At 68.4% G+C, this 57671-nt stretch carries 50 protein-coding genes, 2 tRNA genes and 1 other RNA gene (2 of these 53 cut by a window edge); 37 read left to right on the forward strand and 16 right to left on the reverse strand.

What is annotated here, in order from left to right; all coding sequences use genetic code 11:
- A protein-coding gene (locus tag ACQ4LY_RS10320; protein WP_431071172.1) for a hypothetical protein crosses the window boundary here: on the forward strand, nucleotides 1-34 show its final stretch. The gene continues 623 nt to the left of window position 1, outside the view; the window shows 34 of its 657 coding nt (coding positions 624-657); its start codon lies beyond the left edge, outside the window; the stop codon is at nucleotides 32-34.
- Complete coding sequence (locus ACQ4LY_RS10325) at nucleotides 31-573, forward strand: hypothetical protein (RefSeq protein WP_431071174.1); 543 nt, start codon at nucleotides 31-33, stop codon at nucleotides 571-573. Before ACQ4LY_RS10320 ends, ACQ4LY_RS10325 begins: the two co-directional genes overlap by 4 nt.
- Nucleotides 574-607: 34 nt before the next feature.
- Here the strand turns inward: ACQ4LY_RS10325 and ACQ4LY_RS10330 are convergent, their stop codons facing one another.
- Entirely contained in the window at nucleotides 608-1300 is a 693-nt protein-coding gene (locus ACQ4LY_RS10330) for a YqaJ viral recombinase family protein (protein ID WP_431071176.1), read from the reverse strand.
- 91 nt (nucleotides 1301-1391) lie between these two features.
- A complete protein-coding gene (locus tag ACQ4LY_RS10335; protein ID WP_431071178.1) occupies nucleotides 1392-2756 on the reverse strand; it encodes a glucose-6-phosphate dehydrogenase in 1365 nt (454 codons plus the stop codon).
- Nucleotides 2757-2807: 51 nt separating this feature from the next.
- On the opposite strand from ACQ4LY_RS10335, the gene ACQ4LY_RS10340 reads away from it, so the two are divergent.
- The 3 genes from ACQ4LY_RS10340 to rplL all read left to right on the forward strand — a co-directional run bounded on the left by ACQ4LY_RS10340 (nucleotide 2808) and on the right by rplL (nucleotide 5758).
- Complete coding sequence (locus tag ACQ4LY_RS10340) at nucleotides 2808-4601, forward strand: glycoside hydrolase family 15 protein (RefSeq protein WP_431071180.1); 1794 nt, start codon at nucleotides 2808-2810, stop codon at nucleotides 4599-4601.
- Between the two features lie 234 nt (nucleotides 4602-4835).
- On the forward strand, nucleotides 4836-5324 hold the full coding sequence (gene rplJ / locus ACQ4LY_RS10345; protein WP_045255761.1) for a 50S ribosomal protein L10: 489 nt from the start codon (nucleotides 4836-4838) through the stop codon (nucleotides 5322-5324).
- A 50-nt stretch (nucleotides 5325-5374) separates the two neighbouring features.
- Nucleotides 5375-5758 carry a 50S ribosomal protein L7/L12 gene (gene rplL, locus ACQ4LY_RS10350; protein WP_056514013.1) on the forward strand — a complete coding sequence of 128 codons (384 nt, stop codon included), beginning with the start codon at nucleotides 5375-5377 and terminating at the stop codon, nucleotides 5756-5758.
- 115 nt (nucleotides 5759-5873) lie between these two features.
- On the opposite strand, the gene ACQ4LY_RS10355 is transcribed toward rplL, so the two are convergent.
- Entirely contained in the window at nucleotides 5874-6878 is a 1005-nt protein-coding gene (locus ACQ4LY_RS10355) for a LacI family DNA-binding transcriptional regulator (RefSeq protein ID WP_431071183.1), read from the reverse strand.
- 277 nt (nucleotides 6879-7155) lie between these two features.
- On the opposite strand from ACQ4LY_RS10355, the gene ACQ4LY_RS10360 reads away from it, so the two are divergent.
- From ACQ4LY_RS10360 to ACQ4LY_RS10395, 8 genes are all read left to right on the forward strand, one after another.
- Entirely contained in the window at nucleotides 7156-8475 is a 1320-nt protein-coding gene (locus ACQ4LY_RS10360) for an ABC transporter substrate-binding protein (RefSeq protein ID WP_431071185.1), read from the forward strand.
- Nucleotides 8476-8585: 110 nt separating this feature from the next.
- Nucleotides 8586-9725 (forward strand): carbohydrate ABC transporter permease, encoded by a 1140-nt coding sequence (locus tag ACQ4LY_RS10365; RefSeq protein ID WP_431071187.1) that lies wholly within the window; start codon nucleotides 8586-8588, stop codon nucleotides 9723-9725.
- Nucleotides 9722-10681 (forward strand): carbohydrate ABC transporter permease, encoded by a 960-nt coding sequence (locus tag ACQ4LY_RS10370; protein WP_431071189.1) that lies wholly within the window; start codon nucleotides 9722-9724, stop codon nucleotides 10679-10681. Before ACQ4LY_RS10365 ends, ACQ4LY_RS10370 begins: the two co-directional genes overlap by 4 nt.
- 89 nt (nucleotides 10682-10770) lie before the next feature.
- On the forward strand, nucleotides 10771-12147 hold the full coding sequence (locus ACQ4LY_RS10375) for a cystathionine beta-synthase (RefSeq protein WP_431071191.1): 1377 nt from the start codon (nucleotides 10771-10773) through the stop codon (nucleotides 12145-12147).
- Between the two features lie 67 nt (nucleotides 12148-12214).
- The gene (locus ACQ4LY_RS10380) at nucleotides 12215-13366 is read left to right on the forward strand and encodes a cystathionine gamma-synthase (RefSeq protein WP_431071193.1); all 1152 of its coding nucleotides are present in this window, start codon (nucleotides 12215-12217) and stop codon (nucleotides 13364-13366) included.
- A gap of 149 nt (nucleotides 13367-13515) precedes the next feature.
- Nucleotides 13516-14880, forward strand: coding sequence for a multidrug effflux MFS transporter (locus ACQ4LY_RS10385; RefSeq protein ID WP_431071195.1), 1365 nt, complete (start codon nucleotides 13516-13518; stop codon nucleotides 14878-14880).
- Between the two features lie 30 nt (nucleotides 14881-14910).
- On the forward strand, nucleotides 14911-15546 hold the full coding sequence (locus tag ACQ4LY_RS10390) for a phosphatase PAP2 family protein (protein WP_431071197.1): 636 nt from the start codon (nucleotides 14911-14913) through the stop codon (nucleotides 15544-15546).
- A gap of 30 nt (nucleotides 15547-15576) precedes the next feature.
- Nucleotides 15577-16176 (forward strand): GNAT family N-acetyltransferase, encoded by a 600-nt coding sequence (locus ACQ4LY_RS10395; RefSeq protein WP_431071199.1) that lies wholly within the window; start codon nucleotides 15577-15579, stop codon nucleotides 16174-16176.
- A gap of 18 nt (nucleotides 16177-16194) precedes the next feature.
- Here ACQ4LY_RS10395 and ACQ4LY_RS10400 read toward each other — a convergent pair whose 3' ends face one another.
- Both ACQ4LY_RS10400 and ACQ4LY_RS10405 read right to left on the reverse strand, forming a co-directional pair.
- Complete coding sequence (locus tag ACQ4LY_RS10400) at nucleotides 16195-16377, reverse strand: hypothetical protein (RefSeq protein ID WP_431071201.1); 183 nt, start codon at nucleotides 16375-16377, stop codon at nucleotides 16195-16197.
- A gap of 123 nt (nucleotides 16378-16500) precedes the next feature.
- Nucleotides 16501-16588, reverse strand: a tRNA-Ser gene (locus ACQ4LY_RS10405).
- A gap of 248 nt (nucleotides 16589-16836) precedes the next feature.
- On the opposite strand from ACQ4LY_RS10405, the gene ACQ4LY_RS10410 reads away from it, so the two are divergent.
- Together ACQ4LY_RS10410 and ACQ4LY_RS10415 are read left to right on the forward strand one after the other, a co-directional pair.
- Nucleotides 16837-17715: a hypothetical protein gene (locus ACQ4LY_RS10410; protein WP_431071203.1), complete on the forward strand. Its 879-nt coding sequence runs from the start codon at nucleotides 16837-16839 to the stop codon at nucleotides 17713-17715.
- A gap of 9 nt (nucleotides 17716-17724) precedes the next feature.
- Entirely contained in the window at nucleotides 17725-18615 is an 891-nt protein-coding gene (locus ACQ4LY_RS10415) for a rhodanese-related sulfurtransferase (protein ID WP_431071205.1), read from the forward strand.
- Between the two features lie 21 nt (nucleotides 18616-18636).
- On the opposite strand, the gene ACQ4LY_RS10420 is transcribed toward ACQ4LY_RS10415, so the two are convergent.
- From ACQ4LY_RS10420 to ACQ4LY_RS10435, 4 genes are all read right to left on the reverse strand, one after another.
- Entirely contained in the window at nucleotides 18637-20892 is a 2256-nt protein-coding gene (locus ACQ4LY_RS10420) for a transglutaminaseTgpA domain-containing protein (RefSeq protein ID WP_431071207.1), read from the reverse strand.
- Nucleotides 20879-22093: a DUF58 domain-containing protein gene (locus ACQ4LY_RS10425; protein WP_431071209.1), complete on the reverse strand. Its 1215-nt coding sequence runs from the start codon at nucleotides 22091-22093 to the stop codon at nucleotides 20879-20881. The genes ACQ4LY_RS10420 and ACQ4LY_RS10425 overlap by 14 nt, the downstream gene beginning before the upstream one ends.
- Before the next feature lie 16 nt (nucleotides 22094-22109).
- The gene (locus tag ACQ4LY_RS10430) at nucleotides 22110-23099 is read right to left on the reverse strand and encodes an AAA family ATPase (RefSeq protein WP_431071211.1); all 990 of its coding nucleotides are present in this window, start codon (nucleotides 23097-23099) and stop codon (nucleotides 22110-22112) included.
- A gap of 114 nt (nucleotides 23100-23213) precedes the next feature.
- Nucleotides 23214-26135: a DEAD/DEAH box helicase family protein gene (locus ACQ4LY_RS10435; protein ID WP_431071213.1), complete on the reverse strand. Its 2922-nt coding sequence runs from the start codon at nucleotides 26133-26135 to the stop codon at nucleotides 23214-23216.
- A gap of 50 nt (nucleotides 26136-26185) precedes the next feature.
- On the opposite strand from ACQ4LY_RS10435, the gene ffs reads away from it, so the two are divergent.
- The 18 genes from ffs to ACQ4LY_RS10525 all read left to right on the forward strand — a co-directional run bounded on the left by ffs (nucleotide 26186) and on the right by ACQ4LY_RS10525 (nucleotide 47323).
- An RNA gene (gene ffs, locus ACQ4LY_RS10440) (signal recognition particle sRNA small type) lies at nucleotides 26186-26282 on the forward strand.
- A 43-nt stretch (nucleotides 26283-26325) separates the two neighbouring features.
- Nucleotides 26326-26937: a rhomboid family intramembrane serine protease gene (locus tag ACQ4LY_RS10445; RefSeq protein ID WP_431071215.1), complete on the forward strand. Its 612-nt coding sequence runs from the start codon at nucleotides 26326-26328 to the stop codon at nucleotides 26935-26937.
- The gene (locus ACQ4LY_RS10450; RefSeq protein WP_431071217.1) at nucleotides 26934-27623 is read left to right on the forward strand and encodes a hypothetical protein; all 690 of its coding nucleotides are present in this window, start codon (nucleotides 26934-26936) and stop codon (nucleotides 27621-27623) included. Before ACQ4LY_RS10445 ends, ACQ4LY_RS10450 begins: the two co-directional genes overlap by 4 nt.
- A gap of 61 nt (nucleotides 27624-27684) precedes the next feature.
- On the forward strand, nucleotides 27685-29799 hold the full coding sequence (pta, locus tag ACQ4LY_RS10455; RefSeq protein WP_431071219.1) for a phosphate acetyltransferase: 2115 nt from the start codon (nucleotides 27685-27687) through the stop codon (nucleotides 29797-29799).
- A gap of 24 nt (nucleotides 29800-29823) precedes the next feature.
- Nucleotides 29824-30537, forward strand: a complete 714-nt coding sequence (locus ACQ4LY_RS10460) for a hypothetical protein (protein WP_431071221.1) — start codon at nucleotides 29824-29826, stop codon at nucleotides 30535-30537.
- A gap of 9 nt (nucleotides 30538-30546) precedes the next feature.
- On the forward strand, nucleotides 30547-31767 hold the full coding sequence (locus ACQ4LY_RS10465) for an acetate/propionate family kinase (RefSeq protein WP_431071223.1): 1221 nt from the start codon (nucleotides 30547-30549) through the stop codon (nucleotides 31765-31767).
- 102 nt (nucleotides 31768-31869) lie between these two features.
- Nucleotides 31870-32655 carry an HAD family hydrolase gene (locus ACQ4LY_RS10470; protein ID WP_431071225.1) on the forward strand — a complete coding sequence of 262 codons (786 nt, stop codon included), beginning with the start codon at nucleotides 31870-31872 and terminating at the stop codon, nucleotides 32653-32655.
- Nucleotides 32652-35156 (forward strand): glycoside hydrolase family 65 protein, encoded by a 2505-nt coding sequence (locus ACQ4LY_RS10475; RefSeq protein WP_431071227.1) that lies wholly within the window; start codon nucleotides 32652-32654, stop codon nucleotides 35154-35156. Before ACQ4LY_RS10470 ends, ACQ4LY_RS10475 begins: the two co-directional genes overlap by 4 nt.
- A 2-nt stretch (nucleotides 35157-35158) precedes the next feature.
- Nucleotides 35159-36238 carry a DUF2207 family protein gene (locus tag ACQ4LY_RS10480; protein WP_431071229.1) on the forward strand — a complete coding sequence of 360 codons (1080 nt, stop codon included), beginning with the start codon at nucleotides 35159-35161 and terminating at the stop codon, nucleotides 36236-36238.
- A 103-nt stretch (nucleotides 36239-36341) separates the two neighbouring features.
- Entirely contained in the window at nucleotides 36342-38720 is a 2379-nt protein-coding gene (locus tag ACQ4LY_RS10485) for a DNA polymerase III subunit gamma and tau (RefSeq protein ID WP_431071231.1), read from the forward strand.
- A complete protein-coding gene (gene recR, locus ACQ4LY_RS10490; RefSeq protein ID WP_056312693.1) occupies nucleotides 38720-39313 on the forward strand; it encodes a recombination mediator RecR in 594 nt (197 codons plus the stop codon). Before ACQ4LY_RS10485 ends, recR begins: the two co-directional genes overlap by 1 nt.
- Before the next feature lie 16 nt (nucleotides 39314-39329).
- Nucleotides 39330-40268: a DMT family transporter gene (locus ACQ4LY_RS10495; RefSeq protein ID WP_431071234.1), complete on the forward strand. Its 939-nt coding sequence runs from the start codon at nucleotides 39330-39332 to the stop codon at nucleotides 40266-40268.
- Between the two features lie 94 nt (nucleotides 40269-40362).
- Nucleotides 40363-41646 (forward strand): aspartate kinase, encoded by a 1284-nt coding sequence (locus ACQ4LY_RS10500; protein ID WP_056313625.1) that lies wholly within the window; start codon nucleotides 40363-40365, stop codon nucleotides 41644-41646.
- 258 nt (nucleotides 41647-41904) lie between these two features.
- A complete protein-coding gene (locus tag ACQ4LY_RS10505; protein WP_431071236.1) occupies nucleotides 41905-42975 on the forward strand; it encodes an aspartate-semialdehyde dehydrogenase in 1071 nt (356 codons plus the stop codon).
- A gap of 125 nt (nucleotides 42976-43100) precedes the next feature.
- Complete coding sequence (gene mqo, locus ACQ4LY_RS10510; RefSeq protein WP_431075668.1) at nucleotides 43101-44531, forward strand: malate dehydrogenase (quinone); 1431 nt, start codon at nucleotides 43101-43103, stop codon at nucleotides 44529-44531.
- A gap of 7 nt (nucleotides 44532-44538) precedes the next feature.
- On the forward strand, nucleotides 44539-45192 hold the full coding sequence (locus ACQ4LY_RS10515) for a thymidine kinase (protein ID WP_431071238.1): 654 nt from the start codon (nucleotides 44539-44541) through the stop codon (nucleotides 45190-45192).
- A gap of 137 nt (nucleotides 45193-45329) precedes the next feature.
- Complete coding sequence (locus tag ACQ4LY_RS10520) at nucleotides 45330-46052, forward strand: FadR/GntR family transcriptional regulator (RefSeq protein ID WP_431071240.1); 723 nt, start codon at nucleotides 45330-45332, stop codon at nucleotides 46050-46052.
- 11 nt (nucleotides 46053-46063) lie between these two features.
- A complete protein-coding gene (locus ACQ4LY_RS10525) occupies nucleotides 46064-47323 on the forward strand; it encodes an alpha-hydroxy acid oxidase (RefSeq protein ID WP_431071242.1) in 1260 nt (419 codons plus the stop codon).
- Between the two features lie 12 nt (nucleotides 47324-47335).
- On the opposite strand, the gene ACQ4LY_RS10530 is transcribed toward ACQ4LY_RS10525, so the two are convergent.
- The 6 genes from ACQ4LY_RS10530 to ACQ4LY_RS10555 form a co-directional block, all read right to left on the reverse strand.
- Complete coding sequence (locus ACQ4LY_RS10530) at nucleotides 47336-48181, reverse strand: DUF1295 domain-containing protein (RefSeq protein WP_431071244.1); 846 nt, start codon at nucleotides 48179-48181, stop codon at nucleotides 47336-47338.
- Nucleotides 48182-48233: 52 nt separating this feature from the next.
- On the reverse strand, nucleotides 48234-48989 hold the full coding sequence (locus ACQ4LY_RS10535) for an HAD-IIB family hydrolase (RefSeq protein ID WP_431071246.1): 756 nt from the start codon (nucleotides 48987-48989) through the stop codon (nucleotides 48234-48236).
- Nucleotides 48986-49462 carry a VanZ family protein gene (locus ACQ4LY_RS10540; RefSeq protein ID WP_431071248.1) on the reverse strand — a complete coding sequence of 159 codons (477 nt, stop codon included), beginning with the start codon at nucleotides 49460-49462 and terminating at the stop codon, nucleotides 48986-48988. The genes ACQ4LY_RS10535 and ACQ4LY_RS10540 overlap by 4 nt, the downstream gene beginning before the upstream one ends.
- A gap of 66 nt (nucleotides 49463-49528) precedes the next feature.
- Nucleotides 49529-49605: transfer RNA gene (locus ACQ4LY_RS10545), tRNA-Pro, on the reverse strand.
- 53 nt (nucleotides 49606-49658) lie between these two features.
- Nucleotides 49659-50594: a metallophosphoesterase gene (locus tag ACQ4LY_RS10550; RefSeq protein WP_431071250.1), complete on the reverse strand. Its 936-nt coding sequence runs from the start codon at nucleotides 50592-50594 to the stop codon at nucleotides 49659-49661.
- The gene (locus ACQ4LY_RS10555; protein WP_431071252.1) at nucleotides 50591-53149 is read right to left on the reverse strand and encodes a transglycosylase domain-containing protein; all 2559 of its coding nucleotides are present in this window, start codon (nucleotides 53147-53149) and stop codon (nucleotides 50591-50593) included. Before ACQ4LY_RS10555 ends, ACQ4LY_RS10550 begins: the two co-directional genes overlap by 4 nt.
- A 78-nt stretch (nucleotides 53150-53227) precedes the next feature.
- Between ACQ4LY_RS10555 and ACQ4LY_RS10560 the strand changes: the two genes are divergently transcribed.
- Both ACQ4LY_RS10560 and ACQ4LY_RS10565 read left to right on the forward strand, forming a co-directional pair.
- Complete coding sequence (locus ACQ4LY_RS10560; protein WP_431071254.1) at nucleotides 53228-53452, forward strand: hypothetical protein; 225 nt, start codon at nucleotides 53228-53230, stop codon at nucleotides 53450-53452.
- Entirely contained in the window at nucleotides 53449-53907 is a 459-nt protein-coding gene (locus tag ACQ4LY_RS10565) for a RidA family protein (RefSeq protein ID WP_431071256.1), read from the forward strand. The genes ACQ4LY_RS10560 and ACQ4LY_RS10565 overlap by 4 nt, the downstream gene beginning before the upstream one ends.
- 62 nt (nucleotides 53908-53969) lie before the next feature.
- Here ACQ4LY_RS10565 and acs read toward each other — a convergent pair whose 3' ends face one another.
- Entirely contained in the window at nucleotides 53970-55937 is a 1968-nt protein-coding gene (gene acs, locus ACQ4LY_RS10570; protein ID WP_431071258.1) for an acetate--CoA ligase, read from the reverse strand.
- Between the two features lie 413 nt (nucleotides 55938-56350).
- Here acs and ACQ4LY_RS10575 point away from each other — a divergent pair, with 413 nt between their 5' ends.
- Both ACQ4LY_RS10575 and ACQ4LY_RS10580 read left to right on the forward strand, forming a co-directional pair.
- Entirely contained in the window at nucleotides 56351-57364 is a 1014-nt protein-coding gene (locus ACQ4LY_RS10575) for a TadA family conjugal transfer-associated ATPase (RefSeq protein WP_431071260.1), read from the forward strand.
- Nucleotides 57358-57671 carry the beginning of a type II secretion system F family protein gene (locus ACQ4LY_RS10580; RefSeq protein ID WP_431071262.1) on the forward strand. The gene runs 583 nt beyond the window's last position, so 314 of the gene's 897 nt are visible here — the first part of the coding sequence; the start codon lies at nucleotides 57358-57360; its stop codon lies beyond the right edge, outside the window. The genes ACQ4LY_RS10575 and ACQ4LY_RS10580 overlap by 7 nt, the downstream gene beginning before the upstream one ends.

Genomic DNA, 57671 nt, shown 5'->3' on the forward strand with positions numbered 1-57671 from the left:
TCGCGCGGGCCTCGTTCACGAGGGCGGATCATGACTTTTCGGCGGCGGCATCGCGTCCTCGCCGGCGTCGCCGGCGTGGCGCTGCTCGTGGGAATCGGGATCGCCCCGACAGCTCAGGTGACGGATGCCGCGTTCACCGACCCTGAATCCGGCCGGGCCACGATCACCGCGTTCGACGTCCCCGAACCGGTGAGTTCGCAGACGCCGGGGTGCGTGGCGAGCAGCGGCCTGCTCGGGGCGAACCCGATCGTCACGATCTATTGGCGAGTGCCGGTCGGCGTCACCGGGTATTCACTGACCACTACCGAGTTCGGTCTCGCGAACAACCAGGGCCTGCTCGAACCGGTCCTCAGCAACCTGTTGCAGAACGTGAGCACGACGGGAACCACGACTGCGTATGTCACGGTGATCAATGGAGCGTTGCTCGCGAACATCCTCGGTGGTTCGAAGACGCTCGGCATCCGCTTCACTGGGCCCGGCGGGTGGGAATCTGACTGGCTCGTCGCGTCGGCGTCGTTCGGCCTGCTGGGCGCGAACCCTCAGTGCGTGATGAGCACGGCGCCCAGTCCGTGAGTCGATGGGGGCCCTCGGACGCGGTGCGGTCGGTTCAGTCGGCCAGGGCGAGCGCCCGGAAGGCGTCGCGCTCTCGGAGCTTCTCGCGACGGCTGGCGGCGGCAGCCGCCGTGGCATCCGCTATGCGTGTCGGCACCTGCATACCGGTCGTGCGCCGGTACAGCTCGTCGATCAGATCGGTGGCGAGGCCGATGAGCTTCGCGATCTCGCGGTCGTCGCGATCGATCCACACGCAGCGGGGCTCGTCGTGGATGGGGGAGAAGTCGACATGCTCCTCCCACACGAACAGCGTGCGCTCGGCGCCGAGCACGTGCTGCTGCCACCAGATCTGGCGGAGGTAGGTGCGCGGGATGCCTCGGAAGGCCTTGTTCGTCGTCTTGATCTCGGCGAGCTTGACGCGTCCGTCGGCGTCGACGGCGATGCCGTCGGGGGTCGCGAGGTGGCGGTGCTCGACCTCAGCGCGGAAGAGGGCGGATGACGGAAGGATGCCGTGCGTCGCGGCCACCCACGCGGCGATCTCCGGCTCGCGGCGTCGTCCGTGATCGGTGTACGCGTTGCCGCCGAAGCGGGGGCCGCCGCCGAGCTTCGAGTCGGCTGCGCGGATGATCGACTTCTCGCTGGTGAGCCCTGCCACATCTGTCGCGGTGATCCCGCGCGAGCGGGCCCGCATCCAGGCCACGCGGTCGCGGGAGTCAGCCACGATGCGAGCTTGGAGTTCCGGGGTCACCTATCGAGCGTAACCCCGGTCGCGGACTCTCACTCCCGCACACGCCGCCTGCGGCACCCCTCGGGCAGCCGGCCCCTGGCCGGCGCGCGGGTCAGCCGAGCGCCGGCCAGTCTTCTGGGCCGGACGACCCGGCGACGTAGTCGTCGAGAGGCACATCACCCCGCCGCCACGCCTCGAGGATGGGGGCCACGATCCGCCAGGACTGCTCGGCGGCGTCTCCTCGCACGGCCAGCATCGGATCGCCGTCGAGAACGCCGGAGAGGACCTCGGCATAGGCTTTGAGTGCTCCTTCGCCGAGTTCCGCCGACAGGATCGCGCGCTCCAGCTCGAACGGGTCTTCCGACGCGTTGAGGTTCAGCTCGAGCGACATCCGGTCGGGGCCCAGGGAGAATCGGAGCACCGCGCCGTCGGACGTGCCGGTGAGCCCGCGCGGCAGGTGGCGGACAGGTCGGAATCGCACGACGATCTCCCGCGCAGGAGTTCCGAGCGCCTTGCCGGAGCGCAGCCGGAACGGGATACCCGCCCAGCGGGCGTTGCGCACCTCGAACGTCGCCTCGGCGAGTGTCTCGGTCTCCCGGCTCGGGTCCACGCCCGGTTCGTCGACGTACGACGGCTTCGGCGTGCCGTCGATGTCTCCGGCCGTGTACCTCGCCCGATGCGACGAGGCCGCCGGATCATCGCCCCACACCGTCGTCGCACGCAGCACCGCACCGGTCGCCGCGCGGAAGTCGACTTCGTCGAGCGTGGCCGGCTCCTCCATCGCCAGCACGGCGAGCACCTGCAGCAGGTGGCTCTGGATCATGTCGACCAGGGCGCCGGCTGAGTCGTAGTAACCGGCGCGTCCCTCCAATGCGAGCGACTCGTCGTAGACGATGTCGACCGACTCGATGCTCTCCGCCGACCACAGCGGCTCCAGGATGCGGTTCGCGAAACGTGCGCCGAGCAGATTGAGCGTGGTCGACCTGCCGAGGAAGTGGTCGACCCGGAACACCTGGGTCTCCGGCACGAGCGCGGTGAGGACGCGATTCAGGTCGCGGGCGCTCGCCTCGTCGGTTCCGAACGGCTTCTCCATGACGAGCATCGCGCCCTCGGGCAGCATGTCGGGAGTGAGAGCCGAGATGCACGCCGCGGCGACGGCCGGCGGCACCGCGAAGTAGATGGCGACCCGACCGGTGAGCCCGCTCATCAGCGCACGCAGATCCTCGGCGCGGGTGATGTCGGTTCGCATGTACGTGACATCGACACGGGCTGCCGCGTCGTCGGCGTCCATCGATGCGAAGGCCGTCGCGACGACGGTCTGCAGCTCGGCATCCGTCCATTCCTCGCGGTCGGCGCCGACGATCCTCACGGAGCGCGTGGGCTCCCTCGTCAGCAGCTGGCCCAGAGCGGGCAGGAGGAGCCGAGAGGTGAGGTCCCCACCGGCTCCGAGGATCACCAGCGTCGTCGCGTCGATCATGTTCTCACCGTAATCGCTCCGACCCTCGGGTGAACATGCCAGACTCGGTCGATGCCCGCTCCCATCGAGGACTACGCCCTGCTCAGCGACTGCCGCACCGGTGCGCTCATCTCGAAGGAGGGGAGCATCGACTGGCTCTGCCTCCCGCGCTTCGATGCGCCGTCGCTGTTCGGAGCGCTGCTCGGAGAGGCGAGCAACGGATGCTGGAGCCTGCGCCCGCTCGATGCCGCCGCGACCTCGCGTCGCCACTACGTGTCTGACACGTTCATCCTCGTCACCCGATGGGAGACCGCCGACGGCGTCGCCGAGGTGCACGACTTCATGCCGCTGCAGCCCTCGCGCAGCGATGTCGTGCGCCGGATCGTCGGAATCTCGGGTCACGTCGAATTCGGCACCGAGCTGCGACTGCACTTCGACTACTCGCGCAGGCTCCCCTGGGTGCGGCAGGTGGGCACGAGCGAAGAACCGGTTCTGCGCGCGACGGCCGGAGCGGAGGCGGTGATCGTGCGGGGTGTGCGGCTCGTCGCCGAGGACCACCGGCACAGGGCGGAGTTCACCGTCGCCGCCGACGAGGTCCGTGATCTGACCCTGAGCTGGTTCCCGTCGCACGAGCACGCCCCGAAACCGCTCGACGTCGACGACGCGATCGCCGCCACGAGATCGTGGTGGCAGGGCTGGGCGAGCGGCATCGTGCACGGCGGCGCGTACCGTGGCGAGGTCGTGCGGTCGCTGCTCGTGCTGAGGGCCCTCACGAACAAGGACACAGGCGGAATCGTGGCCGCCGCCACGACGTCGCTCCCCGAGGAGTTCGGCGGTTCGCGCAACTGGGACTATCGCTTCGTCTGGCTGCGGGATGCAGCTTTGACCCTCGAAGCATTGATCGCGCACGGCTTCCTCAGCGAGGCGCACCACTGGCGGCGGTGGCTGCTCCGCGCCGTGGCCGGTGAGCCGAGAGAGGTGCAGATCATGTACGGGATCGCGGGGGAGCGCGATCTCCTCGAGCGCGAGCTCACGAGCCTTCCCGGCTACGGAGGCGCTGCACCGGTGCGGATAGGCAACGGCGCGGTCGACCAGTACCAGGGCGACGTGATCGGCGAGGTACTGGTCGCTCTGGAAGCAGCTCGGATCGCCGGCCTCGAGGAGGGCGACTTCTCGTGGCCGCTGCAGCGGGCGCTCATCGAGCAGGTGATCGCCTCGATCGACCGGCCGGACAACGGCATCTGGGAGATCCGGGGCGAACCGCAGTGGTTCACTCACTCCCGCGTCATGATGTGGGCTGCGCTCGACCGCGGCGTGCGCGCTGTGCAGGAGCATGGGCTCCCGGGCGACGCCGACCGGTGGTCGGCGGTCCGCGACGGGCTGCGCATCGAGATCGACGAGCGAGGGGTGGATGCCGGCCAGGGGTACTTCGTGCAGCACTACGGCTCGACGGAGGTCGACGCCTCGCTGCTCGTACTGCCGCAGGTGGGGTACTGCGCCCCCGACGACCCGCGGATGCTGCGGACGGTGGAGCAGATCGAGCGCACCCTGCTCACCGGTGGCTTCCTGCGGCGTTACCGCACGGAGTCGGGCGTCGACGGGCTCGACGGGGGAGAGCATCCCTTCATCGCCTGCAGCTTCTGGCTGGTCGAGCAGTACGCCGCCAGCGGCCGTGTCGACGAGGCCCGTGACCTGATGGCGCGGCTGATCGAGATGACGAACGACCTCGGCCTGCTGTCGGAGGAGTACGACGTCGCGAACACACGGCAGGCGGGCAACACTCCGCAGGCCCTCTCGCACCTGAGCCTCATACGAGCGGCCGATGCACTTGGGGGCCATGGGGGTCGCGCGGCGCATCGACGCTGATCCCGCTTGATTTGGGGAGAGCGGATGCGGTGAGGTACAGTGGGATCAACCGAAGACCGCTGGTCATCGTCATGCGCGCAAGCGCAGGAGGATTGAAGCTCTGCTCAGCAGGGGCCCGCGCAGGACACGAACTTTCCAAAGCTCCGTGCGCTTGCGCCGGAGCTTTTCTGTTGCCAGGGGTCGGAACCGGTGCCTCACCGCCGTGAGGCACCTCGTACACACCAAGGAGTGACCATGGCGCAGAAGGATGCATCGGTCGCCGAGCTCACGAAGTCATTCGAGAACTCGTCCGCCGTTCTGCTGACCGAGTACCGCGGTCTGACGGTTGCCCAGCTCAAGGAGCTGCGCAACAGCATCCGTCAGGACGCTGAGTACGCCGTGGTGAAGAACACGCTGACCAAGATCGCCGCCAACAAGGCTGGCATCACCGCGCTGGACGACGACCTCAAGGGTCCGTCGGCCGTCGCGTTCGTGCACGGTGACTTCGTCGCCACTGCCAAGGCTCTTCGTGACTTCGCCAAGGCCAACCCGCTTCTCGTGATCAAGTCGGGCATCTTCGAGGGCAACGCCCTCTCCGCCGACGAGGTCAACAAGTACGCCGCGCTCGAGAGCCGTGAGGTTCTGCTGGCGAAGGCTGCGGGCATGATGAAGGCCACGATGGGCAAGGCTGCCGCCACCATCGATGCTCTTCGCGAAAAGCTGGAGACCGCCGAGGCCGCGTAAGCGACCCGACGTTCTCGTTCAACAAACCCCATCTATCTAGGAGATACATCATGGCTAAGCTCACCACTGAGGAGCTGCTCGAGCAGTTCGCAGGCCTGACCCTCATCGAGCTCAACGACTTCGTCAAGGCGTTCGAGGAGAAGTTCGAGGTCACCGCTGCTGCCCCCGTCGCCGTCGCAGGTGCCGCTGGTGCTGGCGCAGGCGCCGAGGCTGAGGAAGAGAAGGACTCCTTCGACGTCATCCTCGAGGCTGCTGGCGACAAGAAGATCCAGGTCATCAAGACCGTCCGCGAGCTCACCTCGCTGGGTCTCGGCGAGGCCAAGGCTGTCGTCGACGGTGCTCCCAAGGCCGTGCTCGAGGGCGCGAACAAGGAAGCAGCCGAGAAGGCCAAGGCTGCCCTCGAAGAGGCAGGCGCCACGGTTACCCTCAAGTAATCCGTTCCAGGTCGCGGCCCAGCGCCTCGCCCTGGATGCGTCTGAACGCTTCACGAAAGCCCCGGGTTCGCCCGGGGCTTTCGTGCGTCCTGGGCCCGACGGAATGCGACGACGCTCAGCGTCGACCGGCGGTCGAACTGCGCACGACCAGAGCGGATGTCGTGACGGTGCGCTCCCTCGGGGAGTCCGGATGGTCGATCTGCTGTTGCAACAGCCGCACCGCCTCGTGACCCTGTTCGCGCGGGGACTGCTTGATGGTGGTGAGAGCGAACATCTCGGCGTGCTGGTGGTCGTCGACGCCGACGATGCTCAGCTCGGTGGGCACCGCGATGCCCAGCCGCCGCGCGGCGATCATCGCCCCGATCGCGGCCTCGTCGCACACGCCGATGATCGCGGTCGGGCGGCCCCGACGGTCGCCGAGCAGCTCGACAGCGGCGGCATAGCCACCGGGCATGGTCGGGGGAGAGTCGGCGATCCGCGCGACCGCCTCGAGTCCCGCCGCGGCCAGAGCCTCGAGATACCCCTCGACGCGCTGGGCGTCGCCGAAGCTGAGGTCGTCGGGGTCGGCGGACCCGCCGACGAAGGCGATGTCGGTGTGCCCCAGTTCGATCAGGTGCTCGGTGGCGATGCGCGCGGCGGCGACGTCGTCGATCGAGACCGCACTCGATCCTTCGCTGTAGGGGCCGACGCTGACGAGCGGTCGCTCCGAGCGGTGCAGACGCTCGAGCTCCTGCGCGCTCGGCTGGATGCCGACCGCGATGATCCCGTCGAAGCGGCGGCCGGGAAGCACGGCATCGAACAGGCGCTCACGCGTCTCGGTCCCCTCGCGGATGCCGTACAGGGCGAGTTCGTAGTCGAGCGCGAACAGAGACTCCTGGATGCCGGCGAGCAGTTCCGAGAAGAACCAGCGGTCGACGGGGGGCATGATCACGCCGACGGTCTGGGTGCGGCCGGTCGCGAGGCTCGTGGCGGAGGAGTGCGCGACGTAGGCGAGCTCGTCCGCCGCATCCGACACCCTCTTGCGGGTGCCCTCCGAGACGTATCCGCGACCGCTCAGCGCCCGACTCGCAGTCGCTTTCGACACGCCCGCACGCGCCGCGACATCCGCGATCGTGCTCATCGGTCCTCCTCGACCATGCGTTCGGCGCTCAGCCCCTCCCGCGCGCCGATGTCAGCGTAGCCGGTGTCCGCGCCGAAAGGAACCGGTTCCATACGAATGTTGAGGGAGCGCTCCCATTCGACCTGTGCGAACCGCGGGAAAGGTTGCCGTGTTGTGATCCTGGCTTATTGTGCCGCGGCGTCGCACCCCGGTAGGTTGTCCTGGAATCGGTTCCCGATTCTGCGCCAGGGGCGGCGTGGATCGAGGGGGACCGCACAACTCGAAGAGGAGAATTCACATGGGTCTGTCACAGCGTTCCCGGCGTTACGCGCCAATCGCTCTGCTGGGAGTCGCGGGTATCGCGCTCGCCGGCTGTGGTGCTCCCGGCGGCACGGACGGCGGAAGCGAAGGCGGAGGCGGAGGCGACAACACCGTCACCATCTACGGCACGATCGTCGAGGGCGAGGCCGAGCTCCTCGCGCAGTCCTGGGCGGACTTCGAAGAAGAGAACGACATCGAGATCAAGTACGAGGGCAGCCAGGACTTCGAGACGCAGCTCGGCACGCGCGCGCAGGGCGGCAACCCGCCTGACATCGCGATCTTCCCGCAGCCGGGTCTGTTCGCGGACTACGCGTCTCGCGACCTGCTGAAGCCGGCGCCCGAGGCGGTCAAGGCGAACGCAGAGGAGTACTGGACCGAGGGGTGGGTCGAGTTCGGCACCTACGACGGCACCTTCTACGGCGCGCCGCTGATGGCCAGCGTCAAGGGCTGGATCTGGTACTCGCCGACGAAGTTCGCCGAATGGGGCGTCGAGGAACCGACGACCTGGGACGAGCTTCTGGCCCTCACCGAGACGATCAAGACCGCGAGCGGCAAGGCTCCGTGGTGCGCCGGCTTCGAATCGGGCGTCGCGACCGGTTGGCCCGGCACCGACTGGATCGAGGACCTCGTGCTCCGCAATGCGGGCCCCGACGTGTACGACCAGTGGGTCAAGAACGAGATCCCGTTCACCGACCCGCAGATCAAGGAGGCCTTCGACGCGACCGGTGAGATCCTGCTGAACCCCGAGTACGTCAACGCCGGCTTCGGCGACGTGCGCTCGATCAACTCGACCGCATTCGGCGATGTCGCGGCGCAGGTCGCCAGCGGCGAGTGCGCGCTGACCCACCAGGCCTCGTTCCTCTCGGGCTTCTACCCCGAGGGCACGAACTTCGCCGAAGACGGAGACGTCTGGGCGTTCCTGACGCCGAGCCAGAACGCAGACGAGACGCTCATCACCGGCGGTGGCGAGATCGTCGGTGCGTTCAGCGACGACGAGGCGACGCAGAAGGTGCTCGAGTACCTGTCGAGCCCCGAGTGGGCGGACAGCCGCCTCGCTCTTGGCGGAGTGACTTCGGCCAACAAGGGCGTGAACCTCGACGTGGTCGAGGATCCCATCCTGCAGGAGTCGATCAAGCTGCTCCAGGACGACTCGATCACGTTCCGCTTCGACGGTTCCGACCAGATGCCCGGTGCCGTCGGCTCGGGAACATTCTGGAAGGGAATCGTCGCATGGGTGAACGGCACCTCGACCGACGAGGTGCTGACCCAGATCGAGACAGGCTGGCCGTCCAGCTGATCGGATGAGGTGGGCCGCCCCGATTGGCGGCCCACCTTCTCATCTCTCCCATTCGGTCCGCGCATCGTCGCGCGGACCGCTGATCAGCTCCGTCTCATGAAGGGGAATCCATGAACGCGACTGTGTTCTTCCAATGGATCGGGTCATTGCCCCCGATCGCCCAGGCTCTCGCCGTCGTCATCGCCTTCGCGGTGGTCGTCGTCGTCATCCTGCTTCTCGTCGACATCGCGCCTCGCAAGGGCGCCCTCTACACCGGCATCCGCCTCGCGATGTGCCTCCTCATCCCGTTCGCGGTGATGTGGTTCTTCAACTCCTATTACTGGGCCATGGGAGTCGCGGTCGCCGTAGGTGCCCTGTTCTTCTTCCTGGACTATCGATCTCGTGACGGCGTGGGGTACCTGATCCAGCTGGTCGCCTTCATGGCCCCGGCGATCCTCCTGCTTCTGGCAGGTCTGATCCTTCCGTCCATCCAGACCGTTTACGCATCGTTCTGGAACTCGACCGGCAGCGACTTCGTCGGCTTCTCCAACTATCTGTGGATCTTCACGCAGTCCGACGGCGTCACCTCGGTCGTGAACACGATCGTCTGGGTGCTGCTCGTGCCGACCCTCTCGACGATCGTCGGTCTCGCCTACGCGGTGTTCATCGACAAGACCCGAGGCGAGAAGATCTACAAGCTCCTGGTGTTCATGCCGATGGCGATCTCGTTCGTCGGCGCGAGCATCATCTGGCGCTTCGTCTACGCATACCGGGGTCCCGAGTTCGAGCAGATCGGTCTGCTCAACCAGATCCTCGTGTGGTTCGGGGGAGAACCGCAGCAGTTCCTGCTGAACGGGCCGTGGAACAACCTCGCGCTCATCGTCGTGCTGATCTGGGTGCAGACCGGCTTCGCGATGGTCGTGCTGTCGGCATCCATCAAGGGCGTCCCGACCGAGCTCCTCGAAGCTGCAGAACTCGACGGTGCGAACGCCTGGGAGCGTTTCCGCTCGGTGACGATCCCCTCGATCAGGCCGGCGCTCATCGTCGTGCTCACCACGATCTCGATCGCCTCGCTGAAGGTCTTCGACATCGTGCGCACGATGACCGGTGGAAACTACGGCACGTCGGTTCTGGCGAACGAGATGTACACCCAGTTCTCCAAGTTCGAGGCGGGACGCAGTGCTGCGCTCTCCGTCATCCTGTTCATCCTGGTGCTGCCGATCGTGATCTACAACGCGCGCCAGATCAAGAAGCAGCGGGAGATCCGATGACCGACACCGTGAATTCAGACACCGGCCAGAGCACGAGGGCGATCACCACCGCCGGACGCTTCGAAGCATCGGCAGGCCGCGCACGCAAGCGGCTCAGCCGTCCGTGGGCGACCGTCGCCTCGATCGTCATCGCCGTGGTGTGGACGATCCCGACGCTGGGACTGTTCATCTCGTCGTTCCGTGAGAGGGACGCGATCGAGACCACCGGTTGGTGGACGTTCTTCACCAACCCTCAGTTCACGTTCGACAACTACGCGGCCGTGCTGCAGTCGGGCACCACGCAGCTGACCATCCTCGAGTCGTTCTTCAACTCGATCGTGATCACGATCCCGGCCACGATCATCCCGCTGATGATCGCGGCGATGGCGGCATACGCGTTCTCCTGGATCGACTTCAAGGGGCGCAACGCGCTGTTCATCTTCGTGTTCGCGCTGCAGATCGTGCCGATCCAGATGGCGCTCGTTCCGCTGCTGTCATCGTTCTCGCGGGGCATCAATTTGTTCGGCGTGCAGGTCACGCAGGGACTCGATGTGGCGGGCGGCTACGCGCAGGTGTGGATCGCCCACACCATGTTCGCGCTGCCGCTGGCGATCTACCTGCTGCACAACTTCATGTCGGAGATCCCCGGGGAGATCATCGAAGCCGCGCGCGTCGACGGTGCATCCCGCGGCCAGATCTTCTTCCGCATCGTTCTGCCGCTCACCATGCCGGCGATCGCCTCGGTGGCGATCTTCCAGTTCCTGTGGGTCTGGAACGATCTGCTCGTCGCTCTGGTGTTCGCCGACGGTGCGGCCTCTCCGATCACGAAGGTGCTCGCCGAGATCACCGGACGCGGTGAGGGCTGGTACCTGCTCACAGCCGGAGCGTTCGTCTCGATCATCGTGCCCCTGATCGTGTTCTTCTCGCTCCAGCGCTACTTCGTGCGAGGACTGCTGGCGGGTTCGACGAAGGGCTGATCGGTTCTCACAGAGCTGCGGAACACACGATGCCGCGACCGGGTGCAACACGACCCCGGTCGCGGCATCGTCGCACGTACGCTGTGAACATGAAGTACGCAGACTCCATCGTCGACCTCGTCGGCGACACGCCCCTCGTGAAGCTCCAGCACGTCACCGAGGGCGTGGAGTGCACCGTGCTCGTGAAGCTCGAATACCTCAACCCCGGCGGATCCGCGAAGGACCGCATCGCCTCGCGCATCATCGACGCAGCCGAAGCATCGGGCGAGCTGCGGCCGGGGGGAACGATCGTCGAGCCGACGAGCGGCAACACCGGTGTGGGCCTGGCCCTCGTCGCCCAGCAGCGCGGGTACAAGTGCGTCTTCGTGCTGCCGGACAAGGTCGGTGAGGACAAGATCGACGTCCTTCGGGCCTACGGTGCCGAGGTCGTGGTCACGCCGACCTCGGTCGCGGCAGACAGCCCCGAGTCGTACTACAGCGTGAGCGACCGGCTCGCCCGCGAGATCCCAGGCGCCTTCAAGCCGAACCAGTACGAGAACCCGAACGGCCCGCGCAGCCACTACGAGACCACGGGTCCAGAGATCTGGCGCGACACCGACGGCACGATCACCCACTTCGTCGCGGGTGTCGGCACCGGAGGCACGATCACGGGCACAGGACGGTACCTGCGCGAGATCTCGGACGACCGAGTGCGCATCGTCGGGATCGACCCCGAGGGCAGCGTCTACAGCGGCGGCACCGGGCGGCCGTACCTGGTCGAGGGGGTCGGCGAGGACATCTGGCCCGGCGCCTACGACCCCAAGGTGCCGCACGAGATCGTCGCGGTCGGCGACGCCGAGTCGTTCGCGATGACCCGCCGCCTCGCGCGGGAAGAAGGCATTCTCGTCGGCGGATCGAGCGGCATGGCCGTGGTCGGCGCCCTGCGCGTCGCCCGGGAACTGCCTGCGGATGCCGTCATGGTGGTGCTCCTCCCCGACGGCGGGCGCGGCTACCTGGGCAAGATCTTCAACGACGGATGGATGCGGTCCTACGGCTTCAGCGAGGTGGAGGAGGGGGAGACGGTCGCCGACGTGCTGGCCGCACGCTCGTCCCGCCTCGGCGAGGGCATCCCTGACCTCGTGCATGCGCACCCGACCGACACCGTGCTCGAGGCCATCGGCATGATGACCGAATACGACGTGTCGCAGCTCGTGGTCCTCAGCGCCGAGCCCCCGGTGATGATGGGCGAGGTCGTCGGCACGGTCGATGAGAAGGGCCTGCTCGATCTGCTGTTCCGGGGCGACGCGAAACCGGCGGATGCCGTGGGCGATCACGTGGGGGAGCGGCTGCCGCTCATCGGCATCCATGCTCCTCTCGCGCAGGCGAGGGCAGCGCTCGCCGACGTCGACGCTCTGCTCGTGACCTTCGACGGCAAGCCGCACACCGTGCTCACCCGACAGGACCTGCTCTCATACATCTCGCGCTGACGTCGCACCTGACGCCGGGCGTAACAGGGCCGGATGCCGGTGTCGGGGGCGACGTAGGCTGAGAGACATGTCCGAGCATGCTTTCGCCACCCGAGCCATCCACGCAGGTCAGGCGCCTGACCCGACCACGGGGTCGATCATCCCGCCGATCTATCAGGCGTCCACGCATGTGCAGGACGGCATCGGCGGATTCCGTGACGGGTACGAGTACAACCGTGCGGGCAACCCGACGCGCTCGTCGCTCGAGACGCAGCTCGCCGCTCTCGAGGGTGGCGTGAACGCTCTGTCCTTCGCCTCTGGACTCGCCGCGGAAGACGCGCTGCTGCGCGGCATCCTGAAGCCGGGCGACCACATCGTGCTCGGCAACGACGTCTACGGCGGCACCTACCGTCTGCTCACCAAGGTACTCGCGCCCTGGGGCATCGAGACCACGACGGTCGAGCTGTCGGATGTCGACGCCCTGCGTGCGGCGATCCGCCCCGAGACGAAGATCATCTGGGTCGAGACGCCCAGCAATCCGCTGCTGAAGATCGTCGACATCGCGCTCATCGCCGAGATCGCGCACGCCGCCGGAGCCATCGCGGTCGTCGACAACACCTTCGCGTCTCCCGCGCTGCAGCAGCCGCTCTCGCTCGGCGCCGACCTCGTCGTGCACTCCACCACGAAGTACCTCGGCGGGCACTCGGATGTGCTCGGCGGCGCTGTGGTCTTCGGCGACGACCGCTTCTACGAGCAGATCAAGTTCCAGCAGTTCGCTGTCGGTGCGGTGTCGGCTCCGCTCGATGCATGGCTCACGACGCGTGGCATCAAGACGCTCGCCGTGCGGGTGCGTCAGCACTCCGAGAACGCGCAGGCGATCGCCGAATGGGCGGCCGCCCGCCCCGAGTTCGCGACCGTCTACTACCCGGGTCTCGCCTCGCACCCTGGCCACGACATCGCTGCTCGCCAGATGAGCGGATTCGGCGGGATGCTCTCGCTCGGTCTCTCCGCGGGCGCGAGCGCGGCGAAGGCCTTCGCCGAGTCGACCGAGTTGTTCCAGCTCGCCGAGTCGCTCGGCGGGGTCGAGTCGCTCATCGGATATCCGCCGGACATGACCCATGCGTCGGTGCGCGGCACTGCGCTCGCCGTGCCCGAGAACGTCGTGCGCCTGTCGGTGGGCATCGAGGGCGTCGACGACCTGATCGCCGATCTCGAGCAGGGGCTCGCGCGGCTCAGCTGACTCTGCGGGCCGGTGGGCCCGGGCTGCGTCGGTGGTCCGGTGCGCTGTAGCATGGAGACTTCGCCCGGATCGAATCGTTTCGAGACTCATCGACGATTCGACCGCTCTCGCGACTCGACCTCATCCCCTCGAATTCCGGAAGGACCGTCGTGCCCGACGCTCCACGCACTGACTCCATCCCGACGACCGCCGCCACCGAGCGGACGGCCACCGGCAGCATCCGCATCCCGTCGTCCACGGGTGCGATCCGCACCCTCGGATCTAACCCGGCCACGGCGCCGATCATGCTGCACCCCGGCGACTCGATCTCGAACGGCCGCCGCGCGCTGTACATCGTGCTGCTCGGTGCGCTCACCGCACTCGGACCGTTCACGATCGACCTCTACCTGCCCGCGTTCCCCGTGCTCGAGCAGGACTTCGAGACCACGGCCGCGGCGATCCAGCTCACCCTGACCGGCACGATGATCGGCTTCGCGCTCGGGCAGCTCGTGGTGGGGCCGCTCAGCGACAAGGTCGGACGCCGCATCCCCCTGATCGCCGTGACAGCGCTGCACGTGCTGGCCAGTGCCGCGGCCGCCTATGCTCCGACGCTGCCGCTGCTCAGCGGTGCTCGCGTGCTCATGGGCGTCGGCGCCGCCGCCGGTGGCGTCGTCGCGATGGCGATCGTGCGCGACCTGTTCGGCGGACGCCGCCTGGTCGTGATGCTGTCGCGCCTCGCCCTCGTGTCGGGCGTGGCGCCGGTCATCGCGCCGCTGATCGGCTCGTGGCTGCTCACGCTGATGCCCTGGCGCGGGATCTTCGTGGTGCTCGCGCTCTACGGCGTGGTGATGCTCGTGTCGGCCATCGTCTTCATCCCCGAGACGCTCCCCATCGCCCGCCGACAGGAGAGGGGCGGCGCGACCGTCCTGCAGCGCTACCGCTCGGTGTTCTCCGACCGGGTCTTCATCGGCGTGCTGATCATCGGCGGCATGACGTTCTCGGGTCTGTTCTCCTATCTCTCCGCGTCGCCGTTCCTGTTCCAGCAGACGCACGGACTCGATGCGCAGCAGTACGGCCTCCTGTTCGCCGTGAACTCGCTGGGCGTCGTCGCGGGCGTGCAGACGGCGTCGCGCCTCGCGGCGCGCTTCGGTCCTCAGTGGGTCATGGCCTACTCGACCGCAGTGCTGCTGCTCGCAGGGGCGGCGATCATCGTCACCGACCAGCTGGGTCTCGGTCTCTGGGGCACGGTGATCCCGCTGTTCGTCTTCATGACGGCGTGCGGTTTCACGTTCCCGAACGTGCAGGTGCTCGCACTCGACAGGCACGGCAAGGCGGCAGGCACTGCGGCGTCCGTGATCGGAGCCACGAACTTCGGCGTCGCGGGACTGATCTCGCCGGTCGTCGGCTGGGTGTCCCAGGGCGCCGGAATCACCGCGACGACCATGGCGTCGGTGATGGTCGGATGCGCGGCGATCGGCGTCCTGTCGCTGTGGTTGATCGTGCGCCCCCGGACTGTCGGCATGCTCGCTCCCTGATATTCAGCATCCGACCGGCAGAATGGTTCGATGAGACGACGAACGCTGCTGTGGTGGGGAATAGGGATGCTCGTCGCGGCGACGCTCCTCGGGGCGGCGATCGTGTTCGGTTACACCGAGCCTCCGGGGTTCGACACCTGGTGGAACGAGACGATCAGCACGCACCGCGCCGACTGGATGCTGTCGTTCGCGCTGATCCTCAACGACATCGGCGGCGGGTGGGTCGCCATCCTCGTCGTGCCGCTGCTCCTGATCATCGCTCTGCTGATCGCTCGGCGATGGCGGGCCGCCGTGTTCGCCGCCGCCGCATTCCTCGCCAGCGCCGGAGCGGTGCAGCTGCTCAAGCAGCTCTTCGGGCGTGCGCGACCGGAGGACATGATCGTCGTGAGCGACTACGGGTCCTTCCCCTCGGGGCACACGGCCAATGCGGCGACCATCGCGGTCGTACTGTGGCTCGTCTTTCCGCGGGTGTGGACCGCGATCCTCGGAATCCTGTGGGTGGTCGCGATGGCTCTCTCGCGCACGCTGCTCTCTGTGCACTGGGCCACCGACACCCTGGGTGGTGCTCTCGTCGGAGCCGGCGTGGTGCTGGTGCTGGGCTCCGTGATGCTGCCATGGGTGCAATCGGCCTCGCGCCGGGCTGCGGTGCCCGCGCCGATAGGCTGACGGGACACCCCATCTCACCGAGGAGCCGTCGTGTCCCGCATCCGTCCGTATCGTCCGTCCGACCGCGCAGCTCTGTACGAGGTGTGTACGAGGACGGCGGATGCCGGCGCTGACGCGACCGGCGTCTTCTCGGACGATTCCCTCTGGGGCGACCTCTTCGCGGTGCCCTACGCCGAACGGCATCCGGATCTCGCGTGGGTGGTCGAGACCGACGACGAGCGCGTGATCGGCTACCTCGTCGCGACCGACGATACCGATGCCTTCGCCACCTGGTTCCGTGACGAGTGGTGGCCGACGCTGCAGGAGCGGTATCCGCGGGTGGCCGAGCCCACGACCCGTGAAGAGCGGATGATCGAGCACGGGTACAGCCAGGCGCCGGGGCGGAACGCCAATGCCGCGGAGTATCCAGCGCACCTGCACATCGATCTGCTGCCCGAGACGCAGGGGCAGGGACTCGGACGCGCGCTCATCGAGACGCTGTTCGCCGAGCTCAGCCGCCGCGGAGTGCGCGGACTGCACCTGGGCATGGATCCGAAGAACACGGGAGCGGCCGCCTTCTACGAGCGCCTCGGCATGACGCCGTTGCCGGCTGAGCCGGGCGGGCAGAGCTACGGAGTGCGGTTCGCCTGATCGGCGCGAGTCGGTGCCTCAGCTGTCGATCGCGCGATCCTCGGCGTGTGCGCCGTAGTGGTCGGACTGCTGCCGCATGAGATCTCTCATCGACGTCTCCGGTCCGACGCCGTAGACCGTGCCCACGAAGTCGAGATCCCGCTGGATCGCCCAGATCTCCTCATGCCGTTCGGGTGGCAGGATCGCTGCCGGCGTGCCCACCGCGACCCACCCGAGGTGACGGCGGGACTCCAGTGCTCGCTTCGCTCGCTCCTCCCCGAATCCCCAGGCGCTCGACAAAAAAGCTAGAGGGCCCCCGCTGGCGCGGAGACCCTCTAGCTTTTTTGGCGGTGACGGCGGGATTCGAACCCGCGGTTGCTTGCACAACACACGCTTTCCAAGCGTGCTCCTTCGGCCGCTCGGACACGTCACCAAGGAACAACCTGAACAGTCTATCCGATCGCGCGGACCGCCCACGACCAGCCCGAGGCGCCGTCGCCGCCAGGGGGATACCGTCGCACCGGAATGCGATCCGTTGCGGCCTTGTGTGGTCGACGCGCGCTATCTAACCTCGAATGAAGACAGTACGAAGTCATGCGAAACGGGCGACGCACTGTTCTAACCATGCCCTGTGAAATCGACCGTCGGTCGGTCGATGCACATCGTCGCGAAAGGACCTCCATGACGTCAGCCGACACTGCAGCATCGACCACCACCGCAGTGCGCACCGCACTGCGATTGGCATACTCGCGAGCGCTCGCAGATCTCGGACTCGACGCGATAGGGCGGGCGCGCTTCGGATGGCGCGATAGATCGATCGGCTCGATGGTCGAGCGCGCCGGTACAAGGCAGTGGCTGCGGGTGGTGTGGTCTCGCAGACAGTGGGCGCGCAACGACTGGTGGACGGGCAATCAGGATGCGGCGATGATCACCGGTGTCGAGAAGCCCCGGCTGCTCGACGTGCGCGCGTGGGAAGAGGGGCCGCTGGTGTATCGGGCCGAGCTCATGAGCCTGCTGCCGGGCCGTGCGTGCGCCCCGACCTCCGTCCTCGCGCGGACTCCGGGGCTGGATGAGTCCTGGTGGGTCGACCTCGAGCGCAACTTCGATGCGCTGGCGGCGGTATCGACGGATCGCACCATGCTCGACCCCGAGATCGTCCGTCGCCGGATCACCGTGTTCTTCGGCATCGACCTCCCCGTCGATCAGGACGACTGGGTGCCGAGCCACGGCGACCTGCACTGGAACAATCTGCACCGAGAGCCCTTCGGTATCGCTGACTGGGAGTCCTGGGGTCTTGCGCCGCAGGGGTATGACGCGGCCTTCCTGCTGGGGCACTCGCTGGCCGTGCCGCATGTGGCCGATCAGATCGCGCGGCGCTTCCGGCGCGACCTCGAGACCGAGGGCGGCATCGTCTCGCAGCTGTACGTCATGACGAAGCTGCTGACGAGAGCTGACGCGGGGGAGCACGTCGGGCTCGTGCCTGCCGTGCATCGCCAGGTCGGTCGACTTCTCGGCACGAGGATGCCTCTCCGGCGGAGGAGTCCCGTCAGGTCGACGTAAAATCTCCAGGTGGCAACCCCCAAGATCGTTCTGTTCTATGTGTTCACCCCGCTCGCCGACCCTGAGGCGATCCGGGTGTGGCAGCGTGACCTCGGCGAGGCCCTCGGACTCCGGGGTCGGCTTCTGATCTCGAAGGACGGAGTCAACGGCACACTCGGCGGTGACCTTCTCGCCCTCAAGAAGTGGGCACGATCCTTCCGGTCGTACGCGCCGTTCAAGAACGCCGACATCAAGTGGAGCGAGGGCAGCGGGGTCGACGTCGACGGTCGCAGCATCGACTTCCCGAAGCTGAGCGTCAAGGTGCGCGACGAGATCGTCTCGTTCGGGGCGCCGGGCGAGCTGCGCGTCGACGAGCAGGGCGTCATCGGCGGAGGCACGCGACTCACACCCGAGCAGCTGCACGAGCTCATGGGCGAGCGTGGTGACGACGTCGTGTTCTTCGACGGACGCAATGCGCTCGAGGCGCAGATCGGTCGCTTCCGCGGGGCCGTCGTGCCAGACACCGAGACCACGCGAGACTTCGTCCAGCTGCTCGACTCCGGCGAATACGACGATCTCAAGGGCAAGCCCGTGGTGACGTATTGCACCGGCGGCATCCGCTGCGAGGTCCTCTCGAGTCTGATGACGTCGCGCGGGTTCGGTGAGGTCTATCAGCTAGAGGGAGGCATCGTGCGCTACGGCGAGCAGTACGGCGACGACGGCCTCTGGGAGGGATCGCTCTACGTGTTCGACAAGCGCGGATCCGTCGACTTCTCCGATCACGCCGCCGTGATCGGCGAGTGCGTCGGATGCGGCACCGCGACCAAGCGCACGGCGAACTGCCCCGACCCCTCCTGCCGCACGCAGTTCGTGGTGTGCGAGTCCTGCGACGCCGTGCGCTGCGAACAGCACGCGGCCTGACCGATCACACGGCCTGCCGGCTCAGGCGAGCAGTGCCACGTCGACTCTGCGACTCGTGAAAAGCGACCGCGGCAGCAGGAACGCCAGCACGCGAGTCCGACGGTCGACGCTTTGCCGCAGCCGGACGATCACCTCGCCCAGCGCCACATCGAGATCGCCGGATCGCTCAGCCGACGGTCGCGCGTAGCTCGATAGCTCGACGGCGTCGACGAGGGCGCGCATCGCGTCGGCATCCACGCCGTTGTCCCGGACGAGATCGACGCCGCGCATGCGCGGCGTCTCCGCATCCGAGAGGGGGAGACGCAGATCCTGCATGGTCGCCCGCAGCTCGATCCAGGCCGATGCCGCGTCACCGCTCTTGGCCCGACCACGCCGCGCGACGCGGACCGCCAGGCGAATCAGCGCGGGGAGCAGCAGCGCCGCCAGCACGCCGAGCGTCGTGAGCATGACGGGCGTCGGGTCGAGACGCCGCAGCTCGCCGTTCGCGCCCGCGTTGTCGCCCGCGTCCTCCCGCTCGATGACCGGCCCAGAGCTCTGCTCCGCACTGGGGGCGGCGGAGGGAGCCGTCGGCGTCGAACCGCCGGATCCGCCACCAGTGGTCGACCCGGCGGTGAACGCGGTCGGCACGCCGAGAGAGGCGGTCGGCTCGAACGGCACCCAGCCGACCCCGGGGAAGAGCACCTCAGGCCACGAGTGCAGCTGATCGCTCGAGACGGAGTACACGGCCTCATCGCCACGGGTGTTGTCGGTGCGCACGCCGGGCAGGTAGCCGACGACGATGCGCACCTCCATGTCGAGGCTCTCGGCCATGAGCGCGAACGCGCCCGCGAAGTGGATGCAGTATCCCGAGCGCACCTCGAGGAACTGCGCCACCGCATCGACTCCGGTGCCGTCGAAGCCCTCGTCGACCGGGGTGTCGAGCGAGTACGCGAACTGACTGCGGAACCACGACTGCAGGTCGATCAGCCGGTCGTAGTCGTTGGTCGCATCCGCGGTGACCTCCGCGGCCGTCTCAGCGATCACCGCGGGCAGCTCCACGGGCTCCGCCTCGGGATCGACGATCGGCTCGGCGGCCGGGATCGCACGGATCTGCTCGAGTGTGGGCTGCACCTCGATCGAGCGGACGGTGTAATCGTTGCCGACGGCATCCGCGGTCCGAGAGGTGATGGTGCGGTTGTCCGTGCTCACGCGCCAGCCCGCTGTGATGCCCTGCACGCTGGTCGCGGGGTAGGGCACCGGCAGCCAGGAGCTCGACATCCGGATCACGCGGATCGAGGTGTTCTGGTCAGTCGTCTCGATGTCTTCGCCCCACTCGTCCGGGCCGAAGCCGTCGCTCAGGGACTGCAGGTCGCCGCGATCCGGTTCCCACACGCGGCCGTCGAACTCCGACAGGGTCGTGAGCCGAAGGTACGGCGCCGTGTCGGCGGTCGTCGCCATCGTGAGGACCTCGACGGGGTTCGGCTGGCGAAGGTCGTCGCCGAGCCGCAGTGATGCATCGACCGTGACGCCCACGCCAGTGCCGGCGAGACTGGCCGACACCGGCAGGACGGGCGCGACGATGACGGTGACCGCGAGAGCGGCGACACCGACTCCCGCCGCGACCGCTGTGGACGTGCGCCGAGGCGATTCCGGGTTCTGGGCCGCGGTGTACCTCAGCAGGACGATGATCAGGATGCCGAGCATGACGAACCACACGACGTTCACATCGCCGAGCGTGACGATCATCGGCACCGACCCCACGACGGCGGTCAGCAGGCTCGCGAGGATCGCGCCGCGCTGAGCGACGAGCTGGTCGAGCAGGATCGCCACCACCGCGAATCCGATGCCCATCATCGCCTCGAGGCCCGGCGACGCGGCGATCGGCGCGGACCCGAACATGACCTCCTCCCAGGCGGAGGCCGCCAGAGCCTGGAAGGTGAAGATGGTCGCATCGGTGGGGATCACCCCGAAGACGGCGGTGTCTCCCGCCACCAGCAGCACCACGGTGCCGATCGCGACGAGGATCTGCACGCCGATGGTGGCGAGGTCCCGAGCCAAGGCCGCGCGACGGCGCATCGCCGTGCGCATCGTCATGCCGGTGAGCGCGGTGACCACGATCACGATCAGCACCGCGAACGACCACGTGCCCGGTTCGATGACCGAGGCGTAGGGCCACATCGCGACGAGCCCTGCGCCTGCGGCCAGCACCGACGGCAGGACGGTGCCGGCGGGCAGCTCGTGCTCGCGATGCCAGGAGAGCCGCGACGCCCGCTGGGCCTGACGGTCAGCCCGCGACATCGGCTGCTCCGCGGCGCTCGGCGGGCCCGAGCCCGATGCGGTCGGGAAGGACATCCTCCCAGGACTCGGTCACGTCCTCCCCGAGGGTCGCGACGCGCCAGCCGTGCTGCTCCGCCGCCTGCATCGCCCCGGGGTGCGGCGCGGTCGCGAACAGCATCGGCGCGGCCGCGCCGGAGGGACGAAGCAGCGCGGCATCCTCTTCATCGATCTCACCGGTGATGTAGATGAGCGGGCCGGGGGGAGCGCCGCCGACCAGAGCGGCGACGTCGCGGGCCTCGCCACGAGGGGCGACGAGGGCGAGTGCGACGAGCAGACCGTCGCGGTCGTCTTCGTGGCCGCGGAGTGTGCCCAGAAGCGTCCCCGCGCTGTCGATCACGTCGACGCCATACCCCTCCTGCACGAGATGCACCGCGACGGAGGCGCACATCGACACGGCCCGCTCGAACGCGGGATCCGACTCGTCGCCTGGGCGGGCCCAGCGCGCGGAGCTCCGGTCGAAGACGACGAGGGCGTCCGGACTCGACTCCTCCTCTTCCTGGCGCACCATCAGCTGCCCCCGGTGCGCGGTCGCCCGCCAGTGGATGCGGCGCATGGAGTCGCCCGAGATGTAGCGGCGCGGTGAGAGGTTGTCGCTGCCCTGGCCCAGACGGCTCGACGACGTGTGCGCCGTGCCTCCGGCCGCCCCCACCTTCACCGTGAGCGGCGCGAGCGTGAACACCTCGGGCACGACCGTCACGGTGCGGGTCTCGCCGAACTCCTGTTCGCGCTGCGCGAGACCGAACGGATCGACGGTGCGGAGCACCAGCGGCCCGATCGGCCAGACGCCCCGCCGCACCCCCGTGATCAGATAGGTGAGCTGGCCGGTCTCGGACGGGTACTCGCCCGCCGAGTCACCGGCCACCGCGTCGGGGAGCACGTCACGCCAGAGGCCACGAGGAACGCGCAGGGCCCGCACCGTGAAGCGCAGGGTGACACGAGACGTCTCTGAGACCGTCAGCAGATCGGTCGAGACCTGCCGTGCGACCGAGCCCGAGCGCCTCGGCAGCCGCACCGCGAGCACCGACAGCGCGGTCAGGGCGAGCAGGAGCACGCCGATGTAGAGCAGGATCGCGGTGCCGAGCATGTTCGCCGCGATCAGGCACCCGAGCCCTGCGATGAGCGCACCCGTGCCGCGGAGGGTGAGGGTTCGACGACGGCGCATGGCGAGCGGAAGCGGGTCAGGACCGCGCGGTGACGGGAACCCGCACGCGCTCGACGATCTGCCGCAGCGCGGCCTCGACGGGCTGCGCGCCGGCTCGGTGCGCTCCGCGAGCCGGAAGCAGCCGGTGCGCGAACACGGGGATGATCAGGGCGGTCACGTCGTCGGGGATCACGAAGTCGCGGCCGTCGAGGGCCGCCCACACCTTGGCGGCCCTGATCAGCTGGAGCGTCGCGCGCGGGCTCGCGCCCAGGTGCAGATTGGGGTCGGCGCGTGTCGCATGGGCGAGCGCCACCGTGTACTCCTCGAGAGCGGGTGCGACATGCACCGAACGGGCCCAGGCGATCAGCCCCGAGATCGATGCCGCGTCGGCGACGGCGCGCACGGCGGCGAGCGGATTGACCGTGTCGCGCTGGCGCAGCATGAGGGCCTCGGCCGCGGCATCCGGGTATCCCATCGAGATGCGCATCATGAAGCGGTCCCGCTGGGCCTCGGGCAACGCGTAGGTGCCCTCCATCTCGAGGGGGTTCTGGGTGGCCACGACGAGGAAGGGGTCGGGAAGCATGTGGGTCGACCCGTCGACCGTGACCTGCCCCTCTTCCATGGCCTCGAGCAGCGCTGACTGCGTCTTCGGGGACGATCGGTTGATCTCGTCGGCGATCACGATGTGCGCGAACACGGCTCCGCGCTTGAACTCGAATTCGCGGTCGACGGGGTTGTAGACGCTCACACCGGTCACGTCTCCCGGAAGGAGATCGGGGGTGAACTGAATGCGGCGGACCGTCGCGTCGACGCTCGCGGCGAGAGCGCGGGCCAGCATGGTCTTGCCCACGCCCGGCACGTCTTCGATCAGCAGATGCCCTTCGGCGAGCAGACAGACGAGCGCGCTCCGCACGGCATCAGGCTTGCCGTCGATCACCCGGCCCACGGACTCGACGATGGCCGACGTCTGCGCGGCGAACTGCTCGGCGTCGACGACGGCCGGGATCAGGGGCGGATTCTCTGGCATGCGTTCCCTCTCGCGTGGGCGCTGCGGTGCGCGTGAACCGATCGTAACCCGGCTGTCTCGGGAAGGGGTGGGAACCGGGCCATCCGCGGCGCGCACTGGGGAAGCGTCGGCGGGTCAGCCCCAGACGCGCGCTCGCGGCTCCGCGGTGTCCACCCGGCTGTCCACGCTGCGGGCGACACGTAGCAGGGCGAGCCCCCGCACCCCGTTCAGCTCGTGAAGCGAGCACGTGCCGATCAGAGCCTGCCAGTGATCGCGGAAGCGCTCGGCGTCTCCGCGCCGCCGAGCGATCAGGCGAGGCACTGCCAGAAGCGTGCGTCCGGGCGAGAGACGGTCGGCGAGACGCTCGATCGCGCGGATCCTCGGCAGGCCGGCCGCGTCGATGCGCAGCAGGAAGCGGGGAGTGCGCGCGGGTGCGAAGAGCTCCTCGACGGCATCCGCGATCGCGCGGGCGTCGGGGGCAGTGCCGCCCAGCTCGATGCGGATCCGCGTGGGGTCGCTCTCGTCAGGGCGTGCGGTGATCGCGGACTCGTCGATCGGTCCGATGCGGCCTGCCTCATGCATCGTGCGGGCGACGGCGACCGCAGCCGCCCGATAGATCTCGGCCGGCCGCGCGCGATCGCGCAGCGAGCGGACGAGCATGCGCACAGCGGATGCCGTCGCCGCCACCGCGCCGCCGCCGAGTGCGAGCGCCACCGCGAGAACGGGAGCGAGGGAGACCCCCGAGACGGCGAGTACGGCGACGAAGGCGCCCACCGCCGCGGTGCCGGTGACGAATCCGGCGACAGCACCGGCGCTCGCCGTCTGGCCGGCGCGCAGCAGCGGCGCGCGTGAGGTCCGGCGGAGCGCGATCGTCTCGCGCTGCTGCGGGCGATAGGCATCGCCGATCCGCCATTCCTCCCTGGTCCGGCTGCGAGAGGGCGAGTTCTCGCGCAGGACGGCGTCGATATCCCCGGTCGATGTCGAGGGATCCTTGTCGAGCACCCGCTTCCACGCCTCGATGGCGGACGGGGAGAGCGCATGCCCGAGACCGCTGACGATCCGGCCGTCGCCTTCAGCGCTCAGACCCCACAGATGGGAATGCCGACGGCGGAGCCGACCGGACTCCGAACCGTCGTCGAGGTCGACGTGCGACGGGATCAGGCACACCACAGACCAGTTGTGAGCGACCTTCTCGGGCCACGCGGGATCGAGTCGCAGCGTGCGGCCTCGCAGCTGCTGGGTGCCCGACGACGTGGCCACGGTGGTGAGGTCCACGAGGGTGTTGACCGAGGGGCAGTCCCATCCTTCGCCGAGCAGCCCTCGGGTGCCGATCAGCAGACGGACATGCCCTCGGCGGATCAGCTCCGACACGGCACCGACCACCCGTCCGCTCCCGGCCGAGCGCACCCGCAGATCGCGCACGGGGCCGATGCCGTCTGCAACGCCGACGGGCTCGCCGAGCAGGTCGCCCAGCGCGGCGGCTATGTCGTCCGCATCCTCGGCGCGGACCCGCAGGTGCTGCGAGGTGAGCAGGACCGGACGCAGTCGCGCCGTGACCGGATCGACCGCGAGGAGGTCGAACGTCCGCAGTGCCCCTGCCGGTGCGGCCCCGGCGAGTCCCCGGTGGTTGCCGTGCTCGACGAAATCGGTCACGACGACCGCACGGATCCGGTCGCCGTCAGTGCTCGCGAGTTCTCGGTGCAGGATCTCGACGGCCGCGTGATCCTTGGCGGCCGAGAACGCCAGCGTGGTCTCGATCGGGTTGCGACCGCGTCGGATGCCCCGGTCGGTCAGCGCGTAGCCGAAGTCAGCGAGAGACCGCCGCACGTAGTCCCACTGGCGCGAGGCCGCGGGGTCGGCGAGCAGCCTCGTCTGGGCGAACCGCGACAGCACCGTGAGCAGGTCGTCAGTCGTGCAGCGATCGAGCAGCACGGGCGGGATCGCGGCGACGAGCGGATGCTGCGGTGCGACCTCGCGCAGCACGAGGGCGCACGATCGGGCGAGGGCGAAGTCCGTCGAGAAGGCCCGGTCGACGCGCGCGAGCGGAGTCTCGGTCGCGGTCGTCGTCTCTGCACTGCCGGGCGGGTCCGAGGGCTGCAGATGCTCCTCGAGATACGACAGGGCATCCGGCGTCGACAGCACCTGCCTGATCAGGTCATGCAGCAGGGACTCGTGCCGTCGGATGAAGGAGGCCTCTGCGGGGGTGGGCTCGGTGAACAGCACGTGGTCGCGATACGGGGCAAGATGCCCCTCCTTCACGACCGCGGGTGTCGGCACCTCGTAATCGACCTCGCCGAGCAGGTGACTGTAGTTCTCGAACTCGGTCTCGTCGTCGGGCGAGGGCAGGGTCGCGGTGAGGCCGATGAGCTTCGGCTCGGCGCCGCTCTCGCGGATGCGTCCGGCGAGGTAGGCCACGACGATCGCCCAATGATCGAGCAGATGATGGCATTCGTCGAGGACGACGGTGCGCACACCCGCCTCGACGAGCCGATCGATGAGGGCGATCGCGTTCGGGTGCAGCACCCGGGCCAGTTCGGAGGGGCGTTGACGCGTGAATCGCGAACGCAGTCGGGTCGCGCGACTGCGGATGCCGGAACGGTGGCGCCCGGGGTTGTCGACCGCGAGCTCGGCGAGCCAGGTCGCGGCATCCGCCTCGGTGCGACCGCTCGCGACGAGTTCTTCCGTCCACACCGCACGGGCGAGGTCGTCGAAGGGGGATCCGTCTCCGGTCACGCTCAGCAGCTGGTAGGTGAGCACCGTCAGATCCCCGAGACGCTCGGGGTCGTCCGAGACGGCCGCCCCGTCGGTCGCCAGCTCTGCCGCGGTGCGCAGCCACTGCTGACGGATGGTCACGGTCGGCGACAGCACGAGCGTGCGATGGCCCTCGCGCGCGGCGAGCAGCAGCCCGAGCAGGGTCTTGCCCGAGCCAGGAGGCGCCACGATGTGCAGCGGGCCATCGCCGCCGGGGGCGAGCCGATCGAGGACCTCGGCCTGATAGGTGCGCAGCGTGCCGGAGAAACGCCACGTCGAGAGGGGAGAGGCGGTGGCGGGATCCATGACCTGCCCAGTCTGTCAAAGAGCACGTGCAGACATCGGCTAGACTTGTCGACGGCTCTCCGCGTGGCGGCATCCAGGCCAATTCCCCCAGGGCGGAAACGCAGCAAGGGTAACCGGGCTCTGCTGGGTGCGCGGAGGGTCACTTTCTTTTTGTCAGCGTCCTCCGGGGCAGTCCTGTCAGGATCGTGACGTGACAAGACCAGACGTGATCAGCACCGCCGACTCTCCGCGCTCGAGCGCTCTCGGCCGGTTCGCGTCTCCCGTCCTCCTCGTGGCCCTCATGTGGGTCGTCCAACTCGCCGATGCGATCCTCCCCGGTTCGTTCACCGGCTTCGGAGTGCGCTCGTGGGATGTCGAGGGCCTCGCCGGCATCCTGGTCGGACCCCTGCTGCACGCCGACTGGGCGCATCTGATCGGCAACACCGTGCCGCTGCTCGTGCTCGGATGCCTGGTCGCTGTCGAAGGAGCCCGGCGATTCTGGGCCGTGACCGCGATGGCCGCCGTGATCGGCGGGGTCGGGACGTGGCTGGTCAACGCGCCGGGCACGCTCACGGTCGGCGCTTCCGGTCTCGTCTTCGGGTACTTCGGCTACACCGTGATGCGTGTGTTCGCCCCCGGTCGGGTCGCCCACCGCGTGCTCTACGCCGTCATCGCTCTCATCGTCATCGCGCTGTACGGCGGATCCATGCTGGCGGGCGTCGTCGGCGTGCGCGAGGGGATCTCCTGGCAGGCCCACCTGTTCGGCGCGATCGGCGGCGGCCTGGCGGCGTTCCTCGGCAGAGGCAGAACCCGGCGCACATGAGCGTCACCACGAGCTCGCGGCGCGCGACATCGCGCACGCGCAGGCGCCCGACCCGTCGTCCGCGCTCGCGCACACGACGGCTGTCACCTCGTCGGCGTGCCCAGCGCCGGCTGCGGCGTCTGAAGGTCCTGCGGCGCATCGGCTGGTCAGCCGTGGCGGTGATCGTCGTCGCGCTCGCCGCAGTGCTCATCCCGCTCGGGCTCGCCCACGAGAGGCCGTTGGCCGTCTGCATCACCGACCCGGCCACGTTCCCCGAGGCCGGCGTCGAGGGCTGGCAGGGGGAGCAGCTCGAGAACGCCGCGACCATCATGCAGACCGCCACCGCGCTCGGGTTCGGGCGCGACGGTCAGATCCTCGGGGTGATGACCGCGATGGGCGAGAGCAGTCTGCACAACATCGACTACGGGGACTGGGAGACGAGCGGGTTCACGAACCCTGACGGCAGCCGCACGACCAGCATCGGACTATTCCAGCAGCAGGAATGGTGGGGGACGGCGGAGCAGCGGATGGACCCGGCGACCGCCGCGACGCTGTTCTACGAGCGGCTCGCGCGCGTGCCCGACTGGCCGTCGTTGGAGCCGTCGCTCGCGATCCACCGGGTGCAGATCAATCTCGATCCGACGTACTACACGCGCTACTCGGCGGATGCCACCGCGGTCGTCGACGCACTCTCGACGCCCTGCTGACGAGATTTCGCATGGCTGTCAACCCGGCGCGGCCAGGAGGAGCTGCGCCTAGTGTGGAGCTGTGGCGAAGAGCATCTACATCACCTCGGCCGAAGGTCATACCGGCAAGTCCACCATCGCCCTCGGCGTGCTCGACGCACTCATGCGCGTCACGCCACGGGTGGGGGTCTTCCGCCCGATCGCTCGCTCGGTGACCGAGCGCGACGACGTGCTCGAGCTGCTGCTCGCGCACGACGGCGTGCAGCTCGACTACGAGGACTGCATCGGGGTGACCTACGACGACGTCCGCGACGATCCCGACCGCGCTCTGTCGACCATCGTCGCCCGCTACAAGGCCGTCGAGGCCCAGTGCGACGCCGTGGTGATCATCGGCAGCGACTACACCGATGTGGCGAGCCCTGCAGAGCTCGGCTACAACGCCCGGATCGCCGCGAACCTCGCAGCGCCCGTCCTGCTCGTGCTCAGCGGGCGTGACCAGCAGCGGCAGGCCGAGCAGCTCGGCACCACGACCGCACGGATCCCCGCGGCCGTCGGGCAGATCGCCGCGCTCGCGCTCTCCGAACTCGAGGTCGAGCGCGCCGAGCTCTTCGCGGTCGCGGTGAACCGAGCCGACCCCGAGTCGCTCACCGACATCGAGGCGGCCGTCGCCGCTGTGCGCCCGCAGAAGACCACGCCCGTGTGGGCGATCCCGGAGGATCGCACCCTGGTGGCGCCGTCGATCAGCGGCATCCTGTCGGCCGTCGACGGACGACTGATCAAGGGCGACCCCGACCGACTGGCGCGCGAGGCGCTGACGATCGTCGTCGCCGGGATGTCGATGGTGAACGTGCTCCCGCGGCTCACCGAGGAATCGGTCGTGGTGATCCCCGCCGACCGCACCGAGGTGCTGCTGGCGACTCTGCTCGCCGACGCGTCCGGCACCTTCCCGCGGGTCGCCGGCATCATCCTGAACGGTCCGTTCCCGCTGCCGGATCCGATCGTGCAGCTGCTCGACGGCTTCACGTCGACCGTGCCGATCATCGCCACGGACCTCGGCACCTACGACACGGCGGTGCGCGTCATGGGCGCACGCGGCCGGATCTCACCCGAGTCGCGTGGCCGGTACGACCGTGCGCTCGGACTCTTCCAGACCCATGTCGACATCACCGAGCTCACGACCCAGCTCGGCCTCGCCGAGTCCCGCGTGGTCACGCCCCTCATGTTCGAGTACGGACTCATCGAGCGCGCGCGCGCCGACCGACGACGGATCGTCCTCCCCGAGGGCGACGACGACCGCATCCTCCGTGCCGCCGCGACCCTGCTCGCGAGGGAGGTCGCCGACCTCACCATCCTCGGAGAAGAATCCGTCGTGCGCTCCCGTGCCGTGGAGCTCGGGGTCGACATCACCGCCGCGCAGGTCATCAGCCCCACGGATCCTGCGATGGTCGAGCGCTTCGCGACCGAGTACGCGCGACTGCGTGCGCACAAGGGCATCACGATCGCGCAGGCGGCCGACACGGTCACGGACGTGTCGTACTTCGGCACCATGATGGTGCACCTCGGGCTCGCCGACGGCATGGTCTCGGGCGCCGCGCACACCACGGCGCACACGATCCGCCCGTCGTTCGAGATCATCAAGACCAAGCCGGGCGTCAACGTCGTCTCGAGCGTGTTCCTGATGGCCCTCGCCGACCGGGTGCTCGTCTACGGAGACTGCGCGGTGATCCCCGACCCGACCAGCGAGCAGCTGGCCGACATCGCGATCTCGTCGGCCGCCACCGCCCGTCAGTTCGGCATCGAGCCGCGCATCGCGATGCTGTCGTACTCGACGGGGGAGTCCGGATCCGGCGCTGACGTCGACAAGGTCCGTGCCGCCACCGCGCTCGTGCACGAGCGCGCGCCCGAGCTGCTCGTCGAGGGGCCGATCCAGTACGACGCCGCGGCCGACGCCGCAGTCGCCAAGGCCAAGCTCCCCGACTCCGCCGTGGCAGGGCGGGCGACCGTCTTCGTCTTCCCCGACCTCAACACGGGCAACAACACCTACAAGGCCGTGCAGCGATCGGCGGGGGCCGTCGCGATCGGACCGGTGCTGCAGGGGCTCAACAAGCCGATCAACGACCTGTCTCGTGGAGCACTGGTCGACGACATCGTGAACACCGTGGCCATCACCGCCATCCAGGCGCAGACCGGTGAGTGACGGCGTCCCCCTATGCTTTCCAGCATGACGATTACCTCGATCCAGCAGCAGCTCGCGACGCCTGAGGGGTTCGCCAAGGCTGTCTCGCCGAAGAGCACGATCTTCGGCATCGCGATCACCTCGCTGGTCTTGAGCGTCATCGGGATCGGCATGAACCTGTTCCAGCTGGGGTCCGCGAGCGGATGGCAGTGGTCGCTCATGTTCCGCTTCTTCTTCGACGCCGGCGCGATCGAGTTCACCGGCAGCCGATCGGGTCGCAGCGAGATCTGGCGTTTCTTCTACGTCTACGGGCCCATCGTCCTGCTGCCGCTCGGCATCATCCTGCTGATCGTGCACTTCGCCACCCGCGGCAAGGCGGGGGCCGGCCTCTACGAGAGCTACAGCCAGCGCGGCTGGATCGGTCGTCAGCTGCTCCCCGGGCTCAAGGTCAAGAACGGGAACAACCAGGTCGATGTCGCCTTCATCTCGCACCCGAGCGTTGCGGATGCCGAGTTCGAGGCCGCTGCTCACCACTACGCCGGCTACCTCGGCACGCTCGACAAGAAGGGCACCAAGGCCGCAGCATCGGCGGCGCTCAAGCAGAAGGTGCTCGCGGGTGTCAGCGCTGCAGCGCTCGCGCCCGGCGTGCCCCCGGCCATCCTCGCGGCCCCCGCGCAGGGCGACGGACAGTACGTGATCGTGGTTCCGCCCGACGCCTCGGGCAAGGGCTCGCTCCAGGTCCTGCCGGTCAAGGCCTGAGCGGTGACGATGAGCGCGATCCTCGTCATCAACAGCGGGTCCTCCTCGCTGAAGTACAGCCTGATCGACATCGAGAACGAGAACGAACTGGCTGCCGGCCTCATCGAGCGGATCGGCCAGGACGTCAGCGCGATCCGGCACACGGTGCGACCGGATTCCTCTGCCGTTGCCGTCGTGACGATGCTCGATGCCTCGTACGACTCCGAACAGCCCCTCGCGGACCACGACGCCGCATTCGCCGTGATGCTCGAGCAGTTCGCCGAGCACGGTCCGCTGCTCGACCAGCATCCGCCGGTCGCCGTCGGCCATCGGGTCGTGCACGGAGGTGCCCGCTTCTATGCGCCGACGCTCGTCACGCGCAACGTCGAGGAGCAGATCGAGGAGCTCTCGGTGCTCGCTCCTCTGCACAACCCGGCGAACCTGGCAGGCATCCTCGCGGCGAAGGCCGTGTTCTCTGAGGTGCCGCACGTCGCGGTGTTCGACACCGCGTTCCACCAGACGCTTCCCGCCGCGGCGTACACCTACGCGATCGACGCCGAGCTCGCAGCCCGGCATCGCGTGCGCCGCTACGGGTTCCACGGCACGAGCCACCAGTTCGTCAGCGAGTCGGCTGCCGCGTTCCTCGGACGCGACCTCGGCACACTCCGTCAGCTCGTCTTCCATCTCGGCAACGGCGCGTCGGTCACCGCGATCGACGGCGGACGTTCGGTGGAGACCTCGATGGGGCTCACCCCGCTCGAGGGACTCGTCATGGGCACGCGTTCGGGCGATCTCGACCCTGCGGCGCTCGTGCACCTGTCGCGTCGAGCCGGGTACTCGATCGACGATCTCGACGCGCTTCTGAACTCCCGCAGCGGGCTCAAGGGCCTCGCCGGACGCAGCGACATGCGCGACATCCTCGCCGGTCGGGCGAGCGGCGACGAGGCGGCGACGCTCGCGTTCGACGTCTACATCCATCGTCTGCGTGCGTACGCCGGTGCATACATCGCTCAGCTCGGCGGGGTCGATGTGATCTCGTTCACCGCGGGGGTCGGAGAGAACGCCGCGGCAGTCCGCGCAGAGGCCATGGCGACACTCGGTTTCGCCGGAGTCGAGATCGACCCCGCGCTCAATGACGCGCGACAGCGCGGCATCCGTCGTATCTCCACCGACGACTCGCGGGTGACCGTGCTGGTCGTACCGACGAACGAAGAGCTCGAGATCGCCAGACAGACCTCGCGCATGCTCTGATCCATACGTCCTCGGGGGTTACCGGCGATGCCGTGCCGCACTACGCTTGCACAGTGGCACGGAGAGGTGCCGGAACCCGTCGTCCTTCTCCTGGAGGCTTTTGTGCCCGAAGCCCTGCCCGATCCGCTCCGCGCCGAAGGGGTCCTGTTCGACCTCGACGGCGTGCTCACCCCGACCGCCGAGGTGCACATGCGCGCGTGGAAGGTCGTGTTCGATGACGTCTTCGAGCGCTGGGGCATTACCCCTCCGTACTCGGATGCCGACTACTTCGACTATGTCGACGGCAAGAAGCGCTATGACGGCGTAGCGAGCCTGCTGCGCAGCCGCAACGTCGAGATCCCGTGGGGCGCTGTCGATGATCAGCCGGAGGCCGAGACGATCTGCGGCATCGGCAATCGCAAGAACGCCGCCTTCGCCCAGTCGCTCCGGGCCGAGGGCATCGCGCCGTTCCCCGGCTCGCTCGCGCTCGTCGAGAAGCTGTCCGCGGCGGGAGTGCCGCTCGGCGTCGTGTCGAGCTCCAAGAACGCCGAAGAGGTGCTGGCCGCGGCCGGCATCCGCTCGTTCTTCCGCATCGTGGTCGACGGCGTCGTCGCCGAGCGTGAGAACCTCGCCTCCAAGCCTGCCGCCGACATGTTCCATGCCGGCGCCGTGGCACTAGGGGTCGACCCGGCTCACAGCATCGCCGTCGAGGATGCGACGTCGGGCGCGGCGTCCGCCGCCGCCGCCGGATTCGCGACCGTCGTCGGCGTCGACCGCGGCGCGGGAGCGGATGCCCTGCGTGACGCGGGCGCGACCGTCGTCGTGGAGGACCTCGACGTCTTCCTCGCAGACCAGGCCACGACAGCCACCGATTCCACCCTCAGCCCCGACTCCGAGGAGACCGCATGATCGACCGCGACCGCTTCCCCGTCGACCCCTGGCGGCTCATCGAGACGCGCTACTCCGAAGACGGAGTGGGGGAGACGCTCTTCAGCGTCGGCAACGGCTACCTCGGGCTCCGCGGCAACCACATCGAAGGACGCGGCGCGCACGAGCACGGCACCTTCATCAACGGACTGCACGAGACGTGGCCCATCCGCCATGCGGAGCAGGCCTATGGCTTCGCCGAGGTCGGGCAGACGATCGTCAACGCGCCAGACGCGAAGGTCATGCGCGTCTACGTCGACGACGAGCCGATCTCCTTCGACGAGGCCGACGTGCGCGAATACCGCCGCACGCTCGACATGCGCACCGGAGTGCTCGAGCGCGTCGTCGTGTGGGAGACACCCTCGGGCAAGCGCGTGCGCATGCGCGACGAGCGGATCGTCAGCTTCGAGGAGCGTCACCTTGCGGTGCTCCGTCTCGAGGTCGTCGTCGAGAACGCCGACGCCCCTGTCACGGTCAGCTGCCAGATGATCAACCGTCAGGACGGCGCCGGCGTCTACGCGGGCACGCCCAACCAGGCGAAGAGCGGGTTCGACCCTCGCAAGTCCGAGAAGATCGCCGAGCGCGTGCTCGAGCCCGCCGAGCACTGGCAGGACGGTCTCCGATCCGCGCTGTCGTATTCGGTCGCCGCATCGGGCATGACGGTGGCGGTCGTCGCCGACCACATCATCGAGACCGAGAACGACTACACCTCGCGCACTCTCATCGAAGAGGACATCTCGAAGAACGTCTTCCGCGTGCAGGCCAAGGCCGGTGTGCCCATCTCGGTCACCAAGCTCGTCAGCTACCACACCTCGCGCGGCGTGCCCGCTCGGGAGCTCGTCGACCGCTGCCGCCGTTCGCTCGACCGCGTCGCCTTCGAGGGCGTGCAGGCGCAGTTCGACCGCCAGGCCGAATGGCTCGCGGCGTTCTGGGCGCGCAGCGACGTGCAGATCGGCGGGCACGACGACATCCAGCAGGCCACTCGGTGGTGCCTGCTGCAGCTTGCTCAGGCATCGGCCCGCGCTGATGGAACCGGCGTGCCGGCGAAGGGCGTCTCGGGGTCGGGGTACAGCGGCCACTACTTCTGGGACACCGAGATCTACGTGCTCCCGTTCCTCACCTACACCTCGCCGCAGTGGGCGCGCAACGCGCTGCGTGCGCGAGTGCTCATGCTGCCGGCGGCCCGCCGTCGGGCGGCTCAGCTGAACGAGGCCGGTGCTCTGTTCCCCTGGCGCACGATCAACGGCGAAGAGGCGTCGGCGTACTACGCCGCAGGCACGGCGCAGTACCACATCAACGCCGACGTCAGCTTCGCGCTCGGCAAGTACGTGCGCGCCACCGGCGACGACGACTTCCTGCGTCGCGAGGGCATCGACATCGCGATCGAGACCGCGCGCCTGTGGGCGACGCTCGGCTTCTGGCGCACGTCGCGCCTCGTCGCCGACACCAAGGACGACGACGGCATCGAGACATTCCACATCCACGGCGTCACGGGCCCCGACGAGTACACGACCGTCGTCAACGACAACCTGTATACGAACGTCATGGCCCGCTACAACCTGCGCTATGCGGCGAAGGTCGTCCGGGAGGCGCAGGAGGCCAACGGCGAGGAGTTCGCCAGGGTCGTCGAGCGCACCGGACTCGCCGAAGGCGAGGCCGAGGGGTGGGAGCGTGCGGCGGATGCGATGTTCATCCCGTTCAGCGAGAGCCTCGGCATCCATCCGCAGGACTCACTGTTCCTCGAGCGCGAGCTCTGGGATCTCGCGCACACCCCGTCGGAGCAGCGTCCGCTGCTGCTGCACTTCCATCCGCTCGTGATCTACCGCTTCCAGGTGCTCAAGCAGGCCGATGTCGTGCTCGCGCTGTTCCTGCAGGGCAACCACTTCACGCCCGAGGAGAAGAAGGCCGACTTCGACTACTACGACCCGCTGACGACGGGCGACTCGACGCTGTCGGCTGTCGTGCAGTCGATCCTCGCCGCGGAGGTCGGATACCAGGAGCTCGCGCTGCAGTACTTCCAGCAGTCGCTGTTCGTCGACCTGCACGATCTGCACCACAACGCGGCCGACGGCGTGCACGTCGCATCCGCCGGCGGTGTGTGGACCGCGCTCGTGTGCGGCTTCGGGGGCATGCGCGACTACGCGGGTGAACTGAGCTTCGACCCTCGGCTGCCGGCCGACTGGCCGTCGCTGTCGTACCCGTTGCAGTGGCAGGGATCGGCGATGCAGATCACTCTGACGAAGGATGCGCTGCGCGTGCAGGTGCGCGCGGGCGACCCCGTGCCGTTCACGGTCCGCGACGTCGCCTACGTCGCCACCGCGGACGAAGAGGTCGTCGTCCCGCTGGCCGACCAGGGGCCGTTGATCGCCGGACGCCCGTCGCTGCGTCAGTTCGCCGATGCCCTTCGCGAGGACGGCACACGGCTGTCGGCATCCGTCCCGGTCATCACCACCGCGATCCCGGTGATCGAGCCGATCGACTGACGGTGCTGATCACCGCATCGCTGTTCGGGCTCGCGCCCGCGCTGCTGCTGCTCGCATTCGCCGTCATCGAGCGGGTGCGATCGGTGCAGCGCGTGGCGTCGCCCGGACCGCGGTTCGCACCGTCGCCAGGTGGCACGGTGCTGTACGACGCGCTGCTGCTGAACGCCGACCGCAGAGCGATCGCCGCAGCACTGATCGACCTGACGGTGCGTCGCAAGGTGCGGCTGCTGGTGGATGCCGAGGACGTGCCGTCCGGGGGCGCGCGCAAGCGCGCGCCGATCGGCATCGAGGTCGTCGACGGCGCAGTATTCACGCCGGAGGAGCTGAGCGTCCTCGAGGCACTGTTCGGTCCGGACCACACCTCTGGTCGGGTGCGACGGTTCAGCTCGGATGCCCGGGCGCTGCACCGTCGAGTGCGCGGCGTGCTCGACGAGACCGAGGCACGGCTCGCCTCCGCAGGGCTGATCGCCCGTGGCCGCCGCGGCTGGGCGACCTTCCTGCTGCGGGTGGCGGCCGTTCTCGTGATCGGCGTGTGCCTGCTGCTGCTCTTCGCAGCGCTCGCGGTGAGCGAACCGGGCGTCGGCGTGTACGCCGTGCCGATCGCGGGTGTCTTGGTCGCCGTCGCGGTGATCGTGGTCGCCCCGCGGCCGTGGCGACGGTTCCTTCCGTCCGCGCAGCCGCTGCGCGCGCACCTCGCCGGCATCCGCGAGTACATCGCCCTCGCCGAGGCCGAGCCGCTGCGGTTCCTCCAGTCGACCGACGGCGCGGATCTGCGGTCAGACGTCTCCGACGAGGCTGAGTCCGCGCGGCTGCAGCGCTTCCTCCTGAACGAGCGGCTGCTGCCCTATGCCGTGCTCTTTGGGCTCGAGCGCTCGTGGACGGCGGCACTGCGCACCGAGTCGCAGGTGCTGCGGGCGGGGGAGAGCCTGGACAGTGCGATCGAGGTCGCCGGAGCCGTCTTCGACGTGATCGAGATCGTCGGTGGAGTCGTCCATCTCGTCGGTGCTGTCGGAGACCTGGTCGACGCGACCGGCGGGGCCGTCGAGGTGGTCGGCGGCGTGTTCGAGGCCGTCTCGTCGTGATTCACGGCGTCGGCCCCGATATCTCGGTGGCGCGGCGCGTGTCGCAGGGTGATCGACGGGACGCGCCTGCCTGAACGTCCGTGGCACGCCGTAGGCTGTTGTGGTGACCACAGCCCTCTACCGCCGCTACCGCCCCGAGTCGTTCGGCGAGATGATCGGGCAGTCCCAGGTGACCGAACCGCTGATGACCGCGTTGCGCGGTGACCGCGTCGGCCACGCCTACCTCTTCTCCGGACCCCGTGGGTGCGGAAAGACCACGTCTGCCCGCATCCTCGCCCGGTGCCTGAACTGCGCAGAGGGTCCCACCGACGTCCCCTGCGGCACGTGCCCGAGCTGCGTCGAGCTGTCGCGCGCGGGTGGCGGTTCCCTCGACGTGGTCGAGATCGACGCTGCCAGCCACAACGGTGTCGACGACGCCCGCGACCTGCGCGAGCGGGCGACGTTCGCCCCCAGTCGCGACCGCTACAAGATCTTCATCCTCGACGAGGCTCACATGGTGACGCCGCAGGGGTTCAACGCGCTGCTCAAGCTCGTCGAAGAGCCGCCGGAGCACGTCAAGTTCATCTTCGCGACGACTGAGCCCGAGAAGGTGCTCGGCACGATCCGCTCGCGCACGCACCACTACCCGTTCCGGCTGGTGCCGCCGGCCGCGATGCTCGAGTACGTCGAGAAGCTCTGCGCCGAAGAGGGAGTGGTCGCCGAGCGCGGTGTGCTGCCCCTCGTGGTCCGCGCCGGGGGCGGCTCGCCCCGAGACACCCTGTCGCTGCTCGACCAGCTGATCGCCGGCTCCGATTCTCCCGCCGGTTCCGAGACCGTCACCGTGGCCTACGAGCGGGCAGTGGCGCTGCTCGGTTACACGCACGCCACCCTGCTCGACGAGATCGTCGACGCGCTGGCTGTCGCCGATGCCGCCGCGGCGTTCCCCGCGATCGATCGCGTCGTCCAGACCGGGCAGGACCCCCGTCGCTTCGTCGACGATCTGCTCGAGCGTCTGCGTGACCTCATCGTGATCGCGGCAGTCGGTGACGGCGCCGCATCGGTGCTGCGCGGAGTCGCCGAAGACGAGCTCGTCCGCATGCGCACGCAGGCGGATTCGTTCGGTTCCGCGCGTCTGTCGCGCACGGCCGACGTCGTCAGCGCGGCCCTCGACGACATGTCCGGCGCGACATCGCCCCGACTGCACCTCGAGCTGATGGTCGCCCGTGTTCTGGCCGCTGGAGCAGAGGCCGGGGGTGCCGCCCCGGTGGCCACTTCCGTGTCTGCCGCTGCGCCCGCGCGAGTTCAGGCGCCGTCGGCTGCCACCCAGTCCGAGCCGCGCGCTCACGCCACGGGGTCGACAGCTGCTTCAGTCGCTGCGCCGGCACCTGCCGCTGCGCCGGCTGCTGCTGCGACGCCTCAGGACGAGGCGCCCGGGGGTGCAGCGCCCGCATCCGCTGCGCCCGGAGCCGTGGTATCCGAAGCAGCCGCAGCTTCCGAAGCCGCTGCATCCGACGCGCTGCCGGCCGCGGAGACGGAGGCGGCGCCCGCAGTACCGTCCGGTCCGGTCACGTTCGACGGAATCACCGCCGCCTGGCCCGGGGTGCTCAAGCGTCTCGAAGGGCTCAGCCGCACCTCCTGGCTGCTCGCGACCGCGGTTCAGCCGCTCGCCTACGACACCGATTCCGAGGTGCTCACCCTCGGGTTCACGAGCCAGCACGACGTCGCGAAGTTCAAGGGCACGATCCCGGGCGCAGGCCCGTCTGATCACCTTCGCATGGCGATCGAGCACGAAGTCGGCGTCAAGGTGAAGTACCGGCCCGCACCGATGCCGGCGGGCGGGGCGCCTCGCCAGCCGACGACCTCCTCTTCCGGTGCGCCGACAGGCGACGCCGCCGCATCGGAGCCTGCGTCAGCGGGCTCACCGCGCTCTCAGACACGTAGCGCTTCTGCGGGGCCGGTGACCGAGTGGGCGGTGGCTTCCATCCCGGCATCCGCCGACCCCGCAACACCTCCGGCTGTCGTGCCTGCCGTGTCTCAGGCGGTTCAGGCGGCGGCGTCCGCTGCTCCGGCTTCGTCAGCCCCGGCCTCTTCGTCAGCCCCGGCCTCTTCGTCAGCCCCGGCCGCTCCCGCAGCCCCGACCGCGCCTGATGCCGATCGTCCGGTCGGAGACGACGAGCAGCCGCCTCCGCTCGATGACGAGCCGCCGTACTTCGACGACGAGCCGCCGTACGATCCGGCGTACGAGCCGGTGCCGACATCGCAGACGGGAACATCCGCCGGCCGTGCGCAGGCGCATCCGTCGTCATCGACCCCCGCGCAGTCCGCACCGGTGCAGCCTGCTGCGCCGGTGCGCAAGGTGGCATCCGCCGCCGCAGCCCCGGTGATCACCGAGCGCACCCCCGCAGGGGGAGTCCAGCGCTACGGCGAGGCCGTGATCCGCCAGGTGCTCGGCGCCACATTCGTGCGCGAAGAGCCCTACGAGCCCCCGACGAGGTTCTCCTGATGTATGACGGAATCGTCCAGGAGCTGATCGACGAGTTCGGCCGTCTCCCCGGAATCGGCCCCAAGTCCGCGCAGCGCATCGCGTTCCACATCCTGCAGACGCCGACTTTCGACGTCGCACGTCTGTCGGAGCTGCTCGTCGAGATCCGCGTCCGCGTGCGATTCTGCGAGGTCTGCGGCAACGTGGCAGAGCAGGAGCGCTGCACGATCTGCCGAGACCCGCGTCGTAATCCCGAGCTGATCTGCGTCGTCGAGGACGCCAAGGACGTGGCTGCCATCGAGCGCACGCGCGAGTTCCGCGGGCTGTACCACGTGCTCGGCGGGGCGATCAGTCCCATCGCCGGCATCGGGCCCGACGACCTGCGCATCGCCCAGCTCATGACGCGCCTCGCCGACGGGACGGTGCAGGAAGTCATCCTCGCGACGAACCCGAACCTCGAGGGCGAGGCCACGGCGAGCTATCTCAGCCGACTGCTCACGACCATGCAGATCACCGTCTCGCGTCTCGCCTCCGGGCTCCCGGTCGGCGGCGACCTCGAGTACGCCGACGAGGTCACACTCGGTCGCGCGTTCGAGGGTCGGCGGGTGCTGTGATCACCCGGCGCGTGCGGTGAACGCCCAGGGAGGGTTCTCCCGCCGCGGGTGGCTGCTCTTCGGAGCGATGGCCCTGCTGTGGGGCGTCCCGTATCTGTTCATCAGCATCGCAGTCGAGTCGCTCTCTCCTCCCGCCATCGTCGCGGGGCGCACGCTCATCGCCGCACTGCTTCTCCTGCCTTTCGCGCTCCGTGGCGGCGCGCTGCGTGCGGCGCTGAAGCACTGGCCCTGGGTCCTGGCGTTCGGACTCGTAGAGATGGCCGGACCCTTCGTGCTGCTCGGCCATGCCGAGATGACACTGCCTTCGGGAATGACGGGTCTGCTCGTCGCCACAGTGCCGTTGTTCGCCGCGCTCATCGCCCTGGGCGGGGGAGACCGAGGGGTCCTTCGCCCCGCGCGGGGCGTCGGGCTCCTGGTGGGTTTCATCGGCGTCGCGATCGTCGTCGCCGGCCCAGGACTCGTCGGTGGCGAGGTCAGTCTGCTCGCCGCCGGTGAGGTGCTGCTCGTCGCCATCCTCTACGCGATCGCACCGTTCATCGTCGCCCGCAAGCTGAACGACGTACCCTCGCTCGGCACGATCACCCTGTCGCTGCTGATGATCGGGATCATCTATCTTCCGATCGGTCTTCTGACCCAGCATCAGATGCCGACGCTGCCCTCGATCGTCGCGCTGCTCGCTCTCGCCGTCATCTGCACGGCCATCGCATTCCTCGCCTTCTTCGCGCTCATCCGCGAGGTCGGTCCCGTGCGAGCGCCGCTGTTCACCTACGTCAACCCGGTTGTCGCGATCATCCTCGGAGCGATCGTGCTCGCCGAGCCGCTGACTCCCGGTCTGCTCATCGGATTCCCGCTGATCATCGTCGGATGCTGGTTCGCCGCGACCGGAGGGCGATTGCGCCCACCGGCATCCGTCGCTCCCGACCTCACGCCTGCTCCACTCCCGCCCGCGCCCTGACAGGCCACCTATCCCGTCACATGCGAAGCAGGGCATATGCGCCGATCGTAGAATGAGCGGTGGGCGGATCCGCCCGACATCCCAGGGAGTGAACGTGGCCCTCATCGTGCAGAAGTACGGCGGCTCCTCAGTCGCCGACGCAGAGAGCATCAAGCGCGTCGCCAAGCGCATCGTCGACACGCGTCGCGCAGGGCACGACGTCGTCGTCGCCGTGAGTGCGATGGGCGACACGACCGACGAACTGCTCGACCTCGCCAACGAGGTCGCGCCGATCCCCGCGCCGCGCGAACTCGACATGCTGCTCTCGAGCGGCGAGCGCATCTCGATGGCGCTTCTGGCCATGGCGATCCACTCGATGGGCTTCGAGGCGCGATCGTTCACCGGCAGCCAGGCCGGCATGATCACAGACTCTCAGCACGGCGCCGCCCGCATCGTCGACGTCACGCCCATCCGTCTGCGCGAAGCGCTCGACGAGGGCGCGATCGTCATCGTCGCCGGCTTTCAGGGCTTCAACCGCGACACCCGCGACATCACCACGCTCGGGCGCGGTGGCTCGGACACGACGGCCGTCGCTCTCGCCGCAGCGCTCGACGCCGACGTCTGCGAGATCTACAGCGACGTCGACGGCATCTTCACGGCAGACCCCCGCGTCATCCCGAAGGCGCAGAAGCTCGACCACATCGGCAGCGAGGAGATGCTCGAGCTCGCCGCGAACGGCGCCAAGGTGCTCTACATCCGCGCCGTCGAGTACGCACGCCGTCACGGCGTCCTGATCCATGCCAGGTCGACGTTCTCGTCGTCCGAGGGCACATACGTTCTGGGCGAGGGCATGAAGAACCCTCGCGAAGCCGAGGGAGCAGCAGCCATGGAAGAACCGATCGTCGCCGGTGTCGCCACCGATTTCGGCCAGGCCAAGATCACCGTCGCAGGCGTGCCAGACGTGCCGGGCAAGGCAGCGGAGATCTTCAAGATCGTCGCCAAGTCGGGCGCGAACGTCGACATGATCGTGCAGAACGTGTCGGCCACAGGACGCACCGACATCTCGTTCACGGTTCCCAAGGCCGATTCGGCGGCAGCGCTCAAGGCGCTCGCGGGGGAGCAGACCGAGGTCGGCTTCCAGAACCTCGTGCACGACGATCAGATCGGCAAGCTCTCGGTCGTGGGTGCCGGAATGCGCACGCACTCCGGAGTCTCGGCGGTGCTATTCGAGGCGCTGTCCGCCGGCGGCATCAACATCGAGATGATCTCGACGTCCGAGATCCGCATCTCGGTGGTGCTCCGCGACACCGACCTCGCCGAGGCGGCCCGCACCGTTCACACCGCCTACGGTCTCGACGGCGACGCCGAGGCCACGGTCCACGCCGGCACCGGCCGCTGACCCTCGCCGGTCCGTCACGATCTGCGGACGACTGCACGATCTGCGGACGTACCGTGCGGTTTCAACCGCGAATCGTGACTTCGTCCGCGGATCGTTCACCGGCCGCTGACCCACACCCGGCCCCACCCGACGGCGCTCGATCACCGGGCGGCACGGTAGACTCACCGAAACCCTGACATCGGCGCCAGGCGCGGCATCCGCATCCCGACGTCGCGCCCGAAGCCTCGCCTGCAGTACTGCACGACGCCAAGGAACATCATGACCCGCATCTCCGACTCAGGACTCTCCGTCGCCATCGTGGGCGCCACCGGCCAGGTGGGCACCGTGATGCGCGAGATTCTCGCCGAGAGAGCCTTCCCGATCCGCGAGCTGCGCCTGTTCTCGTCATCGCGATCGGCCGGCACGGCGATCGAGTTCGGCGGCGCCACGGTCGTCGTCGAAGACGTAGAGACCGCGGATGCCGGGGGCATCGACATCGCCCTCTTCTCGGCCGGCGCGACCGCCAGCCGCGCCTACGCTCCCCGCTTCGCCGAGGCCGGAGCCGTCGTCGTCGACAACTCCAGCGCCTGGCGCAACGATCCCGAGGTCCCGCTGGTCGTCAGCGAGGTCAACCCGCACGCGATCGACGACCGCCCTCGCGGGATCATCGCCAACCCGAACTGCACGACCATGGCAGCCATGCCGGTTCTGAAGGCGCTGCACGCCGAAGCGGGTCTCGAGCGCCTGATCGTCTCGACCTACCAGGCCGTCTCCGGTTCGGGTCTCGCCGGTGCGCAGGAGCTCCTCGGGCAGGTCGAGGGCGTCCTCGCCCAGGGCGACACCCTGCGGCTCGTGCACGACGGCTCGTCGATCGATTTCCCCGAGCCCGAGAAGTACGTCGCCCCGATCGCTTTCGACGTCATCCCCTTCGCAGGCAACCTGGTGGACGATGGCCAGAACGAGACCGACGAGGAGAAGAAGCTCCGCAACGAGAGCCGCAAGATCCTCGAGCTGCCCGACCTCCGTGTCGCCGGCACCTGCGTGCGCGTTCCCGTCTTCACCGGCCACTCGCTGTCGATCAACGTCGAGTTCGCGAACGACATCACGCCGCAGCGGGCCGCCGAGGTGCTTTCGGCCGCTCCCGGTGTCGTCCTCGACGAGGTGCCGACGCCTCTGCAGGCTGCGGGCAAGGACCCGAGCTTCGTCGGACGCATCCGTGCCGACCAGTCCGCTCCCGAGAACAAGGGCCTCGTGCTGTTCATCAGCAACGACAACCTGCGCAAGGGCGCAGCGCTCAATGCCGTGCAGATCGCCGAGATCCTCGCCGAGCGACTGGTCGCCATAGCCTGATCGCATCGCGGCCATGCGGATCCGGTCTCACGAGACGGGTCCGCGTGGTCAGGCGTGCCGTGACCTCGAACTAGACTGTCGTGGTGACCGAAACCGTCGATGTCGTCTTGATCGGTGGTGGCATCATGAGCGCCACCCTGGGTACCCTTCTGCACGAGCTGCAGCCGGATTGGAAGATCGTCGCGTTCGAGCGACTCTCCGATGTGGCTCAGGAGTCCTCGAACCCCTGGAACAACGCGGGCACCGGCCACGCGGCGCTCTGCGAGCTGAACTACATGCCGCAGCAGAAGGGCGCGCCTCTCGATCCGGCCAAGGCCGTCTCGATCAACGAGCAGTTCCAGCAGAGCCGTCAGTTCTGGTCGTCGCTGGTCGATCGGGGTGTGCTCGACGCCCCCTCGACCTTCATCAACGCGACGCCGCACATGACGTTCGTGCGCGGCGAGAAGGACGTCAAGTACCTCAAGGACCGCTACGAGGTGCTCAAGAAGCAGCCGCTGTTCGACGGCATCGAGTACAGCGAGGACTCCCGCGTCATCAACAAGTGGGCGCCGCTCCTCATGCAGCAGCGCCGCAAGGGCGAGCCGTTCGCCGCGACGCGCGTGCCGGCAGGCACCGATGTCGACTTCGGTGCGCTGACGCATCAGCTCTTCGACCACCTCACCGAGTCGGGCGTCACGCTGCGCACCAACCACGAGGTCAAGAGCCTGAAGAAGCAGAAGGACGGCACCTGGCTGGTCAACTACCGCACCACGATCGGGCGCACGCCGAACCAGGTCAAGGCCCGCTTCGTGTTCGTGGGGGCGGGCGGCTGGGCGCTCAAGCTGCTGCAGCGCTCGGGGATCCCCGAGATCAAGGGCTATGGAGTCTTCCCCATCGGGGGTCAGTTCCTCAAGACCTCCAACCCGAAGATCGTCGCGCAGCACCAGGCCAAGGTCTACTCGCAGGCATCCGTGGGCGCTCCGCCGATGTCGGTGCCGCACCTCGACACGCGAGTGGTCGGGGGCGAGGCCTCGCTGATGTTCGGCCCATTCGCGACCTTCAGCCCCAAATTCCTCAAGAACGGCTCGATGCTCGACATCGTGTCGCAGGTGCGCACGCACAACCTGTGGCCGATGCTGCGGGTCGCGTTCGCGAATCCCGACCTCATCACCTACCTCGTCGGCGAGCTGATGAAGAACCATGCGAAGAAGGTCGACAGTCTCCGTACGTTCATGCCCACGGCCAAGGACGAGGACTGGACCCTGATCGACGCCGGTCAGCGTGCGCAGGTGATGAAGAAGGACGCCAAGAAGGGCGGGATTCTGCAGTTCGGCACCGAGGTCGTCGCGGCGTCGGACGGATCGATCGCCGGTCTGCTCGGCGCATCGCCCGGAGCATCCACCGCGGTGCCGATCATGCTCGATCTGCTCAAGAAGTGCTTCCCCGCCGAGTACCCGGGCTGGGAGTCCGAGCTGCGCGAGCTCATCCCGACGTTCGGCGAGAAGCTGAACACGGATGCGGCGCTGGCAGCGAAGTCCACCGCGGCGACGGCCGCCGCACTCGGCATCAACGAATAAGCGGCCTGTGGCGAAGCTCTACTTCCGCTACGGGGCGATGAACTCGGGCAAGTCCACTTCGCTGCTGCAGGCCGCGTACAACTACGAGGAGCGCGGGCAGCATGTGCTTCTCGCCAAGCCCGCGATCGACACCAAGGGTGCCTCCGAGATCGCGAGTCGCCTCGGCGTCACGCGAGAGGTCGACTTCCTCGTCGCGCCGGACGCCGACATCCGGGCACTCTTCGGCGAGCATCGGGAGCGCGTGCGTCGCGCAGTCGCCGGCGAGCCGGTCCGCGGCGGATCGATCGACGTCGCGTGTCTTCTGATCGATGAAGCGCAGTTCCTCACCGCCGAGCAGGTCGACGATCTCTTCCGCATCGCGATCGAAGACGGCATCCCCGTGATCGCCTATGGCATCCGCAACGACTTCCTCACCCACGCCTTTCCCGGGTCGGCCCGCCTGCTCGCCATCGCGCACTCCCTCGAGGAGCTGAAGACGATCTGCCGCTGCGGTCGCAAGGCGGTCTTCAACGGTCGCGTGATCGGCGGGCGGTTCGTGTTCGATGGAGACCAGGTCGCCATCGACGAAGGAGCTGCCGGTTCTGTCGCTCCCGAGGTCACGACCTACGAGTCGCTGTGCGGCGCCTGCTACCTCGAAGAGTCCGGCGGACGCCTGGGCTGACAGCTACGACCACCCCGACCACGGGCGGTGTGTCGGCATGCCCGGATTGCGTGGTCTGACCACAGGCGCTACTGTGGTCAGACCACATGGAGCGCGTCGACGGTCGACGCCGCCGACGCGAACGACGAGGAGAGCGGATGCCCGAGCAGCCCGCGCGCGCCTGGCGCCTCGTGCTCGAACACGTCGAGCGGGACCTGCTCGACGGTCGTCTCGGCCCCGGCGATCGGCTCGCCTCGGAGCGAGATCTCGCTGCCGATCTCGGTGTGGGGCGATCGAGCGTCCGCGAGGCGCTGCGCGTTCTCGAGGTCATGGGCCTCATCCGGACGGCTACCGGCTCCGGACCCCAATCGGGTGCCATCGTCATCGCGACCCCGACCGGAGGCATGTCGACGCTGCTGCGCCTCCAGGTCGCAGCTCAAGGCTTCCCCCTCACCGACGTCGTGCAGACGCGGCTGCTGCTCGAGGACGCCGTCGCCGCAGCCCTCGCCGGCCAGCAGGATCCGGATCTCGTCGCTGCGCACAGCGTCCTCGATGCGATGGATGCCGAGGGCCTGACCTCCGCCGAGTTCCTCGCCCTCGATGCGCAGCTGCACCTCGCGCTGGCCGAGTCGAGCGGCAACACCGTCGTCGCGGCGATCATGGCCGGGCTCCGCACAGCGATCGAGTCGTACGTGCAGGAGGGGGCGGCATCCATCACCGACTGGGATGCCATGGCGGACCTTCTGCGCGCCGAGCACCGCGCGATCATCACGGCCATCGCCGCGGGTGACGCGACGACGGCCCAGGAGCTCGTGCGCGCCCACATCACCGGCTACTACACGGCGGCGGGACTCACCCGCAGCACCCGACCCACCGACTGAGAGGACACGACATGGTCCAGCGCCAGCTTCCCAATCCCGCAGAGCTGCTCGATCTGATGAAGTTCAAGAAGCCCGAGTTCGACGGCAAGAAGCGCCGCCTCGACTCGGCGCTCACGATCGACGACCTGCGCACCATCGCCAAGCGCCGCACGCCCAAGGCGGCGTTCGACTACACCGACGGTGCGGCAGAGGGAGAGCTCTCGCTCACGCGTGCACGCCAGGCCTTCCAGGATGTCGAGTTCCACCCCGGCATTCTGCGCCCGGCTCCATCGGTGGACACGTCCGTCGAGATCCTCGGCGGCCCGTCAGCGCTTCCTTTCGGCATCGCCCCCACCGGATTCACCCGTCTCATGCAGACCGAGGGCGAGGTCGCGGGAGCCGGTGCCGCTGCCGCGGCAGGCATCCCGTTCACCCTGTCGACCCTGGGCACGACGTCGATCGAGGGCGTCAAGGCGGCGAACCCCCACGGTCGCAACTGGTTCCAGCTGTATGTCATGCGCGATCGCGAGATCTCGTACGAGTTGACCCGACGTGCGGCCGCCGCCGGTTTCGACACCCTGCAGTTCACGGTCGACACCCCCGTCGCGGGCGCGCGCCTGCGCGACAAGCGCAACGGCTTCAGCATCCCGCCCCAGCTGACGCTCGGGACGATCGTCAACGCGATCCCTCGTCCGTGGTGGTGGTACGACTTCCTCACCACGCCCAAGCTCGAGTTCGCGTCGCTGAGCACCACCGGCGGCACTGTCGGCGAGCTGCTCGACGCCGCGATGGACCCGACCATCAGCTACGACGACCTCGCGGTGATCCGCGACATCTGGCCCGGCAAGATCGTGATCAAGGGCGTGCAGAACGTCGAGGACTCGGTGCGACTGCGCGACGCCGGCGTCGACGGCATCGTGCTCTCGAACCACGGAGGGCGCCAGCTCGACCGTGCGCCCATCCCGTTCCACCTGCTGCCGGAGGTGCGCAGGGCCGTCGGCGGCGACTTCACGGTCATGATCGACACCGGCATCATGAACGGTGCCGACATCGTCGCAGCGGTCGCGCTGGGTGCCGACTTCACGCTCATCGGCCGTGCCTACCTGTACGGCCTGATGGCCGGGGGACGTGCGGGCGTGGACCGCACGATCAGCATCCTCCGCACCGAGATCGAGCGCACCATGCGCCTGCTCGGTGTGGCCTCGCTCGCCGAGCTCGAGCCCGCGCATGTCACCCAGCTCACGCGCCTCGTGCCGGTCACCCGCGCTGCATCCGACGCGGTGGTGCGCTGACGCGGGCCTCCGTCAGGCCGCGGACTCGGCGACTCGTCGGGTCCGCGGCGGCCAGGGGACGAGCATGGATGTCGTCCGGCGGTAGTCGTCGTACGCGGGATACTTGCCCGCGGTGATCGACTCGGTGAAGATCGTCGATCCGATGAACAGGATGCTGAGCAGGAACGGCCCGATCACCGTCCAGTTCAGCGCGCCGCCGAGGAAGCCGGCACCCGAGGCGACCGCAGCCGTCGCCCCGATCGCGTAGAGCGCCCACCACTGGCTCTGCTCGAAGAAGAAGTTCGGGTGACGGCTGAACCGGAACAGTCCCTCGGTGGCGAAGCCGGGGGAGAGCGTGCCGCCCGCCTGCTTCTTGCGTCGGTGGAACTCCCACTGCTGCTGGTCTGCGACGGTCTCGCCGAGGAGCAGTGCCAAGAAGATCGCGGCGAACACGAAGTCCCACGCGTTCAGCGGAGCAGGATGCTGCAGAGCGATCTCTGCCGGCAGCGTGATCAGCACGAGCAGCGTCATCTGGTACCCGATGATGAACAGCAGGTTGAAGAGCTGGAACTGCCACGGTTTCATGCGTCCGCGAAGAATCGCCCACCGGTAGTCCTCCATCCCGGTGTATCCGCCCTTGCGGGCGAAGTTGTAGGTCAGGCGCACACCCCACAGGGTCACGAGGGCGGCCATGAGAACCAGGCGGCTCGCGTCCTGACCGCCGGCGAGGGCAGTGCCCGCGAAGATCCACACGTAGACGACCGGCACGATCGACCAGGCGCGGTCGACCCACGAGGTGTCGCGGGTCATGAGCGACAGGATCCAGCACGCCGCGCTCGCGACGGCGGCGGTCAGGACGACGATCAGCAGCGGTTCCATACCGACATGCTAGAACTCCGTCGCCCTTGTGGGCCGGAGGCAGGGGTGAGCGTCAGAGCGTGGGGAGGAGCGCGTCGAGCTTGTCAGCGGTGTCCTCCCAGCCTTCCACGGCGACGGAGGGGACGCCGATCGCGCGCACGGGGTAGTCGTTGCCACCCTCGTCGAGACGGTCGCCGTAGAACAGCATCGAGGTCAGCGGGATGCCGGTGTGCTCGGCGAGCTGCCGCATCCCATAGGCCTTGTCGATCCCGGAGAGGGTGATGTCGATCGACGTCGAGCCGCCAGAGCGCACCTCGAGGTCGGGAAGACGGGCGGCCACGGCATCCCGCAGAGCCTCGCGCTTGGCGCCGGACGGGTCCCAGTCGCGCTTCGCGTCGTGCGGAGCCTTCTGCCCGAGGGCCGAGAACGTGATCTGCGAGCCGCGGTCCTCGAGGATGTCGCCCCACGGCTCTGCCTCCCAGAGCCCCAAGCGCTCGGCCTCTTCGCGCAGTGCGGTCAGCGCACCGGTCTTCTGCTCGGCAGTGAGGTCCTGCGCGTACACGGGAGTGAAGTCCGCGCCGTCATGACGCAGGTACCGGGTTCCGCAGGTCGGAAGCAGATGCAGTCGTGCGGCCGTCGTGGCGTCGATCTCGCCGAGCTGGGCGACGACCTGCGAGCGGAACTGGGTCTCGTTGCCGCCCGAGATGATCGCGACCTCGACTCTCTGCATCAGCGCGAGCAGCAGCGAGGCGATGCGCGGGTCGATGGCGCCCTTCGAGGGGGCGAGGGTGTCGTCGAGATCGAAGGCCACGAGATCAGGCGAGGTCATGATGCTTCCAGATTACGGGGTGGACGCTGAGAGCTCTGAGGTGCGAAGAGCAGGGTGCCGGCGATCGCGACGAAGACACCGATCAGGGCGCCTCCCGAGTTCGCGATCACATCGGTCACGGTCGCGGCACGATGCGGCAGTGCCAGACGCTGTGCGATCTCGATCGAGATCGACAATGCCGGCCCCAGGATCACTGCGAGCGGCCAGAGGCGGCGAGGCACGAGCACGAACGCCAGGACCCCCACCGGCACGAACACGAGCACGTTCGCGATGATCTCGAGGCGCGTGAAGTCGAGTGACTCCCAGCCCAGCCGGTGCGCGGCAGAGAGCACGAGGTCTAGCACGTTCGGCATCGTGTCCTCGACACGCGCGGGAGTGAGAGTGAGCAGGGCGAGACCCGCGAAGAAGGGGATTGCGAGGGCGAGCGCGATGCCGCGGGTGAGACGGCGCGGGGGAGGGAACAGGTTGCTCATGCGGTCCCCTTCGCCTCGGTCCTGGTACAGAGAAGGCCGCCCGTGAGGGCGGCCTTCCGGTGTTACTGGTCGGGGTGACAGGATTTGAACCTGCGACCTCTTCGTCCCGAACGAAGCGCGCTACCAAGCTGCGCCACACCCCGTTTTGCAACCCTCCGAGTCTACAGCGAAATGCTCTCAGCGCCGAATCGAGGGCTCAACCGCGCGCCGTCAGCGTGAGCAGCGTTGCCTCGGGGCGGCACGCGAAGCGCACGGGCGCATAGATCGAGTGTCCGCAGCCGGCGCTGACGTTGAGGGGCACCGTGCGTCCACCCTGCGTCCACGTGCTCAGGCCCTTGGCCTGCTTGAGCGGGATGTCGCAGTTCGCGACGAGAGCGCCGAAGCCGGGGAGGCATACCTGCCCGCCGTGCGTGTGCCCGCCGAAGATCGCATCCGCGCCGAGCTCGATGTAGCGGTTCATCACGCGCTGGTAGGGCGCATGTGTGACGCCGAGCACCGAGGTGCCCGGTTCCCGCGGTCCGAGCGCGTCGATCGCCGCGGGCAGATCCTCGAGGCGGTCCCACTGCCGGTGCGCATCGCTCACGCCGAAGAAGTCGATCGTGTCGCCGGCGACCGTGAGTCGAGCGGCCGTGTTGTTCAGGTCTGCCCAGCCGAGTTCTTCGGTGAAGAACTCGTCCATCGCATCGGTGTCGAGGAATGTGGGCTCGTGGTGCCGCTGCGAGGGACCGGCGAAGTAGCGGATCGGATTGCGCGGCGACGGGCCGTTGACGTCGTTCGACCCGTGCACGAACACGCCGGGGATGCCGGCGAAGGGCTCGAACGCCCGACGGATGCCCTCGAGGCCATCACGGTGCCCGAGGTTGTCACCGGTGTTGATGATGAGATCGGGTTTCAGCTGGGCGAGCGAGGCGAGCCAGTCCTGCTTGCGATGCTGCCATGGCGCCATGTGCGCATCCGAGATGTGCAGCACGCGCAGCGGTGCGGATCCGGGAGCCAGGGCTGCTGCCGTCGCCTCCCGAACCGTGAACAGGTAGCGCTCGATGCCGATGCCCCAGACAGCGGCCGCAGCACCAGCGGCCCCCACCGCGCCGAGCGCGATGAGGGCCGGGTGTGCCGTGCGTCGTGAGGTCACTGGCAGGTGACCGAGATCGCCGTGGACTTGTTGGTCACGGTGTTCGCAGGCGGGTTCGTGCTCGCCACGACGGCGCTCGGCGGGTTGCACGAGTTGTCGAAGGAGATCGACGAGAACCCTGCGCCGAACAGTGCATTCTGGGCGGCGGCCTTCGGCTGCCCGGTGATGTCCGGCACGGTGGTTCCCTGGCCGTTGCTCGGCGAGATCGTGACCGTGGCACCGCTCGGGGCCTGACCCGAAGGGTCCTGCGCGACGATGACGTCACCGGCGGGACCGTCGGCGGGCGCGCCGACCACGACCTGGAAGCCCGCGTTCTCGAGTGTGGCGGTCGCTGTCGCGGTGTCCATCCCGATCACGGAGGGGACATCGGTCAGCACCTGCTTGCTCAGGTTCGCATCCGGCTGGGGGAACGCGTCCCCGCCGAAGATGTTGTTGGCCGCACGCTGCATGGTTTTGGCGAGCTCGTAGCGCATCGCGTTCAGCGCGGTGCCTCCCCAGCTCTGCTTGAGAATGCTGGCCTGACCCTCCGAGCGGCCGACCCAGATCGCCGTGGTGACCTTGGTGCTCGACTCGATCATCATGGTTCCCCACGACTCGTGGGTACCGGTCTTGCCGATCAGCGGGGTTCCGTCGTTCGTGTTCGCCTGTCGACCGGTTCCGCCATTGATGACTCCCTGCAGGGCGAAGGCGGCGGTCGCGGCGACCTCGGGAGAGATCACCTGGGAGCACTTCGACTCCGGGATCGGCAGGTCGTTGCCGTCGGCGTCGACCACGCGGTCGATAGCCTTCGGGGTGCAGTAGATGCCGCCGTTCGCGACCGTGGCGTAGGCGCCGGCCATCGCGAGCGGCGAGATGTACTTCGAGCCGAGGATGTCGTAGGGCGCCGGGCTGCCGTCGGTGGTCTTGCCACCGTTGGCGAGCGTGACGCCCATGCGGTCCGCTACGGCGTTGATCTTGCAGAGGTCGAGCTTCTCGGCCATCGCGAGGTAACCGCTGTTGAGCGAGTCGGCGGTGAACTTCATCACGGTTCCGGTGTAGCCGCCGGCGTTGTTGAAGTTCTGGATCTTGGTGCTGTTGCGGATTCCGTCGTCGCCGCATTTGAACTTCGAGAAGACGCGGTTGGTTCCGTTCAGGGTCTCTCGCACCGAGTGGCCCTCTTCAAGCCAGTCGATGAGTGTGAAGAGCTTGTAGGTCGAGCCGACCGAGAAGCCGTTGGATCCACCGTGCGCCTTGTCGGTGCCGAACACCAGCGCGGTGTAGGCCTGGTCGCCCTGGATCGTCTCACTGAAGTTGGTGTTCTGCGTGATCGCGAGCACTCGACCCGTGCTGGTCTCGAGCGAGATGCCGGCCGCACCGAAGAACTGGTTGTCGTAGTTCGCCGGAACCGTGTTCGCCATGACCTCGGCGCCCGCGCTCTGGATGTCGATGTTCATCGTCGAGTAGATCTTCAGGCCGCCCTGACGAAGCAGATCGCGGCGCTCCTGCTCGGTCGCGCCGAAGGCCGGGTCGTCGAGGACGACGGACTTCACGTACTCGCAGAAGTAGGCGCTGCGGGCCACGTTGCCTGCCGACACGCAGCCCTGCGTGGGCTGAGAGATCGCCGGCGTGATGGGGGAGGCGTCCGCCTCGTCGTACTGTGCCTGGGTGATCTTGCCGAGTGCGAGCATCCGCTCGAGCACGTAGTGACGGCGGTCCATGGTCTGGGCATAGCCGTCTGCTTCGCTGTTGTGCCCGACGCCGTCCTTGTCGGTCCACGTGCCGGCGGGTCGATCGATCCGGTACTGGTTCGGGTTCTGCACCATTCCGGCGATCGTGGCCGCCTGCGCGACCGTGAGGTTCGCAGCCGTGGTCGAGAAGTAGTAGTTCGCCGCCGCCTCGATGCCGTAGACCGTGCCGCCGAAGTTGGCGATGTTGAGGTACCCGAGCAGGATGTCGTTCTTCGAGTACTCCTTCTCGATCTGCAGGGCGAACCGCATCTCCTGCAGCTTGCGCTCGATGCCCTTGGCGCCGACCGCGTTGGTCGCATCGGCCCAGCACTGCTGCAGGTCATCGGCGTAGGTGCCGGAGGCGGGATCGGCCTCCTGCTCGCACTCCTGGATCAGCACGTTCTTGACGTACTGCTGGGTGATGGTCGACGCGCCTCGGTCGTCGGTGCCGCGGAGGTTGTCGACGAGGGCCTTGGCCGTCGCGCCGACGTTGATGCCGCCATGGCTGAAGTAGTCCTTGTCCTCGCTCGAGAGGACAGCGTCGAACACGACGGGGTTGATCTGCTCGTACGTCACCGGCACGCGGTTCTGCTCGTAGAACGATGCCAGCTCGACCGGCGTCCCGTCGGAGGCGGTCGCGTAGATCGTCGACTGCTCCATCGGCCGGTTCACCTGGAGGTTCGCGGGGAGGTCTTCGAAGATCGTGAGGGCCTGGGATCCGGCGATACCCGTCATGGCGAGAACAGGGGTGACGCTGGCCGCGACGAGGAGGCCGGCTACGGCGCTGAGCCCGACGAGTCCGAGGACTCCGCCGAGCGCACCTTTCACCGTGCGATTCTTTTGAGGCATACGCTTGATCGTAGGGGAGTTCCCTGAATACCGCCTTTGACGCATCCGCGCGCGCGTATGCGGCCAGACAGGAGTGCCATGACCACGTGGGAGTACCTGACCACCCCGCTGCTGATCCACAACACCGCCGCGATCCTCAACAACTGGGGCAAGCAGGGCTGGGAGCTCGTGCAGGTGATCCAGGGGCCTGAGGGTGGGCTCGTCGCCTACTTCAAGCGTCCGGTGACCGCGGAGGCCGCAGGCAACGCCGGTCTCGCAGCGGCCGCCGAAGCATCCCGCCAGTTCGAGGGGGGCGCGGTATGAGCGTCTCCGAGCGTCTGAGCGAACTCGGCATCGAGCTGCCTGCGGTCGCCGCCCCCGTCGCGGCCTACGTCCCCGCCGTGGTGCACGCCGGTCTCGTCCACACCTCCGGTCAGCTGCCCTTCTCGGGTGGTGCTCTGCCCGCCACGGGCAAGGTCGGCGCCGAGGTCTCGGCCGAAGACGCGAACACCTACGCCCGCACCTGCGCCCTCAACGCCCTCGCGGCGGCCGCGGATGCCGCAGGCGGTGTCGACCGAATCGCCGGAGTGCTCCGGGTCGGCGGCTTCGTCGCATCCACTCCCGACTTCACAGGCCAGCCCGGGGTCATCAACGGCGCGAGCCTCGTGCTCGGCGAGATCTTCGGAGATGCCGGCCGACACGTGCGCGCCGCAGTCGGCGTGCCCGTGCTGCCGCTCGACAGCCCGGTCGAGGTGGACGTCGTCTTCATCCTCGCGTGAGTCCGCACGCTCAGAACGCCCCCTCCCGAATCTGAATCGGGAGGGGGCGTTCTGCGTTCGTGCTACTTGACCTGCGCCGAGATGATGCTCATCACGGCGGTGTCGGCCAGTGTCGTGGTGTCGCCGACCTCGCGGCCCTCTGCGACATCGCGCAGGAGGCGTCGCATGATCTTGCCTGAGCGGGTCTTCGGCAGCTCGCCGACGATGTAGACGTCGCGCGGTCGTGCGATCGCACCGATCTGCTCGCCCACCCACAGACGCAGCTGCTGGGCGAGGCCCGCGGGGTCGTGAGCTGCGAGGTAGCTCTCCTTGATGATCACGAACGCGACGACGGCCTGACCGGTGGTCTCATCCGCGGCGCCGACGACCGCGGCCTCGGCTGTGGCCTCGTGGGCGACCAGCGAGGACTCGATCTCGGCCGTCGAGAGGCGGTGACCCGAGACGTTCATGACGTCGTCGACACGACCGAGCAGCCACAGGTCGCCGTCGGCATCCAGACGTGCGCCGTCGCCCGCGAAGTAGTAGCCCTGCTTCTCGAACTTCTCCCAGTAGGTCTCCTTGAAGCGCTCTGGGTCGCCCCAGATGCCGCGGAGCATGCTCGGCCACGGCTCGGTGACGACGAGCAGGCCGCCGTTGCCGTTGCCCACCTCGACCCCCGCCTCATCGACCACGTCGATCGAGATCCCGGGAAGCGGCACCTGCGCCGAACCCGGCTTGGTCGCTGTGACTCCGGGAAGCGCCGAGACCATGATGGCGCCCGTCTCGGTCTGCCACCACGTGTCGACGATCGGGGTCTTGCCGGCGCCGATCACATCGCGGTACCAGATCCACGCCTCGGGGTTGATGGGCTCGCCCACCGAGCCGAGCAGGCGCAGCGATGACAGGTCGAACTTCGCGGGGACGCTGCGACCTATCTTCATGAACGAGCGGATGGCGGTCGGTGCGGTGTAGAAGATCGAGACCTTGTACTTCTCGATGATCTCCCACCATCGGCCGGGGTGCGGAGCATCAGGTGTGCCCTCGTAGATGACCTGGGTGGCGCCGTTGGCGAGGGGACCGTACGTGACGTAGCTGTGGCCGGTGATCCAGCCGATATCGGCCGTGCACCAGTAGACGTCGGTCTCGGGGTGCAGGTCGAACACGTACTTGTGCGAGTAGGCGGCTTGGGTGAGATAGCCGCCGGACGTGTGCAGGATGCCCTTCGGCTTTCCGGTGGTGCCCGAGGTGTAGAGGATGAACAGCGGGTTCTCGGCGGGGAAGGCTTCGGCGGTGTGCTCGGGGGATGCCGCGGGGACGACCTCGTGCCACCAGAGGTCGCGGCCCTCTTCCCACTCGACCTCGTTCTCGCCGCGCTTGACGACGAGCACGTGCTCGACCGTCTGCTGCTCACCGTCTCCCCGGTCGGCGAGCGCCTGGTCGACCGCGGGCTTGAGGGCGGATACGCGGCCCTTGCGGTACCCGCCGTCGGCGGTGATCACGAGCTTCGCCCCGGCGTCGTCGATTCGCGAGCGCAGGCTGTCGGCGCTGAATCCGCCGAACACGACGGAGTGGATCGCCCCGACGCGGGCGACCGCGAGCATCGACGCGACTGCTTCGGGGATCATCGGCAAGTAGATCGCGACACGGTCGCCGTGGCCGACCCCGAGCCCCTCGAGCACGTTGGCGACGCGCTTGACCTCCTCGGTGAGCTCGGCGTAGGTGATCGACCGGGAGTCGCCCGGCTCGCCCTCCCAATGAAGGGCGACGCGGTCGCCGTTGCCCGCCTCGACGTGCCGGTCGAGGCAGTTGTAGGCGACGTTGAGCTCGCCGTCGTCGAACCACTTCGCGAACGGGGGAGTCGACCAGTCGAGCACCTGCGTGAACGGCTTGTGCCACTCCAGGAGCTCGCGGGACTGCTCGCCCCAGAACGCCTCGCGGTCGGCCGCCGCACTCTCGTACAGCGCCGGTGACGAGACCGACTGGGCGACGAACTCTTCGGACGGCGGGAACTGGCGGGTCTCATCGAGAAGATGATCGATCTGACTGCTCATCGGCAGACGCTCCTTTGCGGCATGGCAGGTCGTGCGGGCATGACCGTACGGGGGCACGATCAGGTCAGGGCGAATCTAGTCCCGGCCACCGACGTCGCATACTGCCGAAAGTAGGTAGTGCGACGGGTTTTGTCAGGACGGTCGCCTTGCGTACACTCGACGTCAGCCGAATTCTCATTCTGGCCTTGGCGTGCCCGATTCCCCCATGAGGGACGCCGTGGGCGGCATCTCATTCCCCCCGTGAGATGCCGCCCTTCTCTGTGTGGGAGCGTTCTCGCGGATCGCGCATCCCCGCGCCGCCCTGAACCGCGTCCCCTCTGCACGGATGCCGTTCGTTCGCGGTTCTTCACAGGGCGTGAAGAGATGGCTCGCGGCGGCGGCTTCAGGGCTGGGGTCTCGCCTACTTTCGGGGGATGTCAGATCCCTTCGTCCTCCAACCCCGCGGCATCACGCCTTGGGGTGCAGGCTTCTCGTCCGGCCCGCAGACACCGCTGACCGTGGATCCGGTGTTCGGCCCGCTCGCGGAGCATTGTGCAGATGAATCGGTCACGGACATCTTCGTCAACGGTGCGTCAGGACTCTTCGTCGATCGTGGTCGCGGCGCCGAACCCGTCTCCGGCTGGAGCGCCTCCGAGCGCGAGGCGCGCGACCTCGCCGTCGCACTCGTCGGCCTCGGCGGCAGACATCTCGACGATCAGGCGCCATGCGTCGACGTCAGGCTGGAATCCGGCATCCGCGTGCACGCGGTGCTCGCACCGATCTCGACGACGGGCACTGCGCTCTCGATCCGCGTGCCCCGAGTGCGCGCGGCCGACCTCGAGGCGCTGGCCGTACTCGGCACGTTCGACGCTCGGCAGCACAGCTGGCTTCGGGGGCTCGTCGAGGAGCGTGCGAACATCCTCATCACGGGAGGCACCGGCACAGGAAAGACGACTCTGCTGTCCGCCCTGCTCTCGGAGGTGCCGACGGCGGAGCGCATCGTCACGATCGAAGACGTGGCCGAGCTGCGGCCGCGGCACCCTCACCATGTCGCCCTCGAGGCTCGGCAGCCGAACCTCGAGGGTGCTGGTGGCATCACCCTTGCCCGGCTCGTGCGGGAGTCGCTGCGCATGAGGCCCGACCGGCTCGTCGTCGGCGAGTGTCGGGGTGAGGAGGTGCGAGAGCTCCTGACCGCGCTCAACACCGGACACGACGGCGGTGCGGGCACCCTGCACGCCAGTGGGCTGAGCGATGTGCCGGCGCGCTTGGAGGCGCTCGGTGCGCTCGCCTCGATGGATGCCACGGCGCTCGCGCGCCAGGCGGTGAGCGCGTTCACCGTCGTCCTGCACCTCGAGCGCGCGCCGGGCGGGCAACGACGAATCGCACAGGCGGGGGAGTTCACGCTGATCGGCGATCGGCTCGGCGTCGATGAGGTGCGACCGTGGTGATTCGTAGGCGACGAGGCGCTCCCGACACCGGCGCGGATACGGCCACGTCTGTGCAGACCCTTGCGGTGCTCCTGCAGGCGGGTGCGGTCCCGGTGGTCGCGTGGCGCCACCTCGCGTCGATCGGCGATATGCATGCGGAGTCGATCGTCGCTCGGATCGACTCGGGTGCGCCGCTGGTCGCCGCGATCGAAGCCGAGGGCGGGGCGTGGCAGGATCTCGCCGCGGCGTGGGAGGTGGCGACGACCGTGGGCGCTCCGCTCGCCGAGGTGCTGAGAATGATCGCCGAGACGCTTCGCGACGCGGCATC

Origin of the sequence: Microbacterium phyllosphaerae (assembly GCF_050628115.1) — a bacterium.
In the GTDB taxonomy this organism is placed as follows: domain Bacteria; phylum Actinomycetota; class Actinomycetes; order Actinomycetales; family Microbacteriaceae; genus Microbacterium; species Microbacterium phyllosphaerae_A.

Bases quoted from the DNA above. Each gene is read 5' to 3' on its own strand.
- ACQ4LY_RS10325 (WP_431071174.1), top strand. From the start codon at position 31: ATGACTTTTCGGCGGCGGCATCGCGTCCTCGCCGGCGTCGCCGGCGTG.
- ACQ4LY_RS10335 (WP_431071178.1), bottom strand. From the start codon at position 2,756: ATGATCGACGCGACGACGCTGGTGATCCTCGGAGCCGGTGGGGACCTC.
- ACQ4LY_RS10340 (WP_431071180.1), top strand. From the start codon at position 2,808: ATGCCCGCTCCCATCGAGGACTACGCCCTGCTCAGCGACTGCCGCACC.
- rplJ (WP_045255761.1), top strand. From the start codon at position 4,836: ATGGCGCAGAAGGATGCATCGGTCGCCGAGCTCACGAAGTCATTCGAG.
- rplL (WP_056514013.1), top strand. From the start codon at position 5,375: ATGGCTAAGCTCACCACTGAGGAGCTGCTCGAGCAGTTCGCAGGCCTG.
- ACQ4LY_RS10355 (WP_431071183.1), bottom strand. From the start codon at position 6,878: ATGAGCACGATCGCGGATGTCGCGGCGCGTGCGGGCGTGTCGAAAGCG.
- ACQ4LY_RS10360 (WP_431071185.1), top strand. From the start codon at position 7,156: ATGGGTCTGTCACAGCGTTCCCGGCGTTACGCGCCAATCGCTCTGCTG.
- ACQ4LY_RS10365 (WP_431071187.1), top strand. From the start codon at position 8,586: ATGAACGCGACTGTGTTCTTCCAATGGATCGGGTCATTGCCCCCGATC.
- ACQ4LY_RS10370 (WP_431071189.1), top strand. From the start codon at position 9,722: ATGACCGACACCGTGAATTCAGACACCGGCCAGAGCACGAGGGCGATC.
- ACQ4LY_RS10375 (WP_431071191.1), top strand. From the start codon at position 10,771: ATGAAGTACGCAGACTCCATCGTCGACCTCGTCGGCGACACGCCCCTC.
- ACQ4LY_RS10380 (WP_431071193.1), top strand. From the start codon at position 12,215: ATGTCCGAGCATGCTTTCGCCACCCGAGCCATCCACGCAGGTCAGGCG.
- ACQ4LY_RS10390 (WP_431071197.1), top strand. From the start codon at position 14,911: ATGAGACGACGAACGCTGCTGTGGTGGGGAATAGGGATGCTCGTCGCG.
- ACQ4LY_RS10410 (WP_431071203.1), top strand. From the start codon at position 16,837: ATGACGTCAGCCGACACTGCAGCATCGACCACCACCGCAGTGCGCACC.
- ACQ4LY_RS10420 (WP_431071207.1), bottom strand. From the start codon at position 20,892: ATGTCGCGGGCTGACCGTCAGGCCCAGCGGGCGTCGCGGCTCTCCTGG.
- ACQ4LY_RS10425 (WP_431071209.1), bottom strand. From the start codon at position 22,093: ATGCGCCGTCGTCGAACCCTCACCCTCCGCGGCACGGGTGCGCTCATC.
- ACQ4LY_RS10430 (WP_431071211.1), bottom strand. From the start codon at position 23,099: ATGCCAGAGAATCCGCCCCTGATCCCGGCCGTCGTCGACGCCGAGCAG.
- ACQ4LY_RS10435 (WP_431071213.1), bottom strand. From the start codon at position 26,135: ATGGATCCCGCCACCGCCTCTCCCCTCTCGACGTGGCGTTTCTCCGGC.
- ACQ4LY_RS10450 (WP_431071217.1), top strand. From the start codon at position 26,934: ATGAGCGTCACCACGAGCTCGCGGCGCGCGACATCGCGCACGCGCAGG.
- ACQ4LY_RS10460 (WP_431071221.1), top strand. From the start codon at position 29,824: ATGACGATTACCTCGATCCAGCAGCAGCTCGCGACGCCTGAGGGGTTC.
- ACQ4LY_RS10465 (WP_431071223.1), top strand. From the start codon at position 30,547: ATGAGCGCGATCCTCGTCATCAACAGCGGGTCCTCCTCGCTGAAGTAC.
- ACQ4LY_RS10475 (WP_431071227.1), top strand. From the start codon at position 32,652: ATGATCGACCGCGACCGCTTCCCCGTCGACCCCTGGCGGCTCATCGAG.
- recR (WP_056312693.1), top strand. From the start codon at position 38,720: ATGTATGACGGAATCGTCCAGGAGCTGATCGACGAGTTCGGCCGTCTC.
- ACQ4LY_RS10505 (WP_431071236.1), top strand. From the start codon at position 41,905: ATGACCCGCATCTCCGACTCAGGACTCTCCGTCGCCATCGTGGGCGCC.
- mqo (WP_431075668.1), top strand. From the start codon at position 43,101: ATGAGCGCCACCCTGGGTACCCTTCTGCACGAGCTGCAGCCGGATTGG.
- ACQ4LY_RS10520 (WP_431071240.1), top strand. From the start codon at position 45,330: ATGCCCGAGCAGCCCGCGCGCGCCTGGCGCCTCGTGCTCGAACACGTC.
- ACQ4LY_RS10525 (WP_431071242.1), top strand. From the start codon at position 46,064: ATGGTCCAGCGCCAGCTTCCCAATCCCGCAGAGCTGCTCGATCTGATG.
- ACQ4LY_RS10530 (WP_431071244.1), bottom strand. From the start codon at position 48,181: ATGGAACCGCTGCTGATCGTCGTCCTGACCGCCGCCGTCGCGAGCGCG.
- ACQ4LY_RS10535 (WP_431071246.1), bottom strand. From the start codon at position 48,989: ATGACCTCGCCTGATCTCGTGGCCTTCGATCTCGACGACACCCTCGCC.
- ACQ4LY_RS10540 (WP_431071248.1), bottom strand. From the start codon at position 49,462: ATGAGCAACCTGTTCCCTCCCCCGCGCCGTCTCACCCGCGGCATCGCG.
- ACQ4LY_RS10555 (WP_431071252.1), bottom strand. From the start codon at position 53,149: ATGCCTCAAAAGAATCGCACGGTGAAAGGTGCGCTCGGCGGAGTCCTC.
- ACQ4LY_RS10560 (WP_431071254.1), top strand. From the start codon at position 53,228: ATGACCACGTGGGAGTACCTGACCACCCCGCTGCTGATCCACAACACC.
- ACQ4LY_RS10565 (WP_431071256.1), top strand. From the start codon at position 53,449: ATGAGCGTCTCCGAGCGTCTGAGCGAACTCGGCATCGAGCTGCCTGCG.
- acs (WP_431071258.1), bottom strand. From the start codon at position 55,937: ATGAGCAGTCAGATCGATCATCTTCTCGATGAGACCCGCCAGTTCCCG.
- ACQ4LY_RS10575 (WP_431071260.1), top strand. From the start codon at position 56,351: ATGTCAGATCCCTTCGTCCTCCAACCCCGCGGCATCACGCCTTGGGGT.